This is a genomic window from Deinococcus metallilatus (genome assembly GCF_004758605.1).
GTDB classification, from domain to species: Bacteria; Deinococcota; Deinococci; order Deinococcales; family Deinococcaceae; genus Deinococcus; species Deinococcus metallilatus.
In genome coordinates, this window is sequence record NZ_CP038512.1 from 2,137,261 (window position 1) to 2,193,484 (window position 56,224).

The window sequence follows — 56,224 nt, forward strand, 5'->3', positions numbered from 1 at the left end:
GCCCTGGGTTTCGTCCACACCGGCAAGATGCTGTCCTTCGTGTACGACGTGGCCGACCTGTACAAGGTGGAAGTCGTCCTCCCCGTCGCCTTCCGCGAGGCCGCCACCCCGGGCGACGACCTGGAACGCCGCGTCCGTACCGGCCTGCGCGACCACATGACCCAGCTTCGCCTGCTCGAACGCATGGCCGCCGACCTTCACCACCTCCTCGGCGGAGACGAACCGGACGCCGACGACCTCGCTCCGGGCGACCTCTGGGACCCGGAAGGCGACGTGCGCGGTGGGGTGAATCACGGATGATCGTCATGACGCTCGAAGCCGTGCCGCCCTCCCTGCGCGGCGAACTCAGCCGCTGGCTGCTGGAAGTGCAGCCGGGCGTCTATGTCGGCAACGCCTCCGCCCTGGTCCGTGACCTGCTGTGGGACAAGGTCGTGCAGCACGCCCGCACAGGTCGCTGCACCCAGCTCTACCGCGCGAACAACGAGCAGGGCTTTGCCGTCCGCCTGCACGGCGACCCGAAACGTCGCCTGGTCGAACTGGACGGCTTTCAACTCATTGCCGTCCGCAACGCCCGTCATGCAGAATTGGACCGGGAGTATGCCCCTCCCGAGGACGATGACAAATTGTGATGCGGATCCAGGGCTGAACAGGGGCCTTGGCAGGGGGTGAAGCGGGAGAAACATCGTGTTTCTAAAGTGTGTTCCCCACGTGCGTGGGGATGGACCGCTCTCTGGTTTCGACATCGCGGGCATCAACGGGTGTTCCCCACGTGCGTGGGGATGGACCGCTGCTGACATCGGCGTGCATGTCCATGTAGTTGTGTTCCCCACGTGCGTGGGGATGGACCTTTGAGGTATTCAGGGAACGTGGTGGAGTTCCCGTGTTCCCCACGTGCGTGGGGATGGACCGGGGCCTGCAAACACGCGGGTGGACCAGCACACGTGTTCCCCACGTGCGTGGGGATGGACCGACCTGGAGCTGATACAGCCGGGCGCCGGGAGTGTGTTCCCCACGTGCGTGGGGATGGACCGCTTGCGCCCCTGCCCCCCGTGTTCCCCCTCCGGTGTTCCCCACGTGCGTGGGGATGGACCGGCGTTGTTCCTGGGAGCTTTGGGGCTGTCCCCGTGTTCCCCACGTGCGTGGGGATGGACCGGCCAAATAAAAAGCCCCCGCGCCGCCAGCCGAGTGTTCCCCACGTGCGTGGGGATGGACCGTCCGACCGGTGCGGCATGTCCCAGAGGCAGACGTGTTCCCCACGTGCGTGGGGATGGACCGGGTTTGTAATTGCAGAGAGCTTGCAGGACGTGGTGTTCCCCACGTGCGTGGGGATGGACCGGGCCGCCACTGGCAACTGCTCCCCCAGGAACAGTGTTCCCCACGTGCGTGGGGATGGACCGTACTGACATGATTACAGAGGCTATCGTGGGTGGTGTTCCCCACGTGCGTGGGGATGGACCGTCTTGCCCTTCCGGTCCCCCATTTCCCAGTCCGTGTTCCCCACGTGCGTGGGGATGGACCGATCGACCGGACGCGGCCCCAGAGGAAGTAGAAGTGTTCCCCACGTGCGTGGGGATGGACCGCCAGTCGTGCGCCACAGCCTGGGGGCGGTAGGGTGTTCCCCACGTGCGTGGGGATGGACCGGCCATCGGGGAACACGACCTCGCCCGCAGGCTGTGTTCCCCACGTGCGTGGGGATGGACCGGCCCGCAGCACGGCGGACCTCGCGGGCGGCGGGTGTTCCCCACGTGCGTGGGGATGGACCGCGTACCGCCACGGTAGCCCAGCCGCACGGCGTGTGTTCCCCACGTGCGTGGGGATGGACCGCCGCGTGCGATTCGCCACCTCGGTGTCCTCCTGTGTTCCCCACGTGCGTGGGGATGGACCGAAGCCATCCCGCAAGTGCTTGCCCATAAGTTCGACCCGAATCTCCCGCAGCACTGTCCTCGCCCACTCGGGTGCTGTCTCGAGGAACGCCCCCAGGGCCTGATGCAGACGCCTCAGGGCCTCCAGACCCTGCTCCAGTTCTGCGGCTGACCCGGGGAGCGGCATCTGCGGGTCAGCCCTGCTGCCTGCACCCAGGAGTTCGCTCATGGGCAAAGCAGCAGCAACCCGCTGGTCATCGTAGATAGGCGTGTACACCTTCACTCTGAAGCTGGCGTCGGCATGTCCCAGCCAGTCCGCCACGACCTTGGGCGGCACGCCCGGCGGCTCAGTAGATTGGCCGCCGGGCGCCGCTGCACCGGCTTCGCCTTGGGGAGGGTACGCAGCAGCGCCCGCAGGACACGTTCCGCCTCCTCGTGGGTCTTGCAGCTCACCGACCGGCGGCGCTGCTTCCCAGTGACGGGGTCCCGGTAGCTCGCCAGTCCCCGGGCACTGACGACGCGGCCCTTCAGGACCACGGGGTGAACAGTGCCTTCGCCAACACGTCTTCTGACTGCCATCCCAGTGGGATCTCACAGCGGGATGAGGGATCAGCCAGAGCTTTAGCGCGCGCGGATGCGGAAGACCGGGGCCCGGGTGGGAATCGCCAGCTCCCCGTGACTGTCGAGCAGCCAGGCGTGTTCGCCGGGCACATGCAACTCCGGCTCGAAGTACCCGTCGGTGATGATCAGCAGCGGCATGTCCGCGGGCACGTCCTTCGCCGTGCGGATCAGGTCCACGCCGGGTTGCAGGACGGTGCCGCCCCCACCGACCAGCGTCACGCCGCTCCCCGCCGCCCAGGGACTGCGCCAGCCCAGGTCGTGCGCGCCCGCGTCGCAGGTCACCACCCGGAAGAGGTCGATGTCCAGCGTCTGCGCGGTGGTGGACAGGGCACCGAGGGCCAGCCCCAGGGTCCGCTCGTCCATACTCCCGCTGGTGTCGATCAGCACGCCCAGCACCTGTGCCTCTCGCTCCTGGTCCACGACGCAGGCCGGGCGGATGAGGTCCGGGGTGGATCCCTGCCGCCTTGACGCCCGTCCATAGCTGCGGCGGGTGTCCCCGGGCCGGAAGTGCTGCCCCAGGTAGCGGGCGAGTTCCACCCGCCAGGGCACACCGTGGGCCGCCCGCTGCCGGATCAGGCGGTCGAGTCCGGCGGGCAGCAGGCCGCGCATCTGGAGGGCCTCCATCTCGGCCAGACCGCGCCGCAACCGTTCGAGCAGGATGCTGTCGTGGTCGTGGGCCACGCTGCTGCCCTGTTCCGCCCGGTTCAGCAGCCGGGCGTACCGCTCGTCCCCGTCAAGGATGTCCTCCCCGCTTCCCCGCAGGGTCTGGAGGCGGCGGGCCAGGCGCACGTTGCGAGCGAGCTTCGAGTAGATGGCCTCCGCGCTGCCCAGCGCCGCGAGGTCCGAATCCAGGCAGCCCCCGGCAGGCATGACCCCGAAGCGCATCTCGGTCAGCCAGGCGTTGATCATCAGGTCACAGGCGATATTGAAGAGTTCCGGGTCCCGGCCCTGGCGCCGCTCGTGGTGGCCCAGGGCGACGTGCAGGGCTTCGTGGGCGATCACGAAGCGGGCCTCCTCCAGGCTCAGCCCCGCCCCGGGATTGATGTAGATGACGCCCCGTTCCACCGCTACGGCGCCGATGCGGATGTCCAGGCGGCGGCAGACCTCGGGGTCCTCGCACAGGGTCATCCCGGCCAGGATGGGACCCAGCAGGGGAAAGCTCTCGCGGAAGTCCCGCCACGCCAGTTGTGCCCGGCTGGGGGGAGGTGAGGCCGCCCGCGCTTCCCGCAACCCCGGCACCTCATCCAGGGTCCGGGTCCCCACCCGTTCGATGCTGGCCCGTAACTGGTCGTGGATGCCCCGCTGCCGCGCTTCCCGCCGCGCCTGCCAGAAGGAGCGCAGGGCGTCCACCTCGGACAGCTTGCACTTCCCGGTGTTGGCCGCCCGTTCCAATGAACGCAGCCGTTCTTCGATGCGGCCCGGCCCCCGCCCGGCGACGCCCGACGGAATCCGGCGCGAGAGAGCCAGAGACGGTCCATGCGGCTCGATGTCGGCGGCGCGGACGGTCCCGGACTGCAGGAGTTCCAGCGCCTGTGTGAGGTCCGTCATGTGCGGTATGCCGGGCGGGACCAGGGCGAGGCGCTCAGCCTCCTGTCCCCTTGCACTGCGGATCAGGCTGTAGGCCACCAGGGCACTTGCCGCGCTGAGTTCCGCTTCCCGCTGCCCGTCTGTACACCAGTTCCCACCAGCTCTTTCCAGCGCCCACAGGGGATGGGCCAGGCCCACCTGATGCACCGCCCGTTCCAGGTGATGCAGGTACAGGCGACGGTTGAACTCGCGCTCCCGGTCGAGCCGCCTCCGGTCGTTGAACACCAGCCAGCCCGCCGGGGAGATCACGATGGGCGATTGCCCCGCCTCGCCACTGTAGGCGTTGATCTGCCTCCACTGCCCGGCGGGGACGTTCCACCAGTGGTCGCCCAGGTCGATGCCCTCCAGAGCGCCGTTCATCGAGCCGAGGTTAAGTTCGCTCCAGCGAAGCTGCATCGCGCGTTCGTCTGCGAGACTGGTGCCCATCAGACCCACGCCCGCATGGCAGGCAGTTCCTCGATCACCTGCGAGACGAACCACTCCGGCAGCCCTTCACGGTTCACGATCAGCATCGCGATCTCCGGACTGCGCAGGGCGAACTCCGCGATCAACCGCTTGCCGCCCAGCGCCAGGGCCAGGCTCTCGCCGCGCAGCCGGACCTCCTCGCGGGGCAGTTCGGTGGCGAGCCTCATGCCCAGCAGGTGGGCGAGTTCGATGGCGACCGAGCGCTGCGCCTCCATGTCGGGAAGCTTCGCCTCGCCGCGCAGCAGGCGGCCCAGGTTCAGGCCCTCATGCCGGGTCTTCACCCAGGCCAGAAAGCCCTCGGCCTGCCCGGCCGAGAGGGTACTCCCGGCCGCCAGGCGGATCAGGTCGAGAGGTTCGTCCTGGCCCTCCTCGGAAACACGGGGCACGCCCATCTCCGTCAGGACGTCGGACGCCAGATGCCAACTGCGCGGCGTGGTGAATACCTCGTCTCCTCCGGGAACGTTGCCACTCAGCACCGAGACACCACGGGCTTCGACATATCCGGTGACCAACGGGTGCAGTCCGGCCTGATGTGCCCAGCTCAGCCAGCCTTTCAGGTCCAGCCGCAGTTCCACATGCACCATCCGGTTGATCAGGGGGGCGGGGAGCGGGCGGGCGACGGCGTTCGTGCCGGCCCCGTTCCCGGCACAGACGACCGCAGAACCCTCCGGCAGGCGGTACTCGCCGATGGTGCGGTCGTGAATCAGGGAGAACAGGGCGCGTTGCACGTCCGAGTGGGCGCCGTTGATCTCGTCGAGGAACAGGATGTAGGGCTCGGGGCGGGCAATGATCGACGGGGGATAGAAGCGGCTGGTGCGGGTGGTGTGGTCGGGGATGGGGACGCCGATCAGGTCCTCGCTGGCCATCTGGGAGGCCATCGCCACCTGGACAGGCATGCCGACGGCCCGGCCGAACTGCTCGACGGCGCTGCTCTTGCCGATCCCGGGTGGGCCCCAGATCATCACGGGGCGGCGGGTGGAGACGTTCGTCAGCAGCTCGACGAGCTGGGTGTGGTTGACTTTCGGGATGTCCTGCAAGGTACTCCTAAGTTGAGGAAAGGGTAAGCCGTGTGCCGGTGACGCCTTTGCTGAGCCTCGGCGTGGGAACCGCGGAGCAGCCCCAGGCTCCACCCGGCACCTTCATGTGCACGCTCAAACGAGCGCCGCCCGGGCAGGCTGCCCTCACAGGATGGAGCTGGCCGCCTGGCCCCTGTCCTCCCGGCTCCAGACGCCGTCCCGGACCATCCTCGCAATCAGAGCCGCAATGTTCCAGGCGTCGTCTGCGCCGCAGTGGTGGATGCCCTCCAGCATGCAGGCCTTCCGCTGGAGGGCACGCGCCATCCCTCGCCGCCTGAGGCCATACCCACTGGCGTACACCTGCTTGGCATTCACGTGCCGGGAGCCGAAAGGATATCGGACCTCTCCCCCATACTGCCGCTCGAACTGTTTGCGGTCGTAGTCGCCCCAGCTTGCCCAGGGCCGGGACTCCGAGGAGAACTCGCGCCGCAGGATCTCGCAGGCTTCGCGAAAGGGAATGCCCGCCGCGACCTTCTCCGGTGTCAGCCCGGTGAGCTGCGTGCAGAAGGCACTGACCTCCGAATGCTCGGGCCGAACGAGCAGGCTGCATTTCTCCAGCCGCTCGAGCGACACGAGGTCCAGCACGCAGAGGCCGATCTCGATGATCTCGCTGCGCTGACCCGGCGGAGGCTCTCCCGCCCAGCAGGTGGCCTCCACGTCCACGACGTTGAGCAGCGTCACGAGAACTCCTCCCCGGTCTCCTTCTTCGCGTAGGCGTCGGAGATCAGCTTCAGGCTCAGGTCGCGCCTGACCTCGGACGGGCGCGGGACCTCGGGCGTGACCACCACACCTTCCCGGATGTGCACTTCCTGGCTGGAGACGGTTTCCATTCCGCCGCGCAAGGCGCGCAGCTTCGCCTCGTCGAACGGCCCCTCGTACAGCACGGGCACACCGCGCTCCACAAACCAGGTCGGCCACTCCGCCCGCGGCAGCGGACGGCCCGCGTGGACGATACGGATGATGAACACCGCAGGGTTCCTCTGACCATAGGAGAAGCCGTTCTGCACCGGCAGCACTTCACCGAAGACCTGGAGTTCCCCGGTTGGAAAGGCCGCGTCCGCCGCCTCGAACAGCCCGGTCCGCCGCGCCGCCCGCCAGTACACGTTCGTATCGCTGGGCTTGAGGGTCAGGCGGTGGCGCGAGAGCCCCTTGCTGGTCACCCGCCACTCGCCGTCCGCCGCGCGGAAGTACACGCCCTGCGTGCCGTGCAGCTTCTCGGTGACGATCACCGGCTCGCCCGGCCGGAACTCGCCCGCGTAGATGCCGAACTGCTCCACGTCGTGGTGCCCGTAATGCGGGGCGGCGGTGAGAGGCGCGACCTCCCCCGCCAGGCTGACGGGGATCGGCGGCTCCCAGAAGGTGATGCCGAGCCGGGCGGAGAGGTCCTCCCCGAAGGGCGCGTCCTCCAGGCCCTCCAGGGGCAGGACCACGCCCTGGGACAGCTCCCCGCGCAGCCAGACGGCGCCGACCCGGTTCTTCTCGGGACCGTGCAGGTACGACACGCCCGTGTCCGCGTTGACATACCGCGCCGCCAGGTGAGGCGGGAGCAGGGCCCGCTCAGGGGCGACGACGATGGGGGTGCCGTCCTGATATTCCCCCTTGCGGACGACCAGTTGAAAGGAACCGACCTTGCACAGCTCCAGGCGTTCGGCATCCGGGTGGGGAAAGAGGCGGGCGCGGTCCTTGATCACTTGTGGGGTGGCCATACGTAGCTTCTCCTGTCGAGGCCGTCTCCTGCGGCCACGGGGAAGCGTAGGAAAGAAGCAGCAGGGGCCGCATCAGCCAACTTCACTGGGCGCTGTAGGCGAAATGAGCGGTCGGTGCGCGGCGCAGGCGGGGCAGCAGCGCAGTTCGCGTACGATCTCCTCGCCCTGGCCACCAGGGTCGTCCCGGCGTTCGAGGTGCTTACGGGGAATCTTGCGTCCGTTCCGGCCGCGCCTGGGAAGGCCGGGATGGGCGTCCTTGCGCGGGGGGTAGGTGCGGGCACGGGTCTGGATGGGCAGCATCACGCTGGGGGTACCGGCAGGTTGAACCTGCAGGCAGCATTCGCATCGGTACATCGTCTGCAGCCGGGGGTCCGGGCAGGGCTGCGTCCCGGGTGGACAGGGCGGAAGGGCCAGGATGATGGCTGGGCTCCGCCAGCAGTCAAATCGGCCAGTTCTTCCTGGATGATCTCAGTTCACGTCGCTCGGCCTTGGTGTCAGGGTTCCCGGTGATGTTGTTTCACCCTGGGAAGGGCCGCGTCCCCGCGCTGGCTGCGAAGATACCACATCTCTCCTCGGACAGCGCCGTTGTACGGCCCTTCCCGGCACTGTCTGTGGCCACGCGGTTCCGGCAACCTCAGCGACCGAGTGTGCCTGACTGGGCGCCGAGGTGCCGATCAGAGCCCCGGATGGGCCTGGGCGGCGGGTTCTCCCGGCGGTTGCGGGCGCAGGGGAAGGGCACAGGGTGAGGTGACGGCGTTCCAGATGGGGCGCATCTGTTCGAAGGGCCGGTCGAACAACCCCGGCTGGCCGCGCTGTTCGAACAGTTGCCGGTACTCCTCGGGCCGCAGGCCCTTGCGGAGGCGGGAGGCGTAGCTGCTCAGCAGGTTCACCGCGTAGTGCCGCGCGTCATAATCCCGCCCACCGGCGTCCGAGAGGACCACCAGACCCTCACCCTGCCGGTGGTACACGTGGAAACTCTCGCCCGCCCGCCAGGTGGCGTCATGAGCGCGCAGCGCCTCGTACACCGCCTCCTTCCGGCCTGACCGCGTGGCGGCGTACTGCTCGGGGGTCTTCGTGACCCGCACGCGGCTGGCGACCTCCGCGTTGGTGAAGCGCCGTTCCTCCAGGTCCCCGAGCGTGTCGAGGTACGCGTCCCGCACTCCGGGGATGTTCCCCTCCAGCAGGCAGCCGAGGGCCCGGCAGAGGAACCGCTGCCCGTACGCCTCTGAACGCCGGGACTCGAAGGCTGCGCCGCGCAGCTCGAGCCGCCCGTCGTACCTGAGCAGGGCGTAGTTCTTGATCTCGTGGCTGAGCATGGCCCTGGCCCGCCCGTCGAACTCCAGGGACACCCCGGCGGGCAGCAGGGCGTCCACCTCGGCGATGAGGCGCCGTTCGTCGCTTTCCGTCCACCCTTCGGGGCTGGAGAAGAACACCCGTCCGTGTCCGCCTCGATCAGGGTCACACCCCGCTCCCCCAGCGCCCGGACCACCTGGTGCAGCACCTCGCGGCCCCGTCTCGTGATGCGGTCAGCTGCCGCCCGGTCCTGGAACAGGGCCAGCCGCCCAGCGCCCAGGTACCCGTACCCCGAGTTCACGACGATCTTCATCGCGCTCTGCATGGCGTCGTGCTCGCCCGGGTCTCCCCTCCTGGCTGCGGCCTTGTGCTGCAGTCGCAGGGCGGTGAGGTGGTCCATCAGGTGCAGGAACACCCCCAGGGGATCACAGCTCGGGCCGATGCGCTCCTCACGGATCAGGCTGGGGTACATGCTCGCGATATCAGCCTTCACCACCCGGGGCAAGACGCCCTCCGCGTACAGGTGTACCGCGCCGCCCTGGTGAGGCGAGAGGTCCCGCTCCGGCTCCCCGGGCAGTGCGTGCCCCGCCAGGAGGTACGCGCGGACCATCATCGGCTCCAGCATTCCCGTGGCTGTGCCCGCGTAGGGCAGGCGGTGGTAGGGCCTCGGCGCCATCTTCGCCAGGGCAAACGAGGGGGCCAACTGGGCCTACCCCGATGGTGGGTAGCTGAAGTTAAGCGGCTGTAGCTTGGCGTTCGAACTCGTGAGGCGTCAAGTCCCCAAGGGTGGAGTGGCGGCGCTGGCGGTTGTAGAAGCCTCAATGAACTCGAAGACCGCTCGCCGGGCGACTTCCCGATTCTCGAACATGGCGTCCTCGAACAGCTCCCGTTTCAGGGAGCTGAAAAAGCTCTCCACGACGGCATTATCCCAGCAATCCCCCTGGCGGCTCATGCTGCCCCTGGCCCGCAGGCGGGCCAGTTCTTCCTGAAAGACCCGGCTGGCGTATTGGCTCCCCCTATCGCTGTGATGGAGCAAACCCGGTGGCGGACAACGCCGTCCAGCGGCCCTCTGAAGGGCGACCAGCGGCAGGGTGGCGGGCATGGACGCGTCCATCGCATCCCCCACCACGACCCGTGACTGCAGGTCCAGCGTGACCGCCAGGTACAACCAACCTTCTTTGGTCGGCAGCTACGTGAGGTCGGACGCCCAGACTTGATTGGGCTGCTGAACCTCGAACTGACGGTCCAACAGCTTGGGGCAGACTGGGCGGGTGGGGTGACGGTCGGTGGTTCGCACCCAGCGGCGCTTTCCTTTGGCGCGCAACCCCCCTGAGCGCATCAGGCGAGCCACGCGCTTTCGAGACACCCGCAGACCCTCGGCCCGCAGTTCCGCGTGAACTCGTGGCGCCCCCTATCTGCCCTTGCTGCGTTAGTGAACGTCCAGGCGGTACTGCTCCCGGTGAGCGTGGATGAACTGGTACCTCACCGCGGGGTCTCTTTAGCGAACAAGGCCGCCGCTTTTTTTAGAAGTTCTCTCTCCTGGCGCAAAATTTCGTTCTCTTTGCGCAGGCGTTGAATTTCCTGCTGCTCTGGGGTCAGCACCTGCTTCCCCTGACCGGGAAAGGCCGACTCGCCCTTCTCCCACTCGGCGTTCATCCACTTCCTCAGCAGCGAGACGTCGATCCCCAGGTCACGGGCGGTGCCCCTGACGTTGCCGCTGGTTCGGGCGAGCTGAACGGCGTCTCGCTTGAACTCGGCGCTAGGCGTTCTACGGTTGGTCATGAGGGTGCCTCCTAATCTTCGAGGCTTATCCCCATCTACGCCATAACGGGTCACCCTCAGTCTCGCGCTACCCCCGGACGCCACCGGAGGAGAGCGGCTCAGCCTGAATCACAGCCGCGTGAGGCACCAACTGCCGCCAGCTCTGCACGTTCCCCACCTGCACCGTCACGAAGCGTTCCAGCGCGCGCCACAGGGCCGGGCGCTGCTCCTCGGGCACGGGATGATCCATGCTGGCGCGCACGGTGCGGCGCACCACATTGCGCAGGAAGTCGAGGCTGGCGGGCGGGTAGGCGGGCAGGCTGGCGCAGGCGGCGCAGAGCAGTTGCCCGCCGAGGGGGTCGGGGTGCGCCGGATCGGCCGTCCCGCAACGGGCACAGCGGGTCGTCTGCTGCACGAAGCCCGCCAGGCCCAGCAGCTTGTAACTCATCACCAGCGCCACCCACTCCGGATCGGGCTGATGGCTGATGCCGCGCAGGGCGCCCGCGAACAGGTCGAACGCCTGCCCGCTGAATTCACCCTCCTGAAACAGCGCGTCGGCCAGTTCGGCCATCAGGTGCGCGAAGGCGTACCGCTCCGGCTCGGCCAGTCTGGGCAGGGCGCCTTCCAGCACGGCCTGCTGCACGGTCGCCAAGTCAGCCTGCGGCGTCTGGTACACCTGCACCGCGACGTGGTGAAAGAGGTTCAGGCGGCTCGCCAGTGCCCCGCGCACGCCGCCACGCGCAATCGCCTTCACCTTGCCCTGCGGCGTGAGCAGCGTCACGATGATGTCCCCCGCAGGCGTCACCCGCCGCCGGATCACGATGCCGCTGCGGTTGGCACTGCGCGACCTCAAAGAAACCGCCTCACGGGGAGAGTCTAGGGCGGGCGGGGCGAAAAGAGGGGGCGCGGGGGCACGGTTGGGGGCCGCTGAAACCTTCCCCACCTTCCCGCGCCGCCTCTCCCGTACACTCGCCCCATGAGTGACTCCCGCCCGAAGCATCACAGCGCCCGCGACGTGCTGCGGGAACTCTTTCCGGAGTCGTACCGGGAACTGTTCGGCGAGAGCGGCGAGGGCGGTCCCCTCACCCTGGGCCTGTACGCCGTCGCGGACGGACGACTCGCGCTGGTGCGGGGTGACCAGCTCGCCGAGTTCACCCCGCTGGACGCCCGGGGCCGCAACGCCCTGCACTGCGACCTGTGCCACTACACCCGTTCGCGGACGGAAGCCGCGCTCTACCGCGTGGCGGTTGGTGCGCGGCGGACACGCTACGTGACGCTCTGCGTGGGCACCGAGGCCTGCCAGAAACGGGCGGGCGAACGGGCGCTAGCCCACCTGGCCGACCGGATTTTCCCCATCGAACGTCTGTACGTGGACTGAACTGCGCCGTGGAAACCTTCTGGACGGAACTGCGGCTGATGCAGGGCCTGCTGGCCGCCTTCGCGCTGAGCGGTCTGATCGGCTGGGAACGCGAGGGGCGCGGCCACAACGCGGGCCTGCGGACACACATCCTGGTCGGGGTGAGCGCCGCCCTGTTCGTGGTGCTGGCCGACACGCTGATCCTGCGCTTCGCGGACGACTCGGCCCAGGTCCGCTTTGACCTGGTCGGCGTGCTGGGGGCAGTGGTCAGCGGGGTGAGCTTCCTGGGCGCCGGGGCCATCTTCTCCGACCGGCGGGGCGAGGGAGCCAAGGGGCTGACGACGGCAGCGGGCCTGCTCGCCACCGCCGGGGTCGGCGTGGCGTGCGGCCTGCACCTGTACGTGCTGGCCACCGGGGCCACCCTGCTGTTCCTCTTCACGCTCGGCTGGCTGGGCCGCCTCGTGGGGGAGAAGGTGCCGGGCAAGGCGGAGGCACGTTCCGCAGGGCAGCCGGAAGACCCGGGCAGCGGCCGCACCTGAGCTGGCCCGAACGGAGATCCAGCCTTTCCAATTCCGCAAGGGTTGTATACAATATCCAAGATGACCTCCTTCGAGCGGCCGACCCTGGTGCGTGACGGTGTCTATGGACACCTGCGCCGCGCCGTGCTGGATGGTGAAATCGCCCCCGGTGAGCGGCTGGGCGAGGCGGAGCTGGGCGAGCGGCTGGGGGTGAGCCGGACGCCGATCCGCGAGGCGATCATGCGGCTGACGCAGGAGGGGCTGCTGGTCGCGGAGGCGAACAAGGGCGTGCGCGTCCGCACCGTCAGCGCCGCTGAGGCGCGCGATACCTACGTGGTCCGCGAGGAACTCGACGGGCTGGCGGCGGCCCTCGCCGCACAGGCGCATAGCGAGGCGGACGCCCAGACGCTGCGGGCCGCGCTGGACGCCCTGAATGCCGCGCGGGGCGGCGACTACCGCGAGCAGACCCGCCTCGACCTCGCCTTTCACCAAGGCGTGGCGCTGGCCGCGCACAATGCCGCCCTGGCCGATCTGGCGCGCGGGCTGGAGCAGCGCGTCGCCCTGATCAAGCACCAGACCCGCACCTACAACGCCCACCCCGACACCGAAGCGCAGCACGCCGCGATCCTGGAAGCCATCCTCGCCCGCGACGCGGACACGGCCCGCGCGGCCGCCCGCACGCACGTCCGTACCTTTGCCGCCCTCGTCATGCAGAACCTCGGAGAATCCATATGATCGACCAGCTCTACCGCAAGGCCGTCCTGACCGTCTCGGGACAGAAGTTCGTGGAAGACCTCGTGCGCTCACGTGCCTGGAGCGTGGCGCAGCGGTTCGTGGCGGGTGAGGACGCCGCCTCGGCCCTCCAGGCCGTCCGCGAGCTGGAAGGTGACGGCATCCTGGGGAACCTCGACCTGCTGGGCGAGTTCGTCGCCTCGCCCGAGAAGGCGAACGAATTTGCCGAAAAGGTGCTGAGCCTGCTGGACCAGGCCAATGCCGCCGGAATCCCCCCCTACGTCAGCATCAAGCTGTCCAGCGTCGGCCAGGGGCAGACCGTGAACGGGGAAGACCTGGGTCTGACCAACGCCCGCCGTATCGTGGGCCGCGCCAAGCAGTACGGCGGCTTCGTGTGCCTGGACATGGAGGACCACCCGCGCGTGGACCTCACCCTGGCACAGTTCCGCACCCTCGTGAACGAGTTCGGTAACCAGTTCGTCGGGACGGTGCTGCAAAGCTACCTCTATCGCAGTGAGGCCGACCTCGCCGCCCTGCAAGACCTCCACCCCAACCTCCGCATCGTGAAGGGCGCGTACCTCGAACCCGAATCCGTCGCCATGCCCGACAAGGCCGACGTGGACGCCAGTTACCGCCGCCTGGTCTACGCGCAGATGAAGGCGGGCAATTACGTGAACGTCGCCACCCACGACGAGAGCATCATCGAGGACGTGAAGCATTTCGTGCTGGCCCACGGCATTTCGCGTGACATGTTCGAGTTCCAGATGCTGTACGGCATCCGGCGCGACCTGCAAAAGGAACTCGCCCAGCAGGGCTACCGCGTCCGCGCCTACATCCCCTATGGGCGCGACTGGTACGCCTACTTCAGCCGCCGCATCGCGGAGAGGCCCGCGAACGTGATGTTCGTTTTGCGGGGGATGCTGAAGGGGTGAGGCCGTGACGCTGATTGGTGTGACGGGCGCGCCCGGCAACGTGGGGACGCCGCTGGTGCAGGCGCTCCTCGCCCGTGGCGCGCGGGTGCGGGTGCTGGCCCGCCGCCCCGAGCACGCCCGCGCCGTGTTCGGGGAACAGCCGGGGCTGGAGTTCGGCCACCTCGAATTCGGGGACCGGCGCACCTACGTCGCGGCCTTCCAGGGTCTAGACCGCCTCTTCGTGACGCGACCGCCCCAGATCAGCCAGGTGCGGCGCGACATGGTGCCCGCGCTCGACGTGGCGCTGGGAGCAGGCGTGAACCAGATGGCCCTGCTCTCGCTGCAAGGGGCGGAGCACAACCCGTTCGTGCCGCACGCCCAGCTCGAAAAGTACCTGATGGGGAGCGGGGTGGAGTACACGCTGCTGCGCCCCAGCTTCTTCATGCAGAACCTCACCACCATGCACCTGCCCGAGTTGCGCCAGGGCGAGGTGTTCGTTCCGGCGGGGCGGGGCCGCACCAGTTTCGTCGATACACGCGACGTTGGTGAGGTCGGGGCCCTGGTCCTCACCGAGCCGGGCCACGCGGGACAGGCGTACGAACTGACCAGCGCGGAGGCCCTCACCTACGCGGAAGTCGCCCAGAAATTCACCGCCGCGTCGGGCCGCCTCATCCGCTACACCGATCCCAGTCCCCTCGCCTTCTACCGCCGCCTGCGGGCGCGCGGCGTCCCCAGGGGCCAACTGCTGATCATGGAAGCCATCTACGCCGCCGCCCGCTTCGGCCTCGCCGCCCGCGTCACGCCCGACACCGCCCGCCTGCTGGGCCGCCCACCCCGCTCGTTTGACGAGTTCGCCCACGACGCCGCGCCCCTTCTGCAAGAGGAGAAAGACCATGCTTAAAGTTCAGGACTACCGCCCCCAGCCCTTCATCGACTTCACCCAGCCCGAGAACGTCGCCGCGTATCAGGCCGCCCTCGCCAAGGTTCGTAAGGAACTGGTCGGCAAGCACTACCCCCTCATCATCAACGGTGAGCGGGTGGACACCGAGGAGAAGTTGACCTCCGTCAACCCCTGCAACACCTGCGAGGTGATCGGCACCACCGCAAAGGCCACCGTCGAGGACGCCCAGCGCGCGCTGGAAGGCGCATGGGAAGCCTTCGAGACGTGGAAGACGTGGGATATGGACGCTCGCGCCCGGATTCTGCTGAAGGCCGCCGCGATCCTCAAGCGCCGCCGCCTGGAAGCCTGCGCGCTGATGACGCTGGAAGTCGGCAAGAGCTACGCCGAGGCGGATGTGGAAGTGGCGGAGGCGATTGACTTTCTGGAGTACTACGCCCGCAGCGCGATGAAGTACGCGGACTTCGGGGCCGCCGAGACGACGTGGTTCGAGGGCGAGGAAAACGGGATGCTGTACCTGCCGCTGGGCGTGGGCGTCAGCATCTCGCCCTGGAACTTCCCCTGCGCGATCTTCCTGGGGATGCTGGCCGCGCCGCTGGTGGTGGGCAACTGCGTGATCGCCAAGCCTGCCGAGGATTCGGGCATGATCGCGGGCTTCGTGGTGGACATCCTGCTGGAAGCGGGCCTGCCCGCCGGGGTGCTGCAATTCCTGCCCGGCATCGGCTCGGAGGTGGGCGAGTACCTCACCACGCACCCGAAAACGCGCTTCATCACCTTCACGGGGAGCCGCGCCGTGGGCCTGCATATCAACGAGGTCGCCGCGAAGGTCGTGAAGGGCCAGAAGTGGATCAAGAAGGTGGTGCTGGAACTGGGCGGCAAGGACGCGCTGATCGTGGACGAGACGGCGGACCTGGACAACGCCGTGACCGCCGCCACCCAGAGCGCCTTCGGCTTCAACGGCCAGAAGTGCAGCGCGATGAGCCGCCTGATCGTGGTGGACGAGGTGTACGACGCGGTGGTGAACGCCTTCGTGGAGCGCGCGAAGGGCCTCAAGGTCGGCACCGGCGAGGAGAACGCCAACGTGACGGCGGTCGTGAACGAGGAGAGCTTCGAGAAGATCAGCCAGTACCTCGCCCTCGGCAAGAATGAAGGTGAGGTGCTGCTGGGCGGTGAGGCGCCCGGCGAGTGGGACGGCAAGAAGGGCTACTACGTCGAGCCGACCATCATCGGGGACGTGAAGCCCACGGCCCGCATCGCGCAGGAGGAAATCTTCGGGCCGGTGGTGGCGGTGCTGCGTGCCCGCGACTGGCAGGACGCGCTGCGGATCGCCAACTCGACCGAGTACGGCCTGACCGGCGGTGTGTGCAGCAACGACCGCGAGCGGCTGGAACAGGCTCGAAACGAGTTCGAGGTCGGCAACCTGTACTTCAATCGCAAGATCACCGGCGCGATTGTCGGCGTGCAGCCCTTCGGCGGCTACAACATGAGCGGCACCGACTCCAAGGCGGGCGGCCCGGATTACCTGGCGAACTTCCTGCAACTCAAGGCCGTGACCGAACGCTGGTAAACGGTCTGTCTCTCTATTCAGGACAGTGAGGGCGGGACGGGTCAGTTGCGATCCGTCCCGCCTCTCCTTCAATCACACTTCCGGACCAGAAGAGGAACCGGGATCAGACCGAAAGGCTGAGGCCGTGGCTGGAGCTTGAACGCTTCAGCCATAATTTTTTTGCCAATCGAAAACCCGGCTTATGAAGGGCCAAATACTGTACATGATGTGTGATGAAGCGGAACATGAACCGCGTCCAGATCGGCCTAGACAAGTCATGAACAGGGGATAAGGAGGGCTCTAGCATTCCGGCCAAGCCCATTTCCTTCAGCCCTCTCCATGTACGGCCCGGCACCACTCAGGTCCGTCCCGGCGTCTTTCCCTTTTCCGGAGGTTCTCATGCAGCACACCCGTACTCTGCTCGCCGCGACCCTCGCCCTCACGCTCGCCGCCTGCGGGCAGCAGGCCCAGATCACGCCCCCCGCCGCCAGCACGCCGGAGCAGACCGCTGTGAGTGGGGACGCTTATCTGGTGGGCTTCAAGGAGAGCAGCCTGGGGGCGCAGAGCCTCAGCGCGCAGGAGCTGGCCGCGCAGGCGCAAGTGCAGGCGCAGGCGATCACCGCCGCCGGCGGCACCCTGACCAGCCAGTGGGCCGACATCAGCGCCGCCGCCGTGCGCCTCAGCCCGGAGGCGCTGGCCCGGCTGAAGGCCAATCCGCTGGTCGAGTACGTGGAACCCGATCTGGTGCGCCATGCTATGGGGATGCGGAGCGGCGTGACGGATGCCAGCCCCGCACGGGCGAGCCTGGGCGCGCAGAGCTTGACGGCGCAGGCCACGCCGGTCTACACGGCAAACGGTGAATACACCTGGGGCGACAACGCGCTGAAGGTGCCCAGCCTGCGCGCCAGCAACTACACCGGGGCGGGCGCGGCCGTCTGCGTCACGGACACCGGCATCGACGGGAATCACCCCGAGTTCGCGCGCAAGCTGAAGGGTTTCAAGAACTTCGTGACGACCGAGACGAACCGCAATGACCCCTACCAGCTCAACGACGTGTCGCACCACGGGACGCACGTCTCGGGCACCATCTTCGCGCAATACGGGGCGGGCACCGGGGCGACCGGGCAGCAGTCGGGCATGGACCCGAACGGCGTGGGCGGCGTCGCCAGCGGCGTGAACCTGTACATGGCGCGCGTGCTGGGCGACACGGGGTCGGGCAGCAGCAGCGGCATCATCAACGGCGTGAACTGGTGCGTGGCGCAGCTCAAGAGCCAGGGGGGCACCGAGAACAAGGTCGTGGTCAGCATGTCGCTGGGCGGGGGCCGCGCCAGCCAGACCGAGCAGCGCGCCTACACCAGCGCCTACAACAAGGGCGCCCTGATCGTTGCGGCGACCGGGAACGACGGGGCCGCCGTCTCCTACCCCGCCGCGTACACCAACGTGGTCGGCGTGGGCGCCATCGACAGCAGCGAGGCCAAGGCCGACTTCTCCAACTTCGGCCCGCAGGTCGATCTGGTCGGCCCCGGCGTGAGCGTGCTGAGCAGCGTCCCGCTGGGGCAGGGCACGGCGGCCAGCGCCAGCGGCGGCGGCGTGACCTTCAGCGATGTGATGGCCGCCGACAAGAGCGGCAAGGGCACCGTCAGCGGCAACGTGGTGGCGGCAGGGGGCACGAACAACGAGTTCTGCGGCACCAGCACCCGCAACGCGGCCCTCAGCGGCAACATCGCCCTGATTGCGCGCGGCACCTGCTCCTTTGAGGAGAAGACTGCCAACGCCGTCGCCAGCGGCGCCAAGGCCGTCATGATCTACAACAACGCGGCGGGCGCGCTCGGGATGAGCCTCACGAACGCCTACAGCATCCCGGTGGTCGGGATCACGCAGGCGGACGGGCAGGCGCTGCTGGGCAAGCTTCCCACCACCGGCACCGTCAGCGTGACCGGCGCGGACTACGAATACTTCGACGGCACCAGCATGGCGACCCCGCACGTCAGCGCCGCCGCCGCCGCCGTCTGGGCCGCCAAGCCCAGCCTCACGAACACGCAGCTCCTCAACCTGCTGACCAGCACCGCCAAGGACCTGGGCGCGGCGGGCAAGGACGACAACTTCGGCTACGGCCTGGTCAATCCCTACAAGGCCATTACCGGGCAGTAAGCGCAGGCCGCCAGGGGCCGCTCCCGAGGTGGGGCGGCCTTTCGCGTTCAGGCGCTACAGGCCCCTCTCCCCCATCAGCCGGTCCACGATGAGCGCCCCCCCGAGAATCGCCGGGATGCCGCCGCCGGGGTGAACGCCGGTGCCGACCTGCCAGAGCTTCGGCTGGGGGTGATACCGCTGGGGGTGGAGGGGGCCGCCGCGCCAGGCGGGGAGGGCCGCGCCGTAGATCGCGCCACCGGGATGCCCGCCCGCCGCATAGTGACTGGGAGGCAGGGCCAGAAGGTCCCGCGCGGAGGCGAGCAGGCCGGGCACGCCCAGCGTCCGTTCGACCCGCTGAACCTGCGCCCGCACCCAGGGATGTTCGGGGCTGAGGTCCTGCGCGGTGGCGGGTGCGGTGAGCAGCACGGCCAGGCGCGGCCCGTCCGCGTGGACGAGCGCGAGGGTGTCGGGCGGCCACGCCCCGGCACGCACGGCGCGGCGGAAGGTGCCGAAATCGGCGGGCGGGAGGACAGAGGTGACGGGGAGCGGTGCGGGGCCGGGCAGCGCGGCATAGAGGGCGACGCCGCTCACCGTCCGGCGGGCGACGGGCGAACGAACAGGCCGCCCGAGCAGCGCCGCGAGGCGGGCCGGGTCCAGGGCGCTCACCAGCAGGTCGTGGCGGCGCACCTCTCCCCCCTTCAGGGTGAGGCGGGCCGCCTCCGCATCCACGCGGACCACCTCCGACCCCTCCCGCACCTGCACGCCGCGCGCCGCACCGAGGGCCAGCAGCGTGTCGAGGAGGGCGCCCATCCCCTGCGCGGGCCGCAGCACGCTGTCCGCGACGAGGGCGGGAACCAGGGCGTACAGCGAGGGCGCGTCCTGTGGCGCGAGGCCTGCATTGAGCGCGTGCGTGCGGACAGCGTGTGCCAGGGCCGGAGGCAATCGCCGGGCACGCACCCATGCCTCAGCGGTGAGGTAGCCCCCGGTGGCCCGGAACAATGCGGCGCTCGCCTGCCGGAAGGTCGGGTCACCCAGACGCGGCGGCGTGGTCAACAACGTTCCGAGGTGCGGGGCCAGGGCCTGTGCAGGCCGGAGGTAAGCCTCCCAGGCCGCGCGCAGCGGATGATCCAGCGGAACGGGCAGCGGCACCGGGCCAAAGGGCGTGTGGTGCACCCCCAGCCCGCCGGGCAGCGGGCGCAGGTCGAGCGGGTCCGCCTCCCCCAGCCGGGCCAGGAAGGCCCGCCACACCTCCGGAAAGGTGAAGAGGCCCGGCCCGGTATCGAACACCAGCCCGCCGACCGTGACGCGCCGCAGCTTGCCCCCGGCCCGGTCCCGCTCGTACACGGTGACGGCGTGCCCCCGCTGCCCCAGCAACGCCGCGAGCGCGAGGCCCGCGAGGCCGCCGCCGAGGATGCCGATGGACCGTGAGTGGTGAGTGGGCAGTGGTGAGTGGGAAAGGCGGGGCTGAACGCTGACGGCTGACGGCTGACCGCTCAAGGCCACAGCCCCCGCGCCAGCAGATACACCAGCGGCACCCCCGCGACCGTGCCCACCAGCCAGGGCGTGACGATGCTGAGGGGGTAGAGCCGGGCGGCGCGTTCGGGTGTGGGCTGCCGCAACAGCGCGAGCGCCATCCCGCCGCAGACCAGCCACAGCGCGGCGGCCGTCAGGCGGCTCAGCGGCCACAGCAGCGCCCCGGCGAGCAGGAACCACATCAGGGCGTAAGCGGCGGTCCCGCGCACGCCGAGGGTGGTGGCGACCGTGCGCGTCCCGGCGAGGCGATCGGCGGGCACGTCCTGAGCGGCGTCGAAGGCATGCTTGCCGACCGAAAAAGTCATCAGGGCGGCGAGGGGCAGCCAGGGCAACGGGGCGCCCAGCACCAGCGCGGGCAGGGCGAGCGGCAGCGCGTAGGCGACGTTGCTCAGCCCGTCGAGAAGGGGTCGGCCCTTCAGGCGCAGGGGGGGCAGGCTGTAGAGGGCGAACAACACGACCGCCAGCAGGAGCAGGACGCTGGCGGCAGGCGGCAGCAGCAGCGCGAGCGCCAGCAGAAAGGGCGCGTTCAGCGCCAGAATCGCCCGGAGCAGCGGGCTCCCTTCCCCGGCGGTCAGCCGCGCCCCCTGCCACCCCCCCTTGCGGGCGGACAGCGCGTCCTCCTCACGGTCCGCGAGGTCGTTCAGCCCGTAGATCAGCAGGTTAAAGGGCAGGGTCAGGTAGGCCAGCAGCACCAGCAGACCGGGGTGGAGGGTGTAGAGGTGCCCGGTCAGCCACAGGCCCGTCACCAGCGTGCCCACCGTGTTCACCCACAAGGCGGGGCGGGCCACGGCCAGCAGTCGCCGCAGGGGCAGTCGGGCGGGAAGGGTCAGGGGACGCATGGCGGTGTTCGGACGCGCGGAGGGGCGCGGACAAGCCGCATTGTAGAGGGGAAGGTGTCAGGCCGCCGGGACAGATGCCGGGGCAGGCCCGGACCAGCGGCACGGCACAGGCGGGGGGCCTCCAAAGGCCGCAGACCTCGCCATCAGACGCCAAGATGGCCCGCTCCAGGGAACGCCTTCCCCCGCCTCTGATTCTTCCTCCGGCGGAACCTGCTGGCCTGCGCGCCCGGGTCAAACAGGGGTGATCCTGATTCGGCCCGCAGGCGGATCAGAGGCTCTCGGGCAACTCCTGAAGGTACGTGAGGGGCAGGTTGGACGTTCCCTGCTTGAAGGCGGCGAGGTAACCGGCGACGGTGCCGCCCGCCCGCTCGACCAGCCGCGCCAGTGCCCTGGCGGTCCCGCCCGAGGCCACCACGTCCTGCACGATGGTCACGCGCTTGCCTTTCAGGCGGGCGGCGTGCGGGCCGTCGAGCCACAGCGTCTCGGCCACGCCGAGCGTCATGCTGGGGACATCCTGGATCAGCGGGTCCTGCATGTAGGTGCGGCGTTTCTTGCGGGCCACCACGTACGGCAGCCCCGAGCGGTCGCTGATCTCGTGCGTGAGCGGCAGCGCGTTGGTCACGACCGTGAGCAGCACCTCGGTGCCCGGCGGGATCAGGGGGAGCATCGCCTGGGCCGCCGCGTTGGTGAACTCGCTGTCGCCGATGAACTCCACCAGCGGCACGCGCCCCACGCTGCCGACGCGCACGGTGGGAAGTTCGCGGGTCACGTCACCGACCGTAACGCGGAGGCTGTTCCTGTCAAGCTGAGTCACGCCGCCTACCCTACCCGAAGTGCGTTCTCAGGTGTACAGCGGCAGGTGTCCCAGCGCGGTCACTTCCGGGCGCTCCTGGCCCTCGGTGAAGACGGCGACAACGGCCGCGACCTCGCCGCCGACCTCCTCGATGATCTGACGCAGGGAATTGAGGGTGCCGCCGCTCGATACCACGTCGTCCACGATGGCGACCTTGTGACCCCGGATCTTGGGCACGTCGAAGCCGTCGAGGACCAGCAGCTGGGGCTTGCCGGTGGTGATGCTGACGACCTCGCGGGCGACGGGGTCCACCATGTAGGGCTTCTGGGTCTTGCGGATCACGACGTAGGGTTTGCCCGTCTCGCGGCTGATCACGTGGGCGAGGCCGAGCGCCTTGACCTCCGGCGTGACCAGCACGTCGACCTCGGGGGGCAGCAGCCGGGCCAGCTCGCGCCCGGCGGCCTCCGTGACCTCGGTGTCGCCCAGCATGTTGAAGAGGGCCACGCTGACACCGGGGGCCACCGGCACGACCGGCAATTCACGGGTGACGTTCCCGACCTCGACCTTGTGCGTTCTCACGCGGCTGAGTGTACCCCTCCGGTCGGGCGGCCGGGGCGTGGAGCGCGCCTCAGTCCTGCGGCCTGCCGCCCGGATAGTCCACGATCTCCGCGATGCCCTGTCCCTCCAGGCGGGTGATGAAGCCCGCCTCCTCGCGGTAGGCCAGTCCGCTGTCCAGCGCGACGCACAGGTGGCCCGCGTAGACCACCGGGCGGCCAGGGCCCTGTTCGGTTGCGTAGCCCTGCTCGTCCAGCAGGATGGACACGGGCGTATGGCCGTGGGCGAGCCGCTCACCACCGAAGGCCGTCAGCAGGTGCCGGGCGACCTGCTCGCTCCCGGGGGCCACGAAGGCCAGGCGGTCGGCAAAGGCGTTGGCGAAATGGCCCCAGACTTCCGGCGAGTCACTTTGCAGGAGCCGCGCGACGTGGGCGTTCACGGCGTCCACGCTCCGGCCCAGGTGCAGGTACATCGGGGTATCGGCGTGCAGCAGCAGCCAGCGGCCCGCGCGGGCCAGGGCAGGGCGGACGGCCAGCCAGGCCTGATCGGCGGCATCCAGCCGGGCGGCGTCGCTGACCTGCCCGCCGTTCGAGAGCCAGTATTCCCGGAAGCCGTACTGATCGTGCGGGTCACGCCGCGCGAACCGCAGGGCCGCCAGGAGCATCACCTCATGGTTGCCCAGCAGCGCCGTGACGCAGCCGCCCGCCGCCCGGGCCTCCGTCTCCAACCTGCGGATCAGCCGCACGACTCCCGCGCCGTCCGGCCCCCGGTCGAGGTAGTCGCCGAGAAAGACCAAGTGCGAGGTTCCGCCCGTCCAGCGGTCGTCCGTGCCGAGCAGGCCCGCGCGGCGCAGCAGCGTCCGCAGCTTGTCGAGCGCCCCGTGAACGTCGCCCATCACCCACAGGCCCCCCGTGGGGGCGCGCAGCAGTTCGCCGGGCAGGGTCACGCGCCCTCCCCGACCTGTGCCCGGAGAACCCGGAAGTAGGCCCGCGTGGCCTCGCCCACCTCCCCCGGCAGCGCCGCGAGGGGCCACCAGGCGACCTGCGCGGCGTCGTCTCCGGCCCGGGGCCGATCCTCGGGGTGCTGGCCCTCCCCCTGCCGCGCCACGTACAGCACCGTCACCCAGGCGACCACGTTGCCGTCGGGGTAGGTGTGGCGGTGCGCCTCCCCGCTGAACACGCCCAGCAGGGTGAGGGGTCCGGCGATCAGGCCGGTTTCCTCGTGCAGTTCGCGGCGGGCGGCGGCCTCCACTTCCTCGCCCACGTTCACGCCGCCCCCGGGGAGGTCCCACAGGCCATTGTCCCCCCGGCGGATCAGCAGGACTTCACCCTGGCCGCTTAGCACGGCGATGCCCGCGCCGACCTGCTGGCAGACCTTGCCCGCCCTCTGCCCGCGCCGCTTCAGGGTCTGAAGGACACTGACCCGCACCGGTGTCATTTGCCGCTGTCCCCGTCCCCCTCGTCTCCGTCCTCCGGCCCCACCTGGCGTTCCGGGGCAGGCAGGGTGCGCCAGCTCGTCATGCGGTCGCTGATGTCCTGCTGGAGGCGCTGCACGTTGCCTTCCATGTGTGCCCGCGCGCTGTCGAGCTGGTGCCGCAGCCGCATGATCTCCTCCACCCCGGCGAGGTTGACGCCGAGTTCCTGGGTGAGGCGGCGAATCTCGCGCAGGTGCTCGATATCGCGTTCGGAATACAGCCGGGTCTTGCCGCTGCTGCGCCCGGGCCGGATGAGCTGTTTGCGCTCGTACAACCGTAACGTCTGCGGGTGCATGTCCACGAGTTCCGCCGCGATGGAGATCACGTAGACGGGGCGGTCCCTGGGGTCGAGCTTGCCGTCCGGGGCGGGGAGCGGCTGCGGCGCCGTCGCCCGCTCGCGCAGTTCGTCCTCGAGGCGCTCGATCTCGGCCTCGAACTCGCCCTGGAGATCGTCCAGTTCGTGCTGGAGGCGCATCACCTCCTCGACCCCGGCGAGATTGACACCGAGTTCCTGGGTGAGGCGGCGAATCTCGCGCAGATGTTCGATGTCGCGTTCGGAATACAGCCGGGTCTTGCCGCTGCTGCGCCCCGGCCGGATCAGCCCCTTGCGTTCGTAGAGCCGCAGCGTCTGCGGGTGCATGTCCACGAGTTCCGCCGCGACCGAGATCACGTAGACGGGGCGTTGCTTGGAATCGGTGGCCATACCTTGCTTGAGTATACGGGAAGCAAGGTTTTTGAACGTGGAGAAAGGTGAGGTTAACTGTTAGTGGTGAGTGGGGAGTGGAGGCTTCAGCCTGAGCATCCGCTTCCGCTTGCCGTTTCCACTGCCCACTCACCACTGCCTACTTCCTCTCCCCGGTATCATCCGCCCATGACCCAGTCCCAGAATGCCGACCTGACCGCCCTGCAAGACCGCCAGGGGGCCGAGCAGGAACTCTTTGAGCTGCTGCGGATTCCCAGCGTGAGCGCCGACCCGGCCCACACGGGGGACATGGCGCGGGCCGCCGGATTCCTGCGAGACAAGCTGCAAGCTCTCGGCTTCACGGCGCGGGTGGACCCGACCGCCGGACATCCGCTCGTGTACGCCGAACGCCTGGACGCACCCGGCCAGCCCACCGTGCTGATCTACGGGCACTACGACGTGCAGCCCGAAGCGCCGCTGGAGGAATGGGTGACGCCGCCCTTCGAGCCGACCGTGCGGAATGGCCGCATCTACGCGCGGGGCAGCACCGACGACAAGGGCCAGGCCTACGCCCATGTGCGCGGCGTGGAGCTGCTGTCGAAGGCCGGGCCGCTCCCCGTGAACGTGAAGTTCCTGCTCGAAGGCGAGGAGGAGGTGGGCAGCCCCAGCCTGGAGGCGTACCTGAAGGACCACGCCGACGAGCTGAAGGCCGACGTGATCGTAATTTCCGACGGCAGCCGCTTCGCACCGGACGTGCCCACCGTCACCTACGGCCTGCGCGGGCTGAGCTACGTGGAGATCCACGTGCAGGGTGCCAACCGCGACCTGCACAGCGGCAGCTACGGCGGGGCCGCGCCGAACCCGATCAACGCGCTGTGCGAGATCATCACCCGGCTCAAGGACGACCAGGGCCGCATCACCATCCCCGGCTTCTATGACGGCGTGGAGGAGCCGACCCCGGAGGAACGCGAGATGTGGGCCAAGCTCCCGCACAGTGACGAGGACTTCGCGGCCTCCATCGGCGTCTCCGACCTGCCCGGGGAGCAGGGGTACAGCACGCTGGAACGCCTGTGGGCGCGGCCCACACTCGACGTGAACGGCATCTGGGGCGGCTATCAGGGCGAGGGCAGCAAGACGGTGATTCCGGCGAAGGCCGGGGCGAAGGTGTCCATGCGCCTGGTACCCGGCCAGGACCCCGACCGCATCACCCGGCTGGTGCAGGACTACGTGCCCACCCTTGCCCCCCAGGGCGTCCAGGTGGAGGTGAAGGCTCTGCACGGCGGCCAGCCGGTGAAGGTGGACCTGGACTCGCCCTTCATCCAGGCCGCCGACCGCGCCCTGACGCGCGTGTACGGCAAACCCGCCGCCTTTGGCCGCACCGGCGGCAGCATCCCGATTGTCGCGGCCTTCCGCTCCCTGCTGGGCGCCCCCGTCCTGCTGGTGGACTTTGGCCTCAACGAGGACGCGCCCCACTCGCCCAACGAGAGCTTCGCGCTGGAGGACTACCACAATGGGATTCTGACGAGTGCGTATCTGCTTCAGGAGCTTGGGAAGTGAGGATGCTTGTGGCGCGTAGCTTGTGGCTTGTAGAGGAGGGGCATCTCTTTTTCCACAAGCTGCAAGCGACAGGCCACAAGCCCGCCGCGAGGCACCCATGATCCTCGGCTTCCTCGCCTCCCACGGCGGCAGCGCGGCGCGCTTTCTGACCGAAGCCTGCCGGGACGGGCGGCTCAGCGCCGTGCCGGTGGCGCTCGCCAGCAACAACAGCGGCAGCGCGGCGCTGGCGTGGGCGCGGGAGGCCGGGCTGAAGGCGGCGCACCTCAGCGGCGCGAAATACCCTGACCCGGACGCGCTGGACGCGGCGATTGTGGCCTTTTTGCAGGAAGCGGGCGTGGATACGTTGGTGCTGAGCGGCTACATGAAGGCGCTGGGGCCGCGCGTCCTTTCCGCCTACGCGGGGCGGCTGGTGAACATCCACCCCAGCCTGCTCCCCCGGCATGGCGGGCGCGGCATGTACGGCGACCGCGTGCATGAGGCGGTGCTGGCCTCCGGGGACAGCGAGTCGGGCGCGACCGTCCACCTCGTTACCGCCGGGATCGACGAGGGGCCGATGCTGGGGCAGGTGCGGGTGCCGGTGCTGCCGGGTGACACCCTCGCCACCCTTAAGGCGCGAGTGCAGGCGACCGAGGGGGAATTGCTGCTGCAAGCTCTGCGGAGTCTCGTTTGAAACGGAAGGTCTTTGACCTGCGCGCCTGGCCGCGTGTGGCCCGGCACACCCAGACGGTCACGCCGGTGCCGGGGTACGTCATCGTGGACTTTACCGCGCACGAGGTCGGCCGGACGCTGGACGTGCCCTTCGGTGACCGGACCATCCGCATTCTCGACCACGGCTCCCGCTGGGTCCGCGTCCACCCCACGGGAACGGGTGCGGGCGCCATCGGGGATGCGCTGACCGTCATGCTGGATGCGGCGGGCTGTCCCGAGCAGCTCTACGTGGACATTCACGCGGGCGAAGGCGTGGGTGGGGACGGCTTCCCCTGGATCGACGACCTGTACCTCGACGTGATCGCCGACTGGCAGGAGGGGTGGCGGGTTAGCGAGACACACATCATCGACGGCGAGGAACTGGAAGAAGCGGTAGAAGCGGGCCTCGTCTCCCCTGCCCTGGCCGAAGCGGCGTGGGCACACGCGCGGAAGGTGGAGGAGGAGCTGAGGATGGGGACGTATGGGCCGTTGGGGGTGGTGCGGGGGTATCTGGAAGACCCTTACACCTGAACGACCCACCGCCCGTTTGATTTTCCCCACCCCTTCCGCTAATCTGCTCTGCGCTGGAACGGTGTCCGAGTGGTTGAAGGAGCACGCCTGGAAAGCGTGTATACGGGCAACCGTATCGAGGGTTCGAATCCCTCCCGTTCCGCCAATCAGGCCAGAGGGCCGCTCACCGCTAGACGGGGGCGGCCCTCTGGCCGTTAAGCTGTGACATGGCCTCCGTACTGGGGACCTTCCTGCTGCTGCTCCCCCTGCTGCTCCTGCTGGGGTTCGGGGTGGCGGGGATGCTGGCCGCGCGGGAGTACCAGCACACCGGCTCACATGCGGCGGTGTGGCGGGCGGGTGCGTGGCTGGCGTTGGCCGCCGCCTGCGTGCCCCTGACGTTACCCATGATGGACGCGGTACTGGGCGGGAATGGTGGGACTGTGAATGAAAAGCTCCTGCTCGCCCTGCTGGCGCTGAGCGCCCTGCTGTTCATTCCCGCCCTGCGCGCCACGCTGCGGGAACGGGGCGGCCAGCCCACGCTGGGTCTGCTGCTGTGGCCGCCCGCCTTCCTGCTGCTGCTCCTGCCCTGGATCGGGGTGATCCTGGGGTATGTGCTGGGCTGAAGCTCAGGGCTTGCGCGCCCGCCACGCACTCACAAGCGGCAGCAGCGCCAGCACGGCGCACACATGGGCGAGGACCGGGAAACCCACCTGGGCGATGACCAGTCCGCCCAGCAGTGTCCCGGCGCCCGCTGCCACGTAGCCGAGGCCGTCGGTGATGCCCTGGGCGGCGGGATAGCGCGAGAGCGCCTTGCTCCCCGTCACGAAGGCGAGATTCCACCCCAGACCCAGCAGGAACATGCTGACGCCCAGCCAGGCGGCACCGGGCAGCGGCGCAGTGAGCGCGGCGGCGGCGAGCAGAAGCGCCCCTCCCACGTAACCCACCCGCAACCCCAGCCGGTCGATCAGCGGCCCGGTCAGCCAGCCGAAGCCGAACATGCCCGCGATATGGCCGGAAATCAGCGCGGCCACGCCCCCGTGATCCATTCCGAGATGGTGCGCCCGCAGTGGCGTCAGGCTCATCAGCGTGACCATCAGGCCCTGGGCGGTGGCGAGGGCCAGCGCGGTGGAGCGCACGCCCGGCACGGCGAAGGCCTGGCCGATGGAGAGCCGCGCTCTCGATGGCAGGGGCGCGGCAAGAGGCGTCCACAGCAGCATCAGCAATGCCGCGGTCCCCAGCAGTCCGCCCCCGACCAGCCACCCGGCGACCTCGGCAGAGGTGCCCAGGCGGGTGCCGAGGCTCTCCACCGCGCCGGAGAACCCGGTCATCAGGAAGGAACCCAGGACGCTCATCAGCATCAGCAGACCCAGGGCCGTGCCGCGCCGCGACTCGGGGACGCTCTCGGCAGCAGCGTAGCGCGCCTGCTGGTAGCCGCCCTGTGCCCCGCCCATCATCGCCGCCCCCAGCAAAAAGAGGGGCGTGAACCCGGCCCGCGCCCCGAGGAAGCCCAGGACGGCGCCGCAAGCTCCCAGCGTGAAGGCAGCCCCCAACCCCACCCGGCGCCCCGACCGCAACATCAGCGCGCCGAACAGGCCCGCCGAGAGGGCGGCCGACGCACTGATCAGCGTGCTGGGCAGCCCCGACAGGCTCTCGCGGCCCAGGTTGCTCATGATCAGGCTGGCGAGGACCGTGCTGACGGTGGTCGCGCCGGTCGCCAGCGCCTGCGCGGCATACAGCGGAAGGAGCCGCCCCAGCGGCAGGGCGGGGGCGGCATTCGGGCGAGTCTCGGCGCTCAAGGCGGGGGCCTTAGCCGCTCTGCGCGGCCCAGCGCCGCGCCACCGCCGTCTTCAGGTACTCGGCGGCCTCCTCGGTGCTCGCGCCCGGCGTGAACACCCGGCCCACGCCCAGTTCCTCCAGCTTGGGCAAATCCTGGTCGGGAATGATGCCCCCGCCGAACACGATGATGTCCTCGGCGCCCCGTTCGCGCAGCAGCGCCACCACCTCGCGGAAGTAGTGCATGTGCGCGCCCGACAGCACGCTGAGGCCGATGGCGTCCACGTCCTCCTGAATCGCGGCGTTCACGATCATCTCGGCGGTCTGGCGCAGCCCCGTATACACCACTTCCATCCCCGCGTCGCGCAGCGCCCGCGCCACCACCTTCGCGCCCCGGTCGTGGCCGTCCATGCCGGGCTTGGCAATCAGGACCCTGATGCGGCGGTCTTCCATGTTTGCAGTCCTCCTAACGCTCGTTTGGGCTCATGTTAGCGTGTGGCAGAGCCTTCAGCTTCCCGCCGCCCGTTGCACCCGCGCCACCACGCGCTCCCGGCCCAGAGCTTCGAGCATCTCGAACATGCCGGGGCTTTCGCTCGTTCCGGCGATGGCGGCGCGCAGGGGCTGCATCACCTTGCCGGGCTTGAGGCCCTTTTCCTCCGCAAAGGCGCGCAGGGCGGCCTCCGTCGTGGCCGGGTCGAAGCTGGGGAGATTCTTGAGGCGGGCGGCGAGTTCGCGCAGGAAGGGGCGGCCTTCCTCGATCAGCTTCTGCGCCTTCTCGGTGACCGGGTAATCCTCGGACCAGAAGTAGGGTGTCTTTTCCAGAAACTCGGAGAACACGTCCATGCGCGGAATCATCATGCGGACCACCGCGCGGAAGTAGTCGTCATAGGGGAGGTCGTGTTTCTGGGAGGCGAGGTAATCGTGGAGCCGCTTCGCCACCTCCTCCTCGCTCAGCACCTCGCGCAGGTACTTGCCATTCATCCACTTCAGCTTGTCCAGGCTGAAAACTGGGCCGCCCAGCGTCACGTCCTCCAGGCGGAAGACGCGCTGGAACTCGGCCAGGTCGAAGATTTCCCTGCCCTCGGGGTGGGTCCAGCCCATCGTGGCGAGGAAGTTCAGCATCGCCTCGGGCAGGAAGCCCTGCTCCATGTACCACTCGACGGAGGTGGGGTTCTTGCGCTTGCTGATCTTGGACTTGTCGGCGTTGCGCAGCAGTGGCATGTGCGCGAAGACGGGTTCCGGCCAGCCGAAGGCGCGGTACAGCAGGACGTGGATGGGCGTGGAGGTGATCCATTCCTCGGCGCGGATCACGTGCGTGACGCCCATCAGCCGGTCATCCACCACGTTGGCGAGGTGGTAGGTGGGGTAGCCGTCGGCCTTCAGCAGCACCTTGTCGTCGATCTCGCGGTTCTGGAAGGGAATCGGCTTGCGGAGCGCGTCATTGACCACCGTCTCGCCCTCACGCGGCACCTTCAGACGGATCACCGCCGCCTCGCCCGCCTCTACCCGCCGCTGCGCCTCGGTGGGATCGAGGTCGCGGCTGGGGACGGCGATCACGCGGCCTTCCTTTTGCGCCTCCTCGCGCAGGGCGGCCAGTTCCTCGGGCGTCTCGAAGGCGTAGTAGGCGTGGCCGGACCCCACCAGTCTGCGGGCGTACTCGCCGTAGAGGTCGAAGCGTTCGCTCTGGCGGTAGGGGCCGCCCTGGCCACCTTGCAGCGGGGACTCGTCGGGTGTCAGGCCCAGCCACTGCATCATCTGGAAGATGCGCTTTTCCGAGTCGGGAACGTAGCGGTTGCGGTCGGTGTCCTCGATACGGAGGATGAACTTGCCCTCCTCGCCCGCCGCCTGCGCCTGATGCGCGAGTGTGTGGTTGAAGAGGCCGATGTAGGCGGTTCCGACGTGGGGATCGCCGGTCGGGCTGGGAGCGATGCGGGTGACGACAGGCATGGGGGACAGGATAAGGGATAGAGGGAGTGGCACTGTTCTTTTTCGGTGCCCCGTTTCCGCTACCATGTCACCCATGAGCCGCCAAGCGACACGTCAAGCCACGGGCAGCCGCTCTTCACAGGCCCATACCTCAAACATGGGGGCGAAGGGAAGAACCGTCGTTCCTCAAGCCGTGCGGGAGGTCTTGCATGTAGGTGAGGGCGACACACTGCTATATGTGGTCGAAGGCGAGCAGGTCAGGCTGACCACACGGCAGCAGTTGGCGCAGGAGCTGTACGGCAGCCTGGCCGAGCCGGATGGCCGGGACTTCACGCAGGAACTGCTGGAAGAACGCCGGGCTGAGGCAGAACGTGCCAAGCCCTGAAGCGGGGGCGGGACGGCCCCTGCTGCTGGACGCGAGCGCCCTGCTGGCTTTTGTCCGCCGCGAACCGGGAGGCGAGCGGGTGCTGGAGAGCCTCAGCGGTGGCAAGCACCCCTGCCTGGTCAGTGCCGTACAACTGGTCGAAGTGGAAGGCAAGCTGGTCAGTGATGGCACCTCCACACCAGAACAGGTGGCCCGGCGCATCGGCCAACTGGGAAAGTTGCTGACGGCTGTCCCTTTTTCACCCCAAGCCGCCCAGGCCGCCGCCTTCTATTACGCCCGCCGCAGGCCGTACAACCTCAGCCTCGGAGATGCCCTCTGCCTGGGCACGGCGGAGATGCTGGGCGCGGACGTGATGACCGCCGAGCGGGCGTGGGCCGCCATTCCCGACCTACCGGTGCAAGTTCAGCTCATCCGCTGAGCCGGAAGGGGGCAGGAGGGGCGGGGCTTACCGCTTGATGTCCCGCACCTCGTCCCGCCCCCGCGCCACGTCCCGCACCCCTCGCCGCCCGAAGGCGTGGGCGAGGTCGCGTTCGCTGAGACGCAGCACGGTCGGGCGCCCGTGCGGGCAGGACCAGGGCTGCTCACAGACGGTCAGGGCGGCCAGCACGCCCTCGCCCCTCCCCGCGTCCAGCATCCCGGCCTTCAGCGCGGGCGCGCAGGCGAGGCGGGCCAGCACGTCTCGGCGGGGGTCGGGGCTGTCACCCAGCGCGGCCTCGATGATCTGCTCGTGCAGCCTCGGCACCGGCAGGGCGGCCAGGGCGGCGGGCAGCGTCCGCAGCCGGGCGAGGCCCGCGCCGAAGTCCTCGATGGTCAGGCCCCAGGCGCGCAGTTCGGACGCGCGCTCGTGCAGGCGGGCCACCTGTTCGGGCGTGAGGTGCAGCAGTTCGGGTTCGGGGAGTTCGGCGGGCGGCGCGGCGGTCAGCTCGCGCGTCAGCCGCTCGTACAGCGCGCGTTCGTGGGCGGCGTGCGCGTCCACGATCCACAGGTCGCCCTCACCCTGGGCGAGCAGGTACAACTCCTGATAGACGCCGACCAGCGTGAGGGCGGGAAAGGTTCCCCGCGCGGGGGCCGCCTGCGGTTCGGGCGGGGCGATCAGCGCGGGCGCGGCGCGGGCGAGAGGATGGGCGGCCAGGGCTTCCGTGACGGCGGCGCGAACGCGGGCCGCCACGCCGGGCAGGTCGGCCAGAGCGACGACCTGCTTGGCGGGGTGAACATTCGGGTTGTGGTCTTCGGGGGCAACCGTCAAATCCAGCACGCACAGCGGCGCCACGCCGGAAGGCAGCAGCTCCGCGAAGCCCTCGATGACTGCCTTTTCCAGCTCCGGCGGCGCGAGGATGGGCCGCCCGTTCACGCTGAAGTGCATCCGGTCGCGCCGGGCGCGGGTGAGTTCCGGGCGCGAGACGACACCGCGCACCCCCTCGGCCTCCACCCGCAGCACACGGTTCGCGCTGAGCGGCCCGTACACGCTTGCCACCGCGCCCCGGTGATCGGAAGGGGCGTGGGTCAGCCTCGGCTCGCCGTCCACCGTCAGGCGCCAGTACAGGCCGGGGTGATGCAGCACGTAGCGGCCCACCAGCGCGGTGATTTCGCGGACCTCCACGCCGGGCGGAGCCTGGGTGCGGAGGCGGGCGGGCAGGCGGGCGAAGAGGCTCCGCACCGTCACCGTCGTCCCGGCCGGAGCCGAGGTGCGGCGCACCGTTACAGCCTCCCCCGCCGCATGAACTTCCGACGCGCCGACCTGCGCCGCCGGGCGGGTCACCAGATGCAGTTCACCCGCCTGCGCCGCCGCCCACAGCGCCTCACCCCGGAAGCCCAGGGTGGAGACACGCTCGACCGCGCTCGCCTCCGGTTCCAGCTTGCTCGTCGCGTGCCGCACGGGCGCGAGCGCCACCGAATCCGCCGCGATGCCCGCCCCGTTGTCCCGCACCCGCACCAGCGCGAGGCCGCCGCCCTCCACCTCGACCTCGATGCGGGTGGCGCCCGCGTCCAGCGCGTTGTCCACCAGTTCGCGCACCACATCCAGCGGACGCGACACAACCTCGCCCGCCGCGATCAGGCGGGAGATATGGGGGGGGAGGAGGTGGATGGTCATGGGCGAGGTCTAACGGTCTAAAGGTCTAAGAGCACGATGGGCGAGTTTTCTTAGACGGTTAGACAGTCAGCTCTTAGACCTCCTCCTTTCCCGCTTCACGCTGCCATCTGTGCAGCACTTCCAGCGCCTGAAGCGGCGTGAGGCGGCTCAAATCCAGGGCGGCAAGTTCACGCAGCAGCTTGCGGTCGTCGCCCCCAGCGTTGAGGGCGGTCAGTAACCCAGCCGCACGGGTGGTGACGGGAGCGGGCAGTCCGGCGAGGCGCGCGACCTCCACGCCGTAGCTCTGGCGGGCCGCGCCGGGGATCACCTGATGGTAGAAGGTGAGGCCGTTCGCCTCGTCCTCCTCGGCGGCGACGTGGAGGTTGACGAGGCCGGGGTGGTCGGCTTCCAGGCGGGTGAGTTCGAAGTAATGGGTGGCAAAGAGGGTGTGCGCGCCCGCCGCGTGCAGGTGTTCCAGCGCCGCCTGCGCGATGGCGAGGCCGTCGAGGGTGGAGGTGCCGCGCCCCACCTCGTCCAGAATGACCAGGCTGCGGTGGGTCACGCCGTGCAGAATGGCCGCGAGTTCACTCATCTCCACCATGAAGGTGGAGCGACCCCCCGCGAGGTCGTCCGAAGCGCCGATGCGGGTGTGGATGGCGTCGTAGATGGGCAGTTCGGCGTGGTCGGCGGGGACGAAGGCGCCGACCTGATGCAGCAGAGCGCAGAGGGCCACCGTGCGGAGGTAGGTGCTCTTGCCCGCCATGTTCGGCCCGGTCAGGAGCAGGGTATGCCGGTGCGGGCCGAGGTCAGCGTCATTGGGGACGAAACGGCCGCCCGTCGCGCGCTCGACGACGGGGTGACGGGCCTGCACCAGCCGCGCCGCGCCCGTCACCGTCTGGGGCCGGACCCAGCCGCACGCCACGGCGATTTCGGCCAGCGCCGCCAGCACGTCCAGTTCGGCCAGCGCACCCGCCGCTTCCGCCAGGGCTTCGGCGTGCGCACTCAGGCCGTCGCGCAGTTCGGTGAAGACTTCCAGTTCCAGGCGCTGCGCTGCCGCCTCCAGGCGGGCGATCTCGCGCTCGCGCTCGCGCAAATCACTGCGGGTGAAGCGGGCGCGGTCCTTGAGAGTGGCGATCTGGCGGTAGTCGGCGGGGACCTTGCCCAGATGAGGCCCGTTGACTTCCAGGTAATACCCGAAGACGTTGTTGAAGCCCACCTTCAGGCTGCCGATGCCGGTCCGGGCACGCTCGCTGGTTTCCAGGTCCGCCAGCCAGGCGCGGTGTCCCAGCGCCTCGGAGCGCAGGCCGTCCAGTTCGGCGTGGAAGCCGTCGCGGATCAGGCCACCCTCGCCCACGCGGAGGGGCGGGTCGTCCACCAAAGCGGCGCGGATCAGCGTGACCACATCGGGGAGAGCGCCCAGGCGGGCGCGGATACCCGCCAGCAGGCCGTCCTGGTCGCCCAGCAGGTTCACGGCGTCAGGCAGCAGGTCGAGGGTCCGGGCCAGGGACGCCACCTCGCGCGGGGAGGCGCGGCGGGTCGCCACCCGCGCGGCGAGGCGTTCGAGGTCGTGGGCGCGGTAGAGCAGCGCCCGCACCGCCCCTCTCAGGTCGGGGACGCGGGTCAGGGTTTCCACCGCGTCCAGCCTGGAACGGATGCTGAGTTCGTCCAGCAGCGGCGCGCGCAGCCAGGCCCGCAGCCGCCGCCGTCCGCCCGCCGTGCGCGTCTCGTTCAGCACGTCCATCAGGGTCACGCCCTGGGGGGACTGGGGCGTGAAGACTTCCAGGGCGCGCACCGCCGCGTCGGGCAGGCGCATATGTGCCCCCGGCTCGAAGCGCACCACCCGCCGGACCATCTCCAGCCGTCCCTGCTGCGTGAGGCGGGCGTAGCCCAGCACCGCGCCGCACGCCCGCACCAGCGCCGCGCTGCCCAGCGACCCCGGCACCTCGCTCAGCACGGTCTTCAACTCCCGGCGCGCCCCCTCCTCGTCGAAATTGGCGGGTGAGAGCATCACCGGGAAGCGGGCCTGGAAATCGGCCAGCAGCGCGGCGTTTCCGGCCAGTTCCGGCGCGAGCAGCACTTCGCGCGCCCGGTGCCGCGCCAGTTCGTCGTAGAGGGCCGTGCGGGTGTGGAAGGCCGCGCAGCGGAACTCGCCGGTACTCACGTCCAGCAGCGCCAGCGCGTAGCCGTCCCCGGTCGCCACCGCGCCCAGGTAGTTCTCGTCGGCGGTGAGGTGGCGCTCCTCGGTCACCGTGCCGGGCGTGAGCAGTTGCGTCACCTTGCGCTCGACCAGGCCGCCGCCCGGCTCCTCGATCTGGTCCGCGACGGCCACCCGCACGCCCGCCGCCAGCAGGCGCTCCACGTTGCTGTCGAGCGCCCGCACCGGCACGCCCGCCATCGGCGTCGAGAAATCCTTGCTGCTCTTGTGCGTCAGGGCGATGCCCAGCAACCGGGCGGTGCGTTCGGCGTCCTCACCGAAGGTTTCGTAGAAGTCACCGACCTGAAAAAGAAGCAGAAACTCGGGGTGGGCGTCGCGCAGGGCCACGTACTGTTCGAGCATCGGCGGCAGCACCCCCGACCCCGTCCCCTTGAGCACGCTCTGCGGTACACCCACCGGCATGCGCGGAGGATAGCGCACGCCGTTCTGTTGTGGGCGGAATGGCGGTTGCAATTGAGAGGCAGGCACAAGGAAAACCGCCCCGCGCGGACGGCAGGGCGGCTGGGGGAGGGTGGGATTAGCGGAAGAAGGGGAGGGACTTGGCGACTTTCAGGGCGGGTTGAGCCAGTGCCGGGCCGTTCAGCGCCTGCTGGCTCAGGGACGACGCACCCTCCAGGTAAATCCACTGAGCGGGCAGAGAGCCGGTCGTGACACTGACCGTACTACTGACCGTATCTCCCTGCTGTGTGGCGGAGATCGTGAACATCACCTTGTTCCAGCCCGGGAGCAGTTGCAGGTTGATGTCACTCGTAACGGGGGTTCCGTTCGTGGTGCAGTTGAGCTTGCCCGACAGTCCCACGGCCTTATCGGCATAGACATACCCGCCCGACTGAATTTTGAGCGCCGTCAGGTTGCTGCCGCTGAAGGTGGTTTCAAGGGCGCCGGGGGCAATCTCGCCGCTCTTCTGGGCCGCCTCCACGCGGAAGGAGGCCCCATTCCCCCGCGCGTCGCTCGCGCCGGAGGTCTTGAGGTCCCCCGTGCAGCCTGCGGGCAGGTCCGAGGAGAAATTGATGGCCGAGAGCAGCGAGGCGTCCAGCTTGGGCAGTGTCAGGCTGAATTTGCCGTCGGCCGCGAGGGCAGCCGTGGCGAGATTGTCCTGGCCTTCCACGGAGGCGATGACCTTGCCCGCCCCGCCCGTCCAGCCGGTGTACGTGGCTGCACCTGTATCACTGATGGTCAGTTCTTTGACCTGACCCGATACGGTTGCGGGCTGCGGCGTCGAGAGCTTGTCACACGAGGCGAGCAGGAGGGCGGAACCGGCGAGCAGCAGCAGGCTGATGTTTTTCATACCTCGCTCACCGTAGCCCGATGCATTGACCCCCGCAAGCAGATTTGACCAGCCCCTTGAGAGTCGCCCAGGCCCGCCCGCTTCTGCGGGACTTACACTGCTGTGGCCGCCCCAGTTCCTTCCTCCCGAGGTTCCCACCATGATCAAACTGCTCGCGCTCACGACCCTCGCCCTGGCCTCCGCTTCTCTCGCCTGCCCCGTCAAGGCGGGGTACGTTGCCAACGGGCTGTTCAAGGACACCAGCAAAACCACGCCGATCTGCGGCCCGCTCTATCTGGCCTTCAAAAACAGCATGGCGGGGTCCAAGTGGACCGAGATGTACGCCCTCGCCAGCGACAAGATTGGTCAGACCCAGGCCGGGCGCATCCTGGGGGGCATCCAGAAGAGCGGCTACAAGCAAGTCCGGGCGCAGAAGACCCCCAGGAACGAGGTCTACCAGTTCCAGCGGGGGGGCCACGTCATCACGGCGGTGCTCGGCATTTCGGGGCCGACGCGCTATCTGGCGCTGGCGGGGCAGTAGCGGCTGGCCTGCACCGCGTCCCACGCCGCCTTTCTCTCCCCGCCCCTCCCGTAGCATGACGGGTATGTGTCCTGAACTGTACGACCCGCGCATGGGCTACGACCCGAGCCGCAAGCTGACCGACGGCGACGTGCTGGACCTCAAGCCGGAAGGCTGGTGGGGCGACGCGGGCAAGCTGTTCCGTGAGTTCCCGTTCGACTCGTACCAGGCGGGGGTGGACTTCGCGGTGCGGGTCGCAGCGCTGGCTGAGGCGCGCGGCCACCATCCCGACATCTCTATCTATTACCGCAAGGTCAAGGTGAACTACTTCACCCATGACGCGGGCGGCGTCACCCAGCGCGACCTCGACAGCGCGCAGGCCGTGAATGCGCTCTGGGCCGAAGTGAGCGGGGCCGGGGTGACCGGCGCTTGAAGCTCGACCTGCCCGACGCGGACGCCCTGTGGGACAGCCTCCCACCCCGCCGCCGGTACGAGATCACCGTGACGGTACAGCCCGGCGACCTCGACGACCTGAACCACGTGAACAATACGGTGTACCTCGCCTGGTGTGAGCAGGTGGCCCGCGCCCACGCGCTGAGCCTGGGCATGGGCACCGGGGCGCTGATCGAACTCGGCGCCGTCCCGGTCGCGCGGCAGCACGTCATCACCTACCAGCGCCCGGCCCTGCTGGGGGACCGTATCCGTGTCCGCACCGCCTTGACGGAGAGTGCGGGCGTGCGGAGCATCCGGGCCTATACGCTGGACCGCGCGACCGAGGACGGCCGTGACGGTGAACGCTTCGCGGAATGTCAGACCGAGTGGGTGTGGGTGGACCCGGTGACGGGGCGGCCCAGGCGGACGCCGAAGGCGGTGCTGGAAGCGTTCGGGTTCTGATGGGCTTGTCGCTTGTCGCTGGTGGAAAGCCGATGCTTCAGCGTCCGCCTGGGCCTCTACAAGCCACAGGCCACGCGCCACAAGCCCTACGTGACCAGCCCCGCCGCCTCCACCGCCCGGTGCGCCCCCGTATCCAGCAACTCACGCAGAACGCGCACCGTCTGCTCGACCTCGGCTGCGGTGTTGTAGAGGGCGACGGGGGCCAGGCGCAGGATGTCGGGCTGGCGGAAGTCGGGGGTGATGCCGCGCTGGCGCAGGGCCAGACTGAGGGCGTGCGCTTCCGGGTGGGCGAGGGCCACGTGTCCGCCGCGCCGCGCTGGCTCGCGGGGCGTGACGATCCGCATTTCGGGAAGGTGTTCGTCGGCCAGGGCCATCAGGTGAGAGGTCAGGTCCAGGCTCCGCGCCCGGACCTCCTCCATCTCCACCGTATCGAAGACACCCAGCGCCCCTTCCAGCGCCGCCAGCGCCAGGACGGGCGGGGTCCCGAGCTGGTACGCGCCCGCGCCGGGAGCCTTGCGGAAAGCGTGCGCCATCTCGAACTGGGTGCCCTTGTCGTGGCCCCACCAGCCACGCAGCCCGGGCGTGAGGTGATGGTGCCGCTCGTGCAGGTAGAGGCCACCGGGGGCGCCGGGGCCAGCGTTCACGTACTTGTAGTGGCACCACACGGCGAAGTCGGCCCTCGCCCCGTGAAGATCGTGCGGCACGCTCCCGACGCTGTGCGCCGCGTCCCAGCCAATCAGGAGGCCGCGTGAGTGCGCCTCGCGCGTCAGTCCCGGCACGTCGAGTAGTTGCCCGCTGCGGTACAGGACCGTCGGCAGCAGGACCAGCGCCACGTCGTCCGCGAGGGCGGCCAGGATGTCCTCCTGGTGCAGCGTGTGGCCGTCGCGGCTGGGGATCAGGCGCAGCTCGGCCCCTTCGCGGTCCGCCCAGGCTTGCAGGGCGTACACGTCGGACGGGAAATCCAGCGAGGTGGCGACGAGGTGCCGCCGCGCCCCTTCAGGCCGGTACAGCGTGGCGAGGAGGGCGTGCAGGTTGGCCGTGATGCTGCCAGTGGCGATGACTTCCTGCGGGAGCGCCCCGACCAGCCGCGCGATGGACGGCGAGAGCGATTCGGCCAGGCCGAACCAGGCGTCCCAGCCGCTCACCGCTTCCGTCTGCCACTCGTCCAGGCGGCGCAGCACCGCCTCGCGGGCCGCAAAGGGCATCACGCCCAGGCTGTTGCCGTCGAGGTAGATGCCCGGCGGCATGGCGAAGAGGTCGCGCCTCATGCCTCCCCTCCCGGCAGCGTCCCGGCGGGCAGCAGGACCGCGCGGGCAGGCGCACCGTCCACCTCCGCCAGCGGCAGCGGCAGACAGACCAGGTCGTATTCCCCGTCCGGCACCCCGCTGAGGTTCAGGCCCTCCAGAATCAGGACTCCCGTTTCCAGGCAGGCGCGGTGGGCGTCCAGGGTCTTGCTGGTCAGCGGGTCCACGCTGGGGCTGTCGGTGCCGATCAGCCGCACGCCCCGCCGCGCCGCCTCGCGGATCAGGGCCGGGTCGAGCGCGGCGAACTCCTGCGGAAACTCGGTCCAGTGGGCGGGTTGGCCGGTGTGCAGCAGCAGCCGGGGCGGGAGGGAGTCCGGCAGGCCCGCGAGGGCGGAGGCAGGAACCAGCCCCCCCTCCGCCCGCACCGTCACCACCCGGCAGCGGCCCAGGTACACGTCCAGCCCGACCTCCTCCAGCCGCGCGCCCCTGTCGGAATAGTGCCAGGGGGCGTCCACGTGGGTGCCGGTGTGGGTGCTGGTGCAGAGTTCGCCCGTATTCACGCTGTCGCCCTGCGCGATCCGTAGACCCGGCTCGACCCGGAAGGGGGCGTCGCCAGGCCAGTTGGGATGCCCCGGCGTGAGCTGCCGCGAAATGTCGATCATGGGGAAAGGATAGCGGTCAGCAGTCAGCTCTCAGCCAAAGCTCAAGCTTTCGCCGCTGACGGCTGAAAGCTGAGAGTTGACCGCTCCCTCACGTCCCCGGCGTACTCCCCGGAAACACCGCCACGCGCCCGATCATGTACGCGCAGCCGTACAGAAACAGGGTGGCGACGGGCAGGTAACGCAGGCCGCGCCGGTGCGAGATCAGGCGGCCCTTCACCAGCACCTCGATCACGTACAGGCTCAGCAGGGCAAAGGCGCTGTACATCCAGTGTTCCCAATCGCGGCTGGGGTCCACCGGGTAGCCGTACTTGGTGAGGCCGCCGCCCACGTTGGTCGCACTGGGAACCTTCTCGCCGCCCACTGCGAGAATCACGCCCGTCACGACCGGAATCAGCGTCAGCACCCAGGTCAGGCGCAGCCACACCAGAAAGCCGGTCCGCACCACCCCTTTGAGCGCCGGACCCAGGCTCCACAGGAACAGAATCAGCGTGGCGAGCGCGTAGGGCGTCGGAAACAGCAGGGCGAGCGCGCTGCCGAACTGGTACCCGTGAATCAGCCGCAGAAACTCCATGAGGGGTAGCGTAACGCGCCCAGGGAACGCGGGGGCGGCGCGGCGCTGAAGCCCCGGGCTGTGGGCCTTGTGCTACGAACCTGAACCCGGCGCTTTCGCTTCTCGCCACTCCAACTGCGCCTCGGCGGGCAGATAGGTGCCGGGGTGCAGGTCGGCGCCGTCTGCGGCACGGCGCAGCCGGACTCCGGCGGGCAGGTCGGCCAGGAGGATGTGGGGGCCGCTGATCGTCAGCTTCAGGCCGTGCAGCGCGGGCGCCCCGAAGGCCACGCCCAGGTCGGTGATCCCGGGCCGCAGCGTGAGGGCGTGGTCCCCGTAAGGGCCGGTCACGTGCAGCGTCACGCCGTCCGCACGCAGGTGCAGGGGCAGGCCCAGGCCGACCAGCGTCCCCAGCGGCGGGTGCGACGAGCGGGCGGGGTGGGCCACGGCCACCCCCAGCAGCGTGTCTGGGCGCACCACGTCGTCCTCGCGCAGCAGGCGGGTGCCCTGGCTGACCTCCAAGTCGGCCGGGACGCGCAGCACGCGCAACCCCTCGCGGTCCTGCTGGAACCGCAGGCCGCTGAGGTGCGGCACGCGGGCCAGCAGCCCCAGGTCGAAGGGCCCACCGAGCGGCGTGGGCACCGCCGTGACCAGGCCCCCTCCCCCCACCAGCGCCAGGGTGCGGTCCTCGCGGTACTGGATGCCCTCCACGGTGGGGACCGTGGGCGCAGGCGGCGCAGGCGGGACACGCCGGAAACGGCGACGCCGCAGGGCGGGCAGGAACGCACCGAGCAGCCCCAGCACCAGCAAAGCCGCGAGCAGGGGCAACCACCAGGCCGCGAGGCGGGAGGACTTGGCCGGGGCGGCCGGGGGGCGGATGACCGCCGCGCTCCCCCCGCCGCCCCCCGTCCCGGTCACGGCAGGCAGGGGGCGGACCCGCCCGTCCGCAAACACCAGCGCGGGAATGAAGGGACCGCCTCCCTCCAACCCGGTATTCGTGAGACGCAAGGCGAGTTCCCGACTGCCGGGCTGGTGGAGCAGCTCACCCGCCAGGCCGGGCGGGAGCCGCAGAGCCAGCCCTTCCGCGCGGAGGTCCGGGTCCAGGCGGTAGCGGAGCGTGACCGTCTCCCCCACCCGCAGCGCCCGGTCCGCGCCGGGGTTCAGCCAGGTCAGGCCGGGTTCGGGGCCGATCTTCAGGCGCAGCAGCACGCGGCGGGGCGGGCCGTCCGGCGTGGTCGGCGGGGCACACAGCAGCGCGGGCGTCCCGTAGGGGAGGCGCCCGGTCACGTCCAGCCGCGCGAACCCGCCCCGGGCCTGTCCGTCCGCCAGACGCACGCGCCCCGCCGCCTCCCCCGCCGCGAGCGTGAGGGGCGTCCCGTCGGGAAAGGGCGCCGGAACGCGGGCGGGGTCGGTGACGGTGGCGACCGTGCTGCCGGAGCCTGCCAGCGTGGGCACCTCCCCGACGGGCACGGTGAGGCCCTGCGCGTAGCGGCTCTCCCGCAGGGCCGTCCGGGCCTCCCGCGGAATCTCGGTGCCGAGCGCGATGTAAGACAGCGTATCCAGCGGGCCGCGGGCATGGAAGGCGGCCAGGGCGCGCGCGGCGGTGTGGGCGGGATCGGGGTCGTTGTCGATCCCGTCCGTCAGGATGAACACGCTCGTCGCGTACCTTCCGGCAGCGTCCAGCGGCGCGAGGGCCTGCGCCACGCTGCGGTAGAGGTAGGTATTCCGTCCGTCGGCGTGCAGGGCGGCCAGGTCGGCATTCCAGCGCCCCGTATCGGCGGGCAGAGTGTAGCTGCGCCGCCGACGCAGCCCACCGTCGAAGGTGACGAGTTCCACCCGGTCCGGCTTCTCCGCCCGGACATAGGCGTTCACCGCCGCCTTGACCCGCCCGAAAATGTCCGCCCGGCCGTCCCCGATGCCGCGCATGCTGCCGCTGGTGTCCAGAATGAACACGGCCCGCGTCTGGGTGGGCAGCGGACCGCCGGGAAGCGTGCAGGCCGCCGCGGGCAGGCTCACCGCCGGGGCACGCTTCAGGGTGACGCCCGGCTGCGCGCTCCCGGTCCGGGCGTGGGCGAGCGGGCCGCTGGCGAGCAAAGCGGTGAGGGTGAGGACGGCGGCAGGACGCATGCGGCTCCCATTCTGCCCACAAGAGCGTGGCGGCGTGAAGGGCAGCTCGGGGCGAGAGCCGGGGAAACCGGGCCGTGAGGCTAGACGAAAACGTGTCAGACGGCGTTTTGGCGGTGGGCCGGAAAGGACAAGTCCCGCCCCGTTATTACGCTTACTACATAATCCATTTGACCCATTTCAACTCAGGTTGTATACTGGGAAGACCTTCGGAGGCGCGTACAGCGCCATTTTTCGGCAATACAGCTTCCGAATTCGCGCATCATCACCGGCCCCACCCGGGGCCACGCAGGAGGACCATGACGCAGACCCATGATTACGACGCCAGCTCCATCTCGATTCTCAAGGGACTGGAAGCGGTTCGCAAGCGCCCCGGTATGTACGTGCAGGGCGGTACGGGTGTGGACGGCTACCACCAGCTCCTCACCGAGATTATTGACAACGGCATTGACGAGGGCCTGGGCGGCTTCGCCGACGAGGTTCACGTCATCATGCACGCCGACGGCTCCGCCACCGTCACCGACAACGGGCGCGGCATTCCCGTGGACATGATGAAATCGGAAGGCCGCCCTGCCATCGAAGTGATTTACACCGAGCTGCACGCGGGTGGCAAGTTCGGCGGCGGCGCCTACAAGGTGTCCGGCGGCCTGCACGGCGTGGGTGCCAGCGTGGTGAATGCGCTGTCCACCTACCTCGACGTGACCGTCAACAAGGGCGGTCAGCTCCACCACATCCGTTTCGAGAAGGGCGAGGTCGTCACGCCGCTGGAAGTGCTGGGCAAGACGCCCAAGGATGTGAAGTGGGCCACCAAGGTCACCTTCCACCCCGACCCCACGGTCTTTTCCGAGTTCGAGAACCTCTTCAACTACGACCGTATCCGGGGCCGCCTGCGCGAACTGGCGTACCTGACCGGCCTGAAGATCGTCGTGCGCGACGAGCGCAGCAACCTGCACGGCGGCGAGATCCGCGAGGAAACCTTCTTTGAAAAGGGCGGCATCGCCAACTTCGCCCGCGCCCTCGTGACCGACGACTCCAAGCTGCTGTACGACCAGCCCATCGTGATGCGCGGGAGCCACAGTGACGTGGAGGTGGAGGTCGCGTTCATCCACGCGAACACCTATTCCAGCGACAACATCCTGACGTATGCGAACATGATCCGCACGCGCGACGGCGGCACGCCCCTGACCGGCTTCAAGACTGCCTACACGCGCATCCTGAACAAGTACGCCAAGGACAAGAACCTGATCAAGTCCGGCAACCCGGTCCCCAGCGGCGACGACCTGCTGGAAGGCATCTACTGCGTGGTGTCGGTCAAGCTGCCCGAGCCGCAGTTCGAATCGCAGGCGAAGGTCAAGCTGCTGAACAGTGAGGCGCAGACCGCCGTCAACGCCATCGTGGGCGAGAAGTTCGCGGAGTTCCTCGAAGAGAACCCCAGGGTCGGCAAGACCATCGTGGAAAAGGCCGCCGAGGCCGCCCGCGCCCGCGAAGCCGCCCGCAAGGCCCGCGACATCGTGCGCCGCTCCAACCCCCTCGAAAACGACGACCTCCCCGGCAAGCTGGCCGACTGCTCCAGCCAGGACCCCAGCGAATCGGAACTCTTCATCGTGGAAGGCATCTCGGCGGGCGGTTCCGCGAAGGGTGGCCGTGAACGGCGCTTCCAGGCGATCCTGCCCCTGCGCGGCAAGATTCTGAACGTCGAGAAGGCCGAGCTGAACAAGATTCTGAAGAACGCCGAGATTCGCGCGCTGATCGGCGCGATTGGCGCGGGCGTCGAGGGCACCGGGGACCGGATGCACTTCGACCTGTCCAACCTGCGCTACCACAAGATCATCATCATGACGGACGCGGACATGGACGGCGGGCACATCGCCACGCTGCTGCTGACGTTCTTCTACCGCTACATGCGCCCGGTGGTCGAGCAGGGCTACCTCTACATCGCGCAGCCACCCCTTTACCGCATCATGGTGGGCCGCGAAAAGAAGGGCACGTACCTCTACACCGAAGACGAACTCAAGACGCACGTTGCCCGCGCCACGAAGGAAGGCAAGAAGTACGAGATTCAGCGCTTCAAGGGTCTGGGCGAGATGAACGCCGACCAGCTCTGGGACACCACCATGAACCCCGAGACGCGCGCGCTGAAGCAGGTGCAGGTCGAAGACCTGATCATCGCCAATGAGGTCTTCGAGGACCTGATGGGGAATGAGGTCGCCCCGCGCAAGCGTTTCATTCAGGAGAACGCGCGGTTTGCGGAAATCAGCGTGTAAGGAAGTGAAGGAAAGAAGCCGCCTGCCCGTGGGGTGGGCGGTTTTTCTTTCACTCAGAATGGAGCTTCACCCCGGCAAACCCCGTCAATTGTCGCGCACGCCTCAGCGAACTGGCCCAGCACCTCCGCATTGCTGAAGCGCACCACCCGAATCCCGCTCGCCGTGAGCCGCCGTGTGCGCTCGGCGTCGTACTGCTGCGCGGCCTGCCCATCGTGGCTGCGGCCGTCCAGCTCGATACACAGCTTCAGCACAGGCGCGTAGAAATCAAGGATGTAACCCTGAAGCGGCACCTGGCGGCGGAATTTGACGGGGTGGATGCGGAGGAACTCGAACCAGAGTTTGCGCTCGGCGGGGGTCGGGTGGTTGCGGAGTTCGCGGGCGCGGGGGGCCAGGCAGCGGGTGTAGGCGTCGCGCATGGCAAGAGCTTATGCGGAAGGACCCCTCCGGCCCTGCGGGCCACCTCCCCTTACAAGGGAGGCTTTCGTTGGTACCGTTCCTCCCGTTTCGTGCGCTTCAAGGCTCCCTTTTCAGGGGAGCTGTCGGCGCAGCCGACTGAGGGGTCCTCTGCCCAAGCGCAGGCCAAAGCCCCCGACTTCGTGGTTGGGAGTTTCGCCTGTGGAGCCTCAATTCTCCAAGTGATAACCGGGGAATGGTGTACCGCACTCCTCGCACTCCCATTCCTCTCCAACCTGCATTAGAAAGTTACCTAAGCGGGCGTGACCCTTAGCAACAGCTAGAGCGCCAAGGTAAAGCGTCACCGTCTGTTCATCGGTCCCACGCTCCAAATCAGCGAGAGCGGAAGAGGCTAACTCGTAGAGCCGCTTGCGCTCTTCCGAGAACTGTTCTGCGGTGCCCGCATCAATCTCAGGTCGCCATGATGCTTGCAGCAAGGTTAATCAGAGTTGCTTGGCCTTCTGGAGGAGCCAGCTTCACTGCATCAAGCAGATAGGGCACGGCAGCATATGAAGCGGTGTACACGTCCCCCTGATGCCAGAGCGAACTCCAAAGCGAGTACATAGGCTCATCGTCCCAAGCCCAAGATTCGCTCGGCTTCTCCAACTCCCGCAAAAGCACGGGAATATCCCCTGCTGAGCCGTAAGCATTGGTCAATTCGTTCCAACGTGGGTCATCCAAGGGCAAACGGGACATGACCCGATGTTATCCTGCTCTCAACCGAAATACCCCAGCAACTCAATCAACGTCCGCGCATAATCGTCCGGCTTCAGCCCCTTCTTTTCCAGTTTCACACTCGGCGGGAAGGTCGTCACCTCCGTCTTGTGGGGGAAGCGTTTCAGGCCCGCCGCGTCGTAGTCCAGGCCCTTGTAGGCGAAGGTGACCTGAAGGTGCGTCATCGTCTCCCCGATGCTCAGCGCGCGCTTGGCGACGGCGGTCAGGCGCAGCTTGGCGAGGTCGATGAAGTTCTGGACTTCGGGCGTAGGCGGGCCGTACTTCTTGCGGAGATCGCGTTCGACACGGCTGATGGCCTGGAGGGTGCGCGCCTCGGACAGCCGCCCATAGGTGGCGATGCGCGCTTCCTCGTCGCCGTCGAAGTATTCCGGCGTGAGGCGGGCATTGATGGGGAGGTCGATGCTGACGGTAGCGGGCGTCTCCACCGTCTCCCCTTTCAGGCGGGCGACGGCCTGCGCCAGCATCTCGGTGTACACGTCGATGGAGACGGCCTGCACGTGCCCGTGCTGTTCCTCGCCCAGGATGTTGCCCACACCACGAATTTCCATGTCCTTTTCGGCCAGCAGGTGCCCGGAGCCGAGGTCTTGCAGGTCGGCGATGGCCCACAGGCGGCGCTGCGCGTTCTCGGTCATGCGCGGCGGGTAGAAGAGGTAGGCGTAGGCGGTCTGCTGCCGTCTTCCCACACGTCCGCGAAGCTGGTAGAGCTGTGCCAGGCCCAGACGGTCCGCCCGCTCGATCAGGATGGTGTTCGCCTCGGGAATGTCCAGCCCTGTCTCGACGATGGTGGTGGAGAGCAGCACGTCGAAGGCTCCCTGCTCGAAGCCCAGCATGATCTCCTCCAGCTCCTCCTCGTTCATGCGCCCGTGCGCCACGCCGATGCGCGCTTCGGGGACGAGGTTGCGGAGGTAGAGGCTGCGCGCGCCGATAGAGGCGATGCGGTCGTGGATGTAGAAGACCTTGCCGCCGCGCTCGATCTCGTTGAGGATGGCGTCGCGGACCGTCAGGGGGTCGAATGGCGCGAGGACCGTCTGAATCGGCTTGCGGCCCTTCGGGGGTGTCTGGATACTGCTCATGTCGCGCAGGCCGACCATGCTCATGTAGAGGGTGCGCGGAATCGGCGTGGCGGAGAGGGCCAGGGTGTCCACCGCCTTCACGCCCTCGGGAATCTCCAGCTTGCCGTCCTTGGGCACGTCGGGGAGGCCGCGCAAGGCCCGCAGCTTTTCCTTCTGCCCCACTCCAAAGCGGTGTTCCTCGTCCACGATGATCAGGCCGAGGTCCTTGAACTGCACGTCGCTGCTTAGCAGGCGGTGCGTCCCGATGATGATGTCCACCTTACCCGCCGCGAGGTCCGCGAGAATCTGCTTGGCCTGCCTGTCGTTCGTGAAGCGCGAGAGGCCCTCCACCCGCACCGGCAGGTTCTTGAAGCGTTCGACGAAGGTGGAGGTGTGCTGCTCGGCCAGCAGCGTCGTCGGTACCAGCATTGCCACCTGCTTGCCGTCCCCGACGACGCGGTGGGCGGCGCGCAGAGCCACTTCCGTCTTGCCGAAACCCACGTCGCCGGAGATCAGGCGGTCGGCGGGATGGGGGGCTTCGAGGTCGCGCATCGTTTCTTTCAGCGCCGTTTTCTGGTCCGCCGTCAGCTCGAACTTGAAGTTCTGCTCCACCTGCGCGTCCCACTCGGGCTGCGGCGGGAAGGAGTTGCCGGGTGTGACCTGCCGCGCGGCGTACTGCACGAGGAGCTTGGCGGCCACCTCTTCCGCGTTCTTGCGGGCTTTTTCCTTCGCCCTGGCCCAGTCCTTCTTGTCGAAGGAGGACAGCACCGGCGGGTCGTCGGTCGTGCCGGGGTGGCGGCGCAGCACCGGCAGTTGCTCGATGGGCACCGCGAGGCGGGCGCCATTGCGGTATTCCAGGTTCAGGTAATCACGGGTGACGCCCAGCACCGTGCGCGTCTCCAGCCCCTGAAACTGCCCGATGCCGTGCTCGGGGTGAATCAGGTAGTCGCCCACGTGCAGGCCCAGCGCGTCGGTGACGGGCTTCCCGGCCAGCTTCTTGCCGCGTAGCGCCGAGCCGCCCTGAAAGCCGTAGATCAGGTCCTCGGTGAGGACGACCGTGCGGTGTTCGGGAATGGCGAAGCCGCCCTCCCCGTTCGCGCGCAGAAAGCCCAGGCCGCCTTCCTCGACGCGCGGCACGCTCAGCCAGGGAATCTCGTGAGTCCCCAGCAATTTGTCCGCGAGATAGGCGGCGGTACGGTCGTGGCGCACCAGGATCATCACGCGGTAGCCCGCCCCGCGCCACTCGTCCACGTCGCGTTCGAGGTCCGAGAGGCGGGCGCGGTAGAAGGGCAGCACCTTGAGGCCCAGGTCGAAATCGGTCAGGTCCAGGGGCGCGCGGCCAAAGGAGGTCACCTCCCGCTCGCGCAGCCGGGGCCAGAGGGTGTCCGTCAGCGGCCCGAGGGCAGAGGCGTAGAACTCGGGGGCGTCCAGAAAGACCCGGCCCGGCAACAGGTCCAGCCGGGTCGCGTCCCATTTCACTTCCGTCAGGTAGTCGGCGGTGGGTTCCAGGGTGAAGGTCTGGATGCGCTCGCCCGTCATCTCACCGGGGGCGAGGCGGCGCAGGGTGTCCAGCTCATCCCCGAAGAACTCCGCGCGAATCCACACCGGGTCTTCCCCGTCCGGCACGCCCGCGCCCGGTTCCAGCCGCAGTTCCAGCGTGTCGCCGCGCAGCACATAGCCGGGTTCCTCGTCGCGCTCGTAGCCGAGGCGTTCCAGGCGGTTCAGCAGTTCCTCACGCGGATAGCTGGCGCCGACGCGCAGGTTCAGGGCGTGGTCTTCGGGATGTGCGGGGAACAGGTCCAGGGCCGTGTTCACGTCCAGCACAACATGCTCATGCTTGCCGTCCCAGTCGCGCAGGCCGGGATTCACGCTGACGGGTGCCCCCAGCGCCCCCGCCGAAGCGTAAGTCGCCACGCGGTCCGGGGTGGTGAGCAGCACGGCGGGGCCGGGGTGGGCGGCGAACAGCGCCGCGCGGGCCACCTGCGGCAGCAACAGCACGTTCCCGACCGGGGCGGTCGGCAGGAGTTTGGAGAGGTTGGGGGCGGCGACCGTCACCGGAAGATTGTACGCGGGTGGGGCAACCGGGAGGGCGAGGGAAGGAACGAAGCGGGGCGGTACAGTGGTCCATGACCACCGGGATGACCGAGACAGCCGACGCGGCCCTGCGTGCCCACGTCCGCGCGCTCCTCACCGCGCGTCAGGCCCACGCCACACTGGACGACGTGCTGGAAGACTTTCCCCTGGAACGCATCAATGACCGGGTGGAAGGGGTGCCCTACTCCGCCTGGGAAGTCCTCTCGCACCTGCGTTTTGCCCAGCGCGACCTCCTGAATTTCGTGCGGGACGCGGCCTATACCGAACCGGACTGGCCCGCCGACTACTGGCCGGGCAAGGAAAAGGCCGCCACCGCTCAGGAGTGGCAGGCCGAGGCACAGGCATTTCGGGATGACCTGGGGGCACTGCTGGGATTGCTGGATGACCCGCAGACCGACCTTCTCGCCACCGTTCCAAACGGAGAGGACCAGACGTGGCTGCGGGAGTTCCTGCTGGTGGCGGACCACAACGCCTACCACGTCGGGCAACTGATGCTGCTGAAGCGGATGCTGGGCGGGAGTTAGCGCTCCGGCTTGCAGTTCGTCAGCAGCGGGCGGGTGTTGTTCGTGTCGGTGCCCACAAAGGTGTTCAGGTTGGCCCGGCCCTGATGCTCCCACCATTCCAGACCGCCGCCAGCAGTGGTCGGACCATACAGGCTGGCGTAGCGCGCGCCGCTGGCCGAGATCGCCTGGGCCAGCCCGTATTGCTGACCGTTCCAGTTCAGCACGGCAAAGAGCGGGCCGTCCTTGCCGAAGTTGACGTAGGAGGCACTGATCTTCTTGCCGCCGTCGCAGGTGTAGTGGAAGGTGCGGTAGCTGATGTAGGTCGGGGCGGCGGCGCTGGCACTCCCGAGCAGGGCGGCGGCGGTAGCGAGAAGCAGAACCTTGTTCTTCATGGCCCCAGCGTAGGCGAGCCGCTCCCCGCCTGTCCCCCCGACTTCGCACACCCGGCCCTCAGGAAGAAATCAGGAGCCGCCTGTCTAAATTAGTTTACAAATTTAGTAAACTTATCTGCTACCTTTCCTGCCATGAAGCGCATCTTCCTCTCCCTCACCACGCTGGCCCTCCTCGCGGGGGGCGCGGGCGCGCAGCAGGCCAAAGAACTCCGTCTGGGGGTCTTCCCGAACGTCACGCACGCTGCCGGGCTGGTGGGCATCCAGCGCGGCCTGATCCAGAAGGAACTGGGGAACGTCAAACTGGTCGTCAAGGAATTCGCCAACGGCTCCCAGGTCAACGAGGCCTTCGCGGCGGGGGCCATCGACGCGGCGTATGTCGGCCCTGGCCCGGCCATGAACGCCTTCCTGCGCGGCGTCCCCATCCAGGTGTACGCGGGGGCGGCCAACGCGGGCGCGGTGCTGGTGGCGCGGGGGGACAGCGGAGTTCGCAACGTGAAGGGCCTCGCAGGAAAGAAGGTCGCGGTGCCCACGCGCGGCTCCACCCAGGACATCAGTCTGCGCCACCTGCTACACGAGAACGGCCTGAAGGCGACCGACGAGGGCGGCACCGTCACCATCGTGCCCATCGATCCGGCCAACATGCCCGCCGCCTTTGCCAGCAAGCAGGTGGACGCCGCGCTGGTCCAGGAACCCTGGGGCGCGGTGATGGAAACGCAGGGCGCGCGGCTGATCGCCAATGAAAAGGCCATCTGGGCGGGCGGCAACTACACGACGACCGTCCTCGTGGTCAACACGAAGTACGCCGCGCAGAACCCGGAGATTGTGAAAGACCTGCTGCGCGGTCACCTCGCCGCCATCAACTTCATCCAGAAGAGCAACGCGGGCGCGCAGAAGGCGATTGCCGACCAGATTCAGGCCTTCACCGGCAAGCGGCCGGGCACGAACGAACTGTTCAAGGCCCTGGCGCGGACCAAGGTCACCTGGGACATCAACCTGGGAACCCTGGCCGAGTACGCCCAGCTCAACAAGGAGGCGGGCTTTGCCCGTGACGTGCCGGACCTGAACCGGTTCGTGGACCTGAGCGTGGTGCGGGGGCTGGCGAAGTGAACTACCCCAGCCCAGCGGGTTGGGGCTTCTCGTGGCACGCATCTTCTTGTGAAGTTCGTTGAGCCACGAAGCGCAGTCCCTGCGCCAAGATGTTCTTCGCCGCGTTCACGTCCGCATTCTCGGAATGACCGCAACTCAAGCATCTGAAGTTCGCCTGACTCGCTCGGTTCCCCTTCTCGGTGTGCCCGCAGATGCGGCATCGCTGAGAGGTGAACCTCGGGTCTACGGCGATGACTCTCCGGCCAGCTTCTGCCGCTTTGCTGGAGAGGATTTGAAAGAACTGCCCCCACCCCACATCGTGAATCTGCTTGCTCAGATTGCCCTGAGCCATGCCTTTCACGTTGAGGTCTTCGTGGCAGATGAGGTCGTGATTCGTGATGAGCTTCTTGGCTTCCTCGTGGTGCAGTTGGAGCCTTGAGCGGGCCGTCTTGCGGCACAGCTTGGCAACTCGCTCTTTGGCTTTCTTGCGCCTGTTGCTGCGCTTGTTCGGCTTGCGGGCAAGGGAACGCTGTGCCACCCGGAGTTTGCGGCTGGACCGCTGAAAGAACCTGTGGTTCTCGCAGAACTCGCCGTCCGAGGTGGTGTAAAACCACGTCGTCCCCACGTCTATCCCGACTTCCGAGCCTGTCGCGGGCAACGGTTCGGCCCTGGGCACTTCGCAGGTCAGCACCACGTACCACTCCCGCCCCTCGCGTTTCACCGCCAGCGTCTTGAGCTTGCCCGCACAGGGACGATGCAGCCGAATCCGCACGTTCCCGATCTTGGGCAGATAGACGTGCTTCCCGTCCCCGATGACGCTGTTCTGCGAGGGCTGCGGGTACGTGAACGAATCGTACCTGTCTCTCCCGCGAAAGCGCGGATACCCGGCTTTCTGTCCAGCCTTGATGCGGCGGAAGAAGCCCTTGAACGACTTGTCCAGCCGCTTCGCCACGTCCTGCAATACCTGAGCATTGACTCCGGCGTACTCCGGCAGGGCGGCCTTCACCTCGGGCAAGGACTTCATCTGGTCGTATGCCGTGAGGGACTTCCCCGCTTTCTTGTACGCGCCCCGGCGCTCTTCGAGCATCCCGTTGTACAGGCGTTGGCAGAGAATCAGCGTGGTGTCCAGCGCGGATTCCTGCGCTTTGGTCGGGTACAGCCTGTACTTGAACGCCTTCAGCGTGATATTTTCGATGTGCGTCACCCCCCTTCGGGTGTTCGCCACGGTCGAGGGTGCTAGTAACACCGCTCGGCCATTGCTCATTCAGTGTACCACGCCGGAACGCTTCGGCTTGGCCGCCCCCGGCGGGGCGGGGGTCGCTACACCCCCACGGATAAATCCGGGGGCACTGCGGCCCTTTTCGGTAGAGGGGTTAGGCATTAGGCGTTAGGAATTAGGGAGGCAAAAGCTGTAGCCAAAGTTCCCTAAGCCCTAACCGCTATCCTTCCCCTATGACCGGACCCAAGAAAGGCTCCAGAGGCCGCGCCCCCAAACGCAACACGGCGCAGGGACGCGGGGGGATCACGCGGGACAGCACGCGGCCCGTGCGGCGGGAGAAAACAGGTTCCGGCGCGGAGCAGGGCGCCAACCCGGCCCGCCGCAAGCCGGGCGAACGGGAGGAGGGCAAGACCGGCGAGCGGTCCTTCAAGCCCGGCCCGGCCCGGCAGGCGCCGCCGAAAGTGGCGAAGAAAAAGCCCCTGCCCGAGCTCAAGCGCGTGCAACTAGACGCCCCGCCGCCGGACACCGTTTTCCGTGACCGTGACGGCGAGGCGCTGACCTTTCCCGAAAGTGCGCTGAAACGGGTGGCGGCGCGCCTCCTGACGGAGAAGAACAAGGCGTGGCGCTACCGGGCCTTTCCCTTCCCGCTCTTCACCGACCGGGGCAGCGAGCAGGCCTTTTCGTTTGATTTCTACATCTACGACGCTGAGGACAGCGTGATCCGCCTGCTGCTGGTCGTGCCGTTCGAATCGCGCGAGGTGTGGGACCGGGTGGGGCGCTTCAAGCGGCAGTACCCGATGTACCGCTACGAGCTGTGGACCCCGGAGAAACTGGCCCAGCTCCAGGGGCCGCGCGGGCGGCTGGACTTCTGAGGCGACCTCTGCCTTACGCCATTCTTGAGGAACGGCTCAAGGGCGGCCATCTGTAAGCCATTTCGCGGGCAGGATGAGAAGTCTCTGGTAACGTTTCCAGACAGGGGCGGCGACTGCACGGGTTGACCGGGCGTCGCCGCTTTTTTAATGCTCACTTTTTATGAACCGGGCCGCGTGCCCGTGGAGGCCAGCATGACGACCACCGAACCCATTCTCCCCGTGTCCCTGGTGGATGCCATGCGGTCCGGGATGCGTCCCGGAAACGCCTATCCCCTGGGGGCGACCTGGGACGGCAAGGGCACCAACTTCGCCCTGTATTCCGAGAACGCGACCGCCGTCGAACTGTGCCTGTTTGACGAGGACGGCAATGAAACCCGTCTGCCGCTGACCGAGCAGACCGCCTTCGTGTGGCATGGTTTCCTGCCCGGGATCGGCCCGGGGCAGCGGTACGGCTACCGCGTTCACGGCGAGTATGCCCCGGAAAAGGGCCTGCGCTTCAACCCGAACGTGGTGCTGCTCGACCCCTACGCCAAGGCGCTGGACGGCACCGAACGGTTCGACCGGGGCGTCTTCGGCTACGTGACCGGCGAAGAGGACACCGTGATGCAGACGGAGGAGCAGCGCGGCGCCCCCCTGGGCATCGTGATCGACCCGGTGTTCAACTGGGTCGGGGACCGCAAGCCGAACATCCCCTTTCACCAGTCGGTGATCTATGAGACGCACGTCAAAGGCCTGACCATGACGCACCCCGACGTGCCGGAGGCCTTGAGGGGCACCTACGCGGGCGTGGCGACCGAGCCGGTCCTGAAGTACCTGAAGGACCTGGGCATCACCGCCGTCGAGTTCCTGCCGGTCCATCAGCACGTGGACGACCCCTTTCTGCTGGACAAGGGCCTGAGCAACTACTGGGGCTACTCGACGCTGGGCTTCTTCGCGCCGGACGTGCGCTACTCCGCGGCGGCGCGGCGGGGCGACCCGGCCGGGGCCGTGCCCGAATTCAAGAACATGGTGCGCGCCCTGCACGACGCCGGGATCGAGGTGATTCTCGACGTGGTGTACAACCACACCGCCGAGGGGAACCACCTGGGGCCGACGATGAGCTTCAAGGGCATCGACAATCCCACCTACTACCGGCTGGTGGCCGACAACCCGCGTTTCTACTTCGACTACACCGGCACCGGCAACAGCCTGAACGTGCGCCACCCGCAGACGCTGCAACTGATCATGGACTCGCTGCGCTACTGGGTCACCGAGATGCATGTGGACGGCTTCCGCTTCGACCTCGCCAGCACGCTCGCGCGCGGGCTGCATGAGGTGGATCAGCTCTCGGGCTTCTTCACGATCATCCATCAGGACCCGGTGATCAGCCAGGTCAAGCTGATCGCGGAACCCTGGGACGTGGGCGAGGGCGGCTATCAGGTCGGGAACTTCCCGGTCAACTGGGCGGAGTGGAACGGCATCTACCGTGACGACATGCGCGCCTTCTGGAAGGGCGAGGGCGGGCTGGCGTCCGAGATCGGCTACCGCCTGACGGGCAGCAGCGACCTGTACCAGAGCGACGGGCGCAAGCCGTACGCGAGCATCAACTTCGTGACCGCCCACGACGGCTTCACCCTGCGCGACGCCGTGACCTACGAGCACAAGCACAACGAGGCGAACGGCGAGGGCAACCAGGACGGCCACAACCACAACCTCACCTGGAACTGCGGCGTGGAGGGCGAGACGGACGATCCCGGGATCAACCGCCTGCGCGCGCAGCAGCAGCGCAACTTCCTGGCGACGCTGCTGCTGGGGCAGGGCACGCCGATGATCCTGGGCGGCGACGAGATCGGGCGCACGCAGCGGGGCAACAACAACGCCTACTGCCAGGACAACGAGATCAGTTGGTACGACTGGCAGAACATAGACGCCGACCTGCTGGCCTTTACCCGCAGGCTGATCGCCCTGCGCCGGGCGCATCCGGCCCTGCGCCGCCGCAAGTTCTTCAGTGGGCGGACCATTCGCGGTCAGGACGTGCGCGATATCGTGTGGCTGCGCTTCGACGGCGAGGAGATGAGCGACGCCGACTGGAACAACCCGCAGACGCAGTCGCTGGGCATGTTCCTCGACGGCGAGGGGCTGAACGACGTGGACGCCGCGGGGCGGCCCCTGCGCGACGACCACCTGCTGCTGCTGCTGAGTTCTTCCTACGTGGACCTGCCCTTCCGGCTGCCCAGCCTCGGCGGGTGCGACACCTGGGCACTGCTGCTGGACACCAGCGACGACGGCGCGCGCGAGAAGCTGCGGGCCGGAGAGGAAACCACCCTGCGCGCCCGCAGCGTGAAGCTCTACCGCTGCTCCCGGGTGGCCCGCAGCGCCCCCGTCCCCGAGGGCGAATAAGGGCCGTCCCTGTTCCAGCCGCGTTCTTCCGGGCTGCGCCACCATGCAGGCGCCTGAGCGGCGCTGGCGCTCACCGCCACCCCCGCACCTTCAGGCTGTCTTCACGAGTTTCTCCCGATGCTCACGGTCGGTCGGTTGTGGCCTTGAGCCGCCACTCATCCTTGTGCGGGCTGCTCCTCCTAGCCTGACCCGTTCGCCGCCTGTCCCCGGAGGGCGGCCCGGAAGGAGCTTTTCATGACCACCTCTCCCATCACCGGCCTGACGCCCGACCCCACGGTGCCCACCGAGTCCGACGCGCTCGCCACCCGCCTGGGCGCGCACCTCCTGCCCGACGGCAGCGGCACACGTTTTCGCGTCTGGACCACCACCGCGCAGGACGTCGGCGTGCGCGTGAACGGCGAGGTTCACCCCATGCAGGCGCTCGGGAACGGCATCTTTGAACTGGTTCTGCCGG

At 68.5% G+C, this 56,224-nt stretch carries 52 protein-coding genes, 1 tRNA gene, 2 pseudogenes and 1 CRISPR repeat array (2 of these 56 running past the window's edge); of the genes and pseudogenes, 25 read left to right on the forward strand and 30 right to left on the reverse strand.

Annotation, left to right across the window (positions count from 1 at the left end; all coding sequences use genetic code 11):
• Positions 1-300 carry the end of a type I-E CRISPR-associated endonuclease Cas1e gene (gene cas1e, locus E5F05_RS16320; RefSeq protein ID WP_241687200.1) on the forward strand. It extends 645 nt beyond the left edge of the window, so 300 of the gene's 945 nt are visible here — the last part of the coding sequence; the start codon falls outside the window, past its left edge; the stop codon is at positions 298-300.
• A gap of 5 nt (positions 301-305) precedes the next feature.
• A complete protein-coding gene (gene cas2e, locus E5F05_RS16325) occupies positions 306-629 on the forward strand; it encodes a type I-E CRISPR-associated endoribonuclease Cas2e (RefSeq protein WP_129119695.1) in 324 nt (107 codons plus the stop codon).
• A 68-nt stretch (positions 630-697) separates the two neighbouring features.
• Positions 698-1,885: a CRISPR direct-repeat array (repeat unit 29 nt; unit sequence GTGTTCCCCACGTGCGTGGGGATGGACCG).
• A gap of 598 nt (positions 1,886-2,483) precedes the next feature.
• Here cas2e and E5F05_RS16330 read toward each other — a convergent pair.
• The 8 genes and pseudogenes from E5F05_RS16330 to recO form a co-directional block, all read right to left on the reverse strand.
• Complete coding sequence (locus E5F05_RS16330; RefSeq protein ID WP_129119696.1) at positions 2,484-4,496, reverse strand: vWA domain-containing protein; 2,013 nt, start codon at positions 4,494-4,496, stop codon at positions 2,484-2,486.
• Positions 4,496-5,572: an AAA family ATPase gene (locus E5F05_RS16335; RefSeq protein ID WP_129119697.1), complete on the reverse strand. Its 1,077-nt coding sequence runs from the start codon at positions 5,570-5,572 to the stop codon at positions 4,496-4,498. Before E5F05_RS16335 ends, E5F05_RS16330 begins: the two co-directional genes overlap by 1 nt.
• A gap of 144 nt (positions 5,573-5,716) precedes the next feature.
• Entirely contained in the window at positions 5,717-6,292 is a 576-nt protein-coding gene (locus tag E5F05_RS16340; protein ID WP_129119698.1) for a 3'-5' exonuclease, read from the reverse strand.
• Entirely contained in the window at positions 6,289-7,317 is a 1,029-nt protein-coding gene (locus E5F05_RS16345; protein WP_129119699.1) for an RNA ligase (ATP), read from the reverse strand. Before E5F05_RS16345 ends, E5F05_RS16340 begins: the two co-directional genes overlap by 4 nt.
• A 674-nt stretch (positions 7,318-7,991) precedes the next feature.
• Complete coding sequence (locus E5F05_RS21730; protein ID WP_241687201.1) at positions 7,992-8,750, reverse strand: hypothetical protein; 759 nt, start codon at positions 8,748-8,750, stop codon at positions 7,992-7,994.
• Positions 8,751-8,842: 92 nt separating this feature from the next.
• Positions 8,843-9,286 (reverse strand): annotated as a pseudogene (locus tag E5F05_RS22010) (DNA polymerase); the annotation flags it as partial.
• Between the two features lie 58 nt (positions 9,287-9,344).
• Positions 9,345-10,392, reverse strand: a pseudogene (locus tag E5F05_RS16355) (IS3 family transposase).
• Positions 10,393-10,459: 67 nt separating this feature from the next.
• The gene (gene recO, locus E5F05_RS16360) at positions 10,460-11,224 is read right to left on the reverse strand and encodes a DNA repair protein RecO (RefSeq protein WP_129119701.1); all 765 of its coding nucleotides are present in this window, start codon (positions 11,222-11,224) and stop codon (positions 10,460-10,462) included.
• Positions 11,225-11,347: 123 nt separating this feature from the next.
• Here recO and E5F05_RS16365 point away from each other — a divergent pair, with 123 nt between their 5' ends.
• From E5F05_RS16365 to E5F05_RS16395, 7 genes are all read left to right on the forward strand, one after another.
• On the forward strand, positions 11,348-11,749 hold the full coding sequence (locus E5F05_RS16365; protein WP_129119702.1) for a hypothetical protein: 402 nt from the start codon (positions 11,348-11,350) through the stop codon (positions 11,747-11,749).
• An 8-nt stretch (positions 11,750-11,757) separates the two neighbouring features.
• On the forward strand, positions 11,758-12,267 hold the full coding sequence (locus tag E5F05_RS16370) for an MgtC/SapB family protein (protein ID WP_129119703.1): 510 nt from the start codon (positions 11,758-11,760) through the stop codon (positions 12,265-12,267).
• Between the two features lie 60 nt (positions 12,268-12,327).
• Complete coding sequence (locus E5F05_RS16375; protein ID WP_129119704.1) at positions 12,328-12,981, forward strand: GntR family transcriptional regulator; 654 nt, start codon at positions 12,328-12,330, stop codon at positions 12,979-12,981.
• Positions 12,978-13,910: a proline dehydrogenase family protein gene (locus E5F05_RS16380; RefSeq protein ID WP_129119705.1), complete on the forward strand. Its 933-nt coding sequence runs from the start codon at positions 12,978-12,980 to the stop codon at positions 13,908-13,910. The genes E5F05_RS16375 and E5F05_RS16380 overlap by 4 nt, the downstream gene beginning before the upstream one ends.
• 4 nt (positions 13,911-13,914) lie before the next feature.
• Positions 13,915-14,790 (forward strand): SDR family oxidoreductase, encoded by an 876-nt coding sequence (locus tag E5F05_RS16385; RefSeq protein ID WP_129119706.1) that lies wholly within the window; start codon positions 13,915-13,917, stop codon positions 14,788-14,790.
• A complete protein-coding gene (gene pruA, locus E5F05_RS16390) occupies positions 14,783-16,354 on the forward strand; it encodes an L-glutamate gamma-semialdehyde dehydrogenase (protein ID WP_129119707.1) in 1,572 nt (523 codons plus the stop codon). Before E5F05_RS16385 ends, pruA begins: the two co-directional genes overlap by 8 nt.
• Before the next feature lie 378 nt (positions 16,355-16,732).
• Positions 16,733-18,484, forward strand: a complete 1,752-nt coding sequence (locus E5F05_RS16395; protein WP_129119708.1) for a S8 family serine peptidase — start codon at positions 16,733-16,735, stop codon at positions 18,482-18,484.
• A 54-nt stretch (positions 18,485-18,538) separates the two neighbouring features.
• Here E5F05_RS16395 and E5F05_RS16400 read toward each other — a convergent pair whose 3' ends face one another.
• From E5F05_RS16400 to hspR, 7 genes are all read right to left on the reverse strand, one after another.
• The gene (locus E5F05_RS16400; protein WP_241687217.1) at positions 18,539-19,906 is read right to left on the reverse strand and encodes a phytoene desaturase family protein; all 1,368 of its coding nucleotides are present in this window, start codon (positions 19,904-19,906) and stop codon (positions 18,539-18,541) included.
• Positions 19,907-19,956: 50 nt separating this feature from the next.
• Complete coding sequence (locus E5F05_RS16405; RefSeq protein ID WP_129119710.1) at positions 19,957-20,835, reverse strand: UbiA family prenyltransferase; 879 nt, start codon at positions 20,833-20,835, stop codon at positions 19,957-19,959.
• Positions 20,836-21,103: 268 nt separating this feature from the next.
• Complete coding sequence (locus E5F05_RS16410) at positions 21,104-21,649, reverse strand: phosphoribosyltransferase family protein (protein ID WP_129119711.1); 546 nt, start codon at positions 21,647-21,649, stop codon at positions 21,104-21,106.
• Between the two features lie 27 nt (positions 21,650-21,676).
• Entirely contained in the window at positions 21,677-22,207 is a 531-nt protein-coding gene (locus tag E5F05_RS16415) for a phosphoribosyltransferase family protein (RefSeq protein WP_129119712.1), read from the reverse strand.
• A gap of 49 nt (positions 22,208-22,256) precedes the next feature.
• Complete coding sequence (locus tag E5F05_RS16420) at positions 22,257-23,129, reverse strand: metallophosphoesterase (RefSeq protein ID WP_306461366.1); 873 nt, start codon at positions 23,127-23,129, stop codon at positions 22,257-22,259.
• Positions 23,126-23,620 carry an NUDIX domain-containing protein gene (locus E5F05_RS16425; RefSeq protein ID WP_129119713.1) on the reverse strand — a complete coding sequence of 165 codons (495 nt, stop codon included), beginning with the start codon at positions 23,618-23,620 and terminating at the stop codon, positions 23,126-23,128. The genes E5F05_RS16420 and E5F05_RS16425 overlap by 4 nt, the downstream gene beginning before the upstream one ends.
• Positions 23,617-24,360, reverse strand: a complete 744-nt coding sequence (gene hspR, locus E5F05_RS16430) for a heat shock protein transcriptional repressor HspR, fused homodimer type (protein WP_129119714.1) — start codon at positions 24,358-24,360, stop codon at positions 23,617-23,619. Before hspR ends, E5F05_RS16425 begins: the two co-directional genes overlap by 4 nt.
• A gap of 168 nt (positions 24,361-24,528) precedes the next feature.
• Here hspR and E5F05_RS16435 point away from each other — a divergent pair, with 168 nt between their 5' ends.
• The 5 genes from E5F05_RS16435 to E5F05_RS16455 all read left to right on the forward strand — a co-directional run bounded on the left by E5F05_RS16435 (position 24,529) and on the right by E5F05_RS16455 (position 27,716).
• Entirely contained in the window at positions 24,529-25,896 is a 1,368-nt protein-coding gene (locus E5F05_RS16435; RefSeq protein ID WP_129119715.1) for a dipeptidase, read from the forward strand.
• Positions 25,897-25,993: 97 nt separating this feature from the next.
• Positions 25,994-26,566: a phosphoribosylglycinamide formyltransferase gene (purN, locus tag E5F05_RS16440; RefSeq protein WP_129119716.1), complete on the forward strand. Its 573-nt coding sequence runs from the start codon at positions 25,994-25,996 to the stop codon at positions 26,564-26,566.
• A complete protein-coding gene (locus tag E5F05_RS16445) occupies positions 26,563-27,114 on the forward strand; it encodes a DUF402 domain-containing protein (RefSeq protein WP_129119717.1) in 552 nt (183 codons plus the stop codon). Before purN ends, E5F05_RS16445 begins: the two co-directional genes overlap by 4 nt.
• A 55-nt stretch (positions 27,115-27,169) precedes the next feature.
• Positions 27,170-27,259 (forward strand) — tRNA-Ser (locus E5F05_RS16450).
• A gap of 61 nt (positions 27,260-27,320) precedes the next feature.
• The gene (locus tag E5F05_RS16455; protein WP_129119718.1) at positions 27,321-27,716 is read left to right on the forward strand and encodes a hypothetical protein; all 396 of its coding nucleotides are present in this window, start codon (positions 27,321-27,323) and stop codon (positions 27,714-27,716) included.
• Between the two features lie 3 nt (positions 27,717-27,719).
• Here E5F05_RS16455 and E5F05_RS16460 read toward each other — a convergent pair whose 3' ends face one another.
• The 3 genes from E5F05_RS16460 to gltX are packed head-to-tail and all read right to left on the reverse strand — an operon-like array spanning position 27,720 to position 30,813.
• Positions 27,720-28,889 carry an MFS transporter gene (locus E5F05_RS16460; RefSeq protein WP_164973517.1) on the reverse strand — a complete coding sequence of 390 codons (1,170 nt, stop codon included), beginning with the start codon at positions 28,887-28,889 and terminating at the stop codon, positions 27,720-27,722.
• Between the two features lie 10 nt (positions 28,890-28,899).
• The gene (locus tag E5F05_RS16465) at positions 28,900-29,319 is read right to left on the reverse strand and encodes a cobalamin B12-binding domain-containing protein (protein ID WP_129119719.1); all 420 of its coding nucleotides are present in this window, start codon (positions 29,317-29,319) and stop codon (positions 28,900-28,902) included.
• Positions 29,320-29,373: 54 nt separating this feature from the next.
• Positions 29,374-30,813, reverse strand: a complete 1,440-nt coding sequence (gene gltX / locus E5F05_RS16470) for a glutamate--tRNA ligase (protein ID WP_129119720.1) — start codon at positions 30,811-30,813, stop codon at positions 29,374-29,376.
• Between the two features lie 217 nt (positions 30,814-31,030).
• On the opposite strand from gltX, the gene E5F05_RS21740 reads away from it, so the two are divergent.
• Positions 31,031-31,177 carry a hypothetical protein gene (locus E5F05_RS21740; RefSeq protein WP_241687202.1) on the forward strand — a complete coding sequence of 49 codons (147 nt, stop codon included), beginning with the start codon at positions 31,031-31,033 and terminating at the stop codon, positions 31,175-31,177.
• The gene (locus E5F05_RS16480; protein WP_241687203.1) at positions 31,164-31,595 is read left to right on the forward strand and encodes a PIN domain-containing protein; all 432 of its coding nucleotides are present in this window, start codon (positions 31,164-31,166) and stop codon (positions 31,593-31,595) included. The genes E5F05_RS21740 and E5F05_RS16480 overlap by 14 nt, the downstream gene beginning before the upstream one ends.
• A gap of 27 nt (positions 31,596-31,622) precedes the next feature.
• Here the strand turns inward: E5F05_RS16480 and mutL are convergent, their stop codons facing one another.
• From mutL to E5F05_RS16495, 3 genes are all read right to left on the reverse strand, one after another.
• Positions 31,623-33,269, reverse strand: coding sequence for a DNA mismatch repair endonuclease MutL (mutL, locus tag E5F05_RS16485; protein ID WP_129119723.1), 1,647 nt, complete (start codon positions 33,267-33,269; stop codon positions 31,623-31,625).
• Positions 33,270-33,342: 73 nt separating this feature from the next.
• A complete protein-coding gene (gene mutS / locus E5F05_RS16490) occupies positions 33,343-35,865 on the reverse strand; it encodes a DNA mismatch repair protein MutS (RefSeq protein ID WP_129119724.1) in 2,523 nt (840 codons plus the stop codon).
• 115 nt (positions 35,866-35,980) lie between these two features.
• Positions 35,981-36,751: a hypothetical protein gene (locus E5F05_RS16495; protein ID WP_129119725.1), complete on the reverse strand. Its 771-nt coding sequence runs from the start codon at positions 36,749-36,751 to the stop codon at positions 35,981-35,983.
• Between the two features lie 139 nt (positions 36,752-36,890).
• Here E5F05_RS16495 and E5F05_RS16500 point away from each other — a divergent pair, with 139 nt between their 5' ends.
• The 3 genes from E5F05_RS16500 (at position 36,891) to E5F05_RS16510 (ending at position 38,144) form a co-directional block, all read left to right on the forward strand.
• Entirely contained in the window at positions 36,891-37,271 is a 381-nt protein-coding gene (locus E5F05_RS16500; protein ID WP_129119726.1) for a hypothetical protein, read from the forward strand.
• 64 nt (positions 37,272-37,335) lie between these two features.
• Positions 37,336-37,683 carry a 4a-hydroxytetrahydrobiopterin dehydratase gene (locus tag E5F05_RS16505; RefSeq protein ID WP_241687204.1) on the forward strand — a complete coding sequence of 116 codons (348 nt, stop codon included), beginning with the start codon at positions 37,336-37,338 and terminating at the stop codon, positions 37,681-37,683.
• A complete protein-coding gene (locus E5F05_RS16510) occupies positions 37,680-38,144 on the forward strand; it encodes an acyl-CoA thioesterase (protein ID WP_129119728.1) in 465 nt (154 codons plus the stop codon). Before E5F05_RS16505 ends, E5F05_RS16510 begins: the two co-directional genes overlap by 4 nt.
• 86 nt (positions 38,145-38,230) lie before the next feature.
• On the opposite strand, the gene kynU is transcribed toward E5F05_RS16510, so the two are convergent.
• The 4 genes from kynU to E5F05_RS16530 all read right to left on the reverse strand — a co-directional run bounded on the left by kynU (position 38,231) and on the right by E5F05_RS16530 (position 42,724).
• Entirely contained in the window at positions 38,231-39,412 is a 1,182-nt protein-coding gene (gene kynU, locus E5F05_RS16515; protein ID WP_129119729.1) for a kynureninase, read from the reverse strand.
• Positions 39,409-40,050 (reverse strand): cyclase family protein, encoded by a 642-nt coding sequence (locus E5F05_RS16520; protein WP_129119730.1) that lies wholly within the window; start codon positions 40,048-40,050, stop codon positions 39,409-39,411. Before E5F05_RS16520 ends, kynU begins: the two co-directional genes overlap by 4 nt.
• Positions 40,051-40,138: 88 nt before the next feature.
• Positions 40,139-40,621, reverse strand: coding sequence for a hypothetical protein (locus tag E5F05_RS16525; protein WP_129119731.1), 483 nt, complete (start codon positions 40,619-40,621; stop codon positions 40,139-40,141).
• A 72-nt stretch (positions 40,622-40,693) separates the two neighbouring features.
• The gene (locus E5F05_RS16530; RefSeq protein WP_129119732.1) at positions 40,694-42,724 is read right to left on the reverse strand and encodes a vWA domain-containing protein; all 2,031 of its coding nucleotides are present in this window, start codon (positions 42,722-42,724) and stop codon (positions 40,694-40,696) included.
• Between the two features lie 296 nt (positions 42,725-43,020).
• Between E5F05_RS16530 and E5F05_RS16535 the strand changes: the two genes are divergently transcribed.
• Positions 43,021-44,985, forward strand: a complete 1,965-nt coding sequence (locus tag E5F05_RS16535; RefSeq protein ID WP_129119733.1) for a DNA topoisomerase subunit B — start codon at positions 43,021-43,023, stop codon at positions 44,983-44,985.
• A 53-nt stretch (positions 44,986-45,038) separates the two neighbouring features.
• Here the strand turns inward: E5F05_RS16535 and E5F05_RS16540 are convergent, their stop codons facing one another.
• From E5F05_RS16540 to E5F05_RS16550, 3 genes are all read right to left on the reverse strand, one after another.
• Positions 45,039-45,401: an endonuclease domain-containing protein gene (locus E5F05_RS16540; RefSeq protein WP_129119734.1), complete on the reverse strand. Its 363-nt coding sequence runs from the start codon at positions 45,399-45,401 to the stop codon at positions 45,039-45,041.
• Positions 45,402-45,849: 448 nt separating this feature from the next.
• A complete protein-coding gene (locus E5F05_RS16545; protein ID WP_129119735.1) occupies positions 45,850-46,134 on the reverse strand; it encodes a hypothetical protein in 285 nt (94 codons plus the stop codon).
• Positions 46,135-46,154: 20 nt separating this feature from the next.
• Positions 46,155-49,280, reverse strand: a complete 3,126-nt coding sequence (locus tag E5F05_RS16550; protein WP_129119736.1) for a DEAD/DEAH box helicase — start codon at positions 49,278-49,280, stop codon at positions 46,155-46,157.
• A 71-nt stretch (positions 49,281-49,351) separates the two neighbouring features.
• Between E5F05_RS16550 and E5F05_RS16555 the strand changes: the two genes are divergently transcribed.
• Entirely contained in the window at positions 49,352-49,843 is a 492-nt protein-coding gene (locus tag E5F05_RS16555) for a DinB family protein (RefSeq protein ID WP_129119737.1), read from the forward strand.
• Here the strand turns inward: E5F05_RS16555 and E5F05_RS16560 are convergent.
• Positions 49,840-50,214 carry an MliC family protein gene (locus E5F05_RS16560; RefSeq protein ID WP_129119738.1) on the reverse strand — a complete coding sequence of 125 codons (375 nt, stop codon included), beginning with the start codon at positions 50,212-50,214 and terminating at the stop codon, positions 49,840-49,842. The two genes, E5F05_RS16555 and E5F05_RS16560, sit on opposite strands and share 4 nt — an antisense overlap.
• A 132-nt stretch (positions 50,215-50,346) precedes the next feature.
• Here E5F05_RS16560 and E5F05_RS16565 point away from each other — a divergent pair, with 132 nt between their 5' ends.
• Complete coding sequence (locus E5F05_RS16565; protein WP_129119739.1) at positions 50,347-51,321, forward strand: ABC transporter substrate-binding protein; 975 nt, start codon at positions 50,347-50,349, stop codon at positions 51,319-51,321.
• A gap of 1 nt (position 51,322) precedes the next feature.
• Here the strand turns inward: E5F05_RS16565 and E5F05_RS16570 are convergent, their stop codons facing one another.
• Complete coding sequence (locus E5F05_RS16570) at positions 51,323-52,564, reverse strand: RNA-guided endonuclease InsQ/TnpB family protein (protein ID WP_221274208.1); 1,242 nt, start codon at positions 52,562-52,564, stop codon at positions 51,323-51,325.
• A gap of 188 nt (positions 52,565-52,752) precedes the next feature.
• On the opposite strand from E5F05_RS16570, the gene E5F05_RS16575 reads away from it, so the two are divergent.
• The 3 genes from E5F05_RS16575 to treZ all read left to right on the forward strand — a co-directional run.
• Positions 52,753-53,391, forward strand: coding sequence for a hypothetical protein (locus E5F05_RS16575; protein ID WP_129119740.1), 639 nt, complete (start codon positions 52,753-52,755; stop codon positions 53,389-53,391).
• 192 nt (positions 53,392-53,583) lie between these two features.
• Positions 53,584-55,770 (forward strand): glycogen debranching protein GlgX, encoded by a 2,187-nt coding sequence (gene glgX / locus E5F05_RS16580; RefSeq protein WP_164973518.1) that lies wholly within the window; start codon positions 53,584-53,586, stop codon positions 55,768-55,770.
• A 234-nt stretch (positions 55,771-56,004) separates the two neighbouring features.
• Positions 56,005-56,224, forward strand: partial view of a malto-oligosyltrehalose trehalohydrolase gene (gene treZ / locus E5F05_RS16585; RefSeq protein WP_129119741.1) — the 5' end (the start) only. Its footprint extends 1,595 nt past the window's final position; only the first 220 of its 1,815 coding nucleotides appear in the window; its start codon is at positions 56,005-56,007; the stop codon falls past the right edge of the window.

Coding starts and splice junctions, on each gene's coding strand:
- E5F05_RS16545 (WP_129119735.1), bottom strand. CDS start 46,134: ATGTCCCGTTTGCCCTTGGATGACCCACGTTGGAACGAATTGACCAAT.
- E5F05_RS16570 (WP_221274208.1), bottom strand. CDS start 52,564: ATGAGCAATGGCCGAGCGGTGTTACTAGCACCCTCGACCGTGGCGAAC.
- E5F05_RS16375 (WP_129119704.1), top strand. CDS start 12,328: ATGACCTCCTTCGAGCGGCCGACCCTGGTGCGTGACGGTGTCTATGGA.
- pruA (WP_129119707.1), top strand. CDS start 14,783: ATGCTTAAAGTTCAGGACTACCGCCCCCAGCCCTTCATCGACTTCACC.
- E5F05_RS16395 (WP_129119708.1), top strand. CDS start 16,733: ATGCAGCACACCCGTACTCTGCTCGCCGCGACCCTCGCCCTCACGCTC.
- E5F05_RS16465 (WP_129119719.1), bottom strand. CDS start 29,319: ATGGAAGACCGCCGCATCAGGGTCCTGATTGCCAAGCCCGGCATGGAC.
- purN (WP_129119716.1), top strand. CDS start 25,994: ATGATCCTCGGCTTCCTCGCCTCCCACGGCGGCAGCGCGGCGCGCTTT.
- E5F05_RS16535 (WP_129119733.1), top strand. CDS start 43,021: ATGACGCAGACCCATGATTACGACGCCAGCTCCATCTCGATTCTCAAG.
- E5F05_RS16505 (WP_241687204.1), top strand. CDS start 37,336: ATGTGTCCTGAACTGTACGACCCGCGCATGGGCTACGACCCGAGCCGC.
- E5F05_RS16525 (WP_129119731.1), bottom strand. CDS start 40,621: ATGGAGTTTCTGCGGCTGATTCACGGGTACCAGTTCGGCAGCGCGCTC.
- E5F05_RS16345 (WP_129119699.1), bottom strand. CDS start 7,317: ATGGCCACCCCACAAGTGATCAAGGACCGCGCCCGCCTCTTTCCCCAC.
- glgX (WP_164973518.1), top strand. CDS start 53,584: ATGACGACCACCGAACCCATTCTCCCCGTGTCCCTGGTGGATGCCATG.
- E5F05_RS16530 (WP_129119732.1), bottom strand. CDS start 42,724: ATGCGTCCTGCCGCCGTCCTCACCCTCACCGCTTTGCTCGCCAGCGGC.
- E5F05_RS16380 (WP_129119705.1), top strand. CDS start 12,978: ATGATCGACCAGCTCTACCGCAAGGCCGTCCTGACCGTCTCGGGACAG.
- E5F05_RS16560 (WP_129119738.1), bottom strand. CDS start 50,214: ATGAAGAACAAGGTTCTGCTTCTCGCTACCGCCGCCGCCCTGCTCGGG.
- E5F05_RS16520 (WP_129119730.1), bottom strand. CDS start 40,050: ATGATCGACATTTCGCGGCAGCTCACGCCGGGGCATCCCAACTGGCCT.
- cas2e (WP_129119695.1), top strand. CDS start 306: ATGACGCTCGAAGCCGTGCCGCCCTCCCTGCGCGGCGAACTCAGCCGC.
- E5F05_RS16455 (WP_129119718.1), top strand. CDS start 27,321: ATGGCCTCCGTACTGGGGACCTTCCTGCTGCTGCTCCCCCTGCTGCTC.
- mutL (WP_129119723.1), bottom strand. CDS start 33,269: ATGACCATCCACCTCCTCCCCCCCCATATCTCCCGCCTGATCGCGGCG.
- hspR (WP_129119714.1), bottom strand. CDS start 24,360: ATGGCCACCGATTCCAAGCAACGCCCCGTCTACGTGATCTCGGTCGCG.
- mutS (WP_129119724.1), bottom strand. CDS start 35,865: ATGCCGGTGGGTGTACCGCAGAGCGTGCTCAAGGGGACGGGGTCGGGG.
- E5F05_RS16330 (WP_129119696.1), bottom strand. CDS start 4,496: ATGGGCACCAGTCTCGCAGACGAACGCGCGATGCAGCTTCGCTGGAGC.
- E5F05_RS16555 (WP_129119737.1), top strand. CDS start 49,352: ATGACCACCGGGATGACCGAGACAGCCGACGCGGCCCTGCGTGCCCAC.
- E5F05_RS16435 (WP_129119715.1), top strand. CDS start 24,529: ATGACCCAGTCCCAGAATGCCGACCTGACCGCCCTGCAAGACCGCCAG.
- gltX (WP_129119720.1), bottom strand. CDS start 30,813: ATGCCTGTCGTCACCCGCATCGCTCCCAGCCCGACCGGCGATCCCCAC.
- E5F05_RS16500 (WP_129119726.1), top strand. CDS start 36,891: ATGATCAAACTGCTCGCGCTCACGACCCTCGCCCTGGCCTCCGCTTCT.
- E5F05_RS16425 (WP_129119713.1), bottom strand. CDS start 23,620: ATGACACCGGTGCGGGTCAGTGTCCTTCAGACCCTGAAGCGGCGCGGG.
- E5F05_RS16575 (WP_129119740.1), top strand. CDS start 52,753: ATGACCGGACCCAAGAAAGGCTCCAGAGGCCGCGCCCCCAAACGCAAC.
- E5F05_RS16365 (WP_129119702.1), top strand. CDS start 11,348: ATGAGTGACTCCCGCCCGAAGCATCACAGCGCCCGCGACGTGCTGCGG.
- E5F05_RS16495 (WP_129119725.1), bottom strand. CDS start 36,751: ATGAAAAACATCAGCCTGCTGCTGCTCGCCGGTTCCGCCCTCCTGCTC.
- E5F05_RS16405 (WP_129119710.1), bottom strand. CDS start 20,835: ATGCGTCCCCTGACCCTTCCCGCCCGACTGCCCCTGCGGCGACTGCTG.
- kynU (WP_129119729.1), bottom strand. CDS start 39,412: ATGAGGCGCGACCTCTTCGCCATGCCGCCGGGCATCTACCTCGACGGC.
- E5F05_RS16565 (WP_129119739.1), top strand. CDS start 50,347: ATGAAGCGCATCTTCCTCTCCCTCACCACGCTGGCCCTCCTCGCGGGG.
- E5F05_RS16540 (WP_129119734.1), bottom strand. CDS start 45,401: ATGCGCGACGCCTACACCCGCTGCCTGGCCCCCCGCGCCCGCGAACTC.